The 56,501-nt window shown below is 68.7% G+C and carries 50 protein-coding genes and 1 pseudogene (2 of these 51 cut by a window edge); 36 read left to right on the top strand and 15 right to left on the bottom strand.

Annotated features, from left to right (window positions below; all coding sequences use genetic code 11):
* The 6 genes from ACQZ13_RS05855 to ACQZ13_RS05830 all read right to left on the bottom strand — a co-directional run.
* Positions 1-324, bottom strand: partial view of a carbohydrate ABC transporter permease gene (locus ACQZ13_RS05855; RefSeq protein ID WP_431050272.1) — the 5' end (the start) only. 672 nt of this gene lie to the left of the window's left edge; 324 of the gene's 996 nt are visible here — the first part of the coding sequence; it begins with the start codon at positions 322-324; its stop codon lies beyond the left edge, outside the window.
* Complete coding sequence (locus tag ACQZ13_RS05850; protein ID WP_431050271.1) at positions 321-1,463, bottom strand: ABC transporter ATP-binding protein; 1,143 nt, start codon at positions 1,461-1,463, stop codon at positions 321-323. The genes ACQZ13_RS05855 and ACQZ13_RS05850 overlap by 4 nt, the downstream gene beginning before the upstream one ends.
* 118 nt (positions 1,464-1,581) lie before the next feature.
* Positions 1,582-2,679, bottom strand: a complete 1,098-nt coding sequence (locus ACQZ13_RS05845; protein ID WP_431050270.1) for a hypothetical protein — start codon at positions 2,677-2,679, stop codon at positions 1,582-1,584.
* Between the two features lie 13 nt (positions 2,680-2,692).
* On the bottom strand, positions 2,693-3,805 hold the full coding sequence (locus tag ACQZ13_RS05840) for an aldose epimerase family protein (protein WP_431050269.1): 1,113 nt from the start codon (positions 3,803-3,805) through the stop codon (positions 2,693-2,695).
* Positions 3,802-5,010, bottom strand: a complete 1,209-nt coding sequence (gene galK / locus ACQZ13_RS05835; RefSeq protein ID WP_431050268.1) for a galactokinase — start codon at positions 5,008-5,010, stop codon at positions 3,802-3,804. Before galK ends, ACQZ13_RS05840 begins: the two co-directional genes overlap by 4 nt.
* On the bottom strand, positions 5,007-6,149 hold the full coding sequence (locus ACQZ13_RS05830) for a UDP-glucose--hexose-1-phosphate uridylyltransferase (protein WP_431050267.1): 1,143 nt from the start codon (positions 6,147-6,149) through the stop codon (positions 5,007-5,009). Before ACQZ13_RS05830 ends, galK begins: the two co-directional genes overlap by 4 nt.
* Before the next feature lie 141 nt (positions 6,150-6,290).
* Here ACQZ13_RS05830 and ACQZ13_RS05825 point away from each other — a divergent pair, with 141 nt between their 5' ends.
* The 3 genes from ACQZ13_RS05825 (at position 6,291) to ACQZ13_RS05815 (ending at position 9,903) form a co-directional block, all read left to right on the top strand.
* Positions 6,291-7,268 carry a helix-turn-helix domain-containing protein gene (locus tag ACQZ13_RS05825; RefSeq protein ID WP_082939063.1) on the top strand — a complete coding sequence of 326 codons (978 nt, stop codon included), beginning with the start codon at positions 6,291-6,293 and terminating at the stop codon, positions 7,266-7,268.
* 135 nt (positions 7,269-7,403) lie between these two features.
* Positions 7,404-8,564 (top strand): glycoside hydrolase family 43 protein, encoded by a 1,161-nt coding sequence (locus ACQZ13_RS05820; protein WP_431050266.1) that lies wholly within the window; start codon positions 7,404-7,406, stop codon positions 8,562-8,564.
* Between the two features lie 13 nt (positions 8,565-8,577).
* Positions 8,578-9,903, top strand: coding sequence for a sialidase family protein (locus ACQZ13_RS05815; RefSeq protein ID WP_431050265.1), 1,326 nt, complete (start codon positions 8,578-8,580; stop codon positions 9,901-9,903).
* Between the two features lie 73 nt (positions 9,904-9,976).
* Here the strand turns inward: ACQZ13_RS05815 and ACQZ13_RS05810 are convergent, their stop codons facing one another.
* Positions 9,977-12,247: an aminotransferase class V-fold PLP-dependent enzyme gene (locus ACQZ13_RS05810; RefSeq protein ID WP_431050264.1), complete on the bottom strand. Its 2,271-nt coding sequence runs from the start codon at positions 12,245-12,247 to the stop codon at positions 9,977-9,979.
* A 103-nt stretch (positions 12,248-12,350) separates the two neighbouring features.
* Here ACQZ13_RS05810 and ACQZ13_RS05805 point away from each other — a divergent pair, with 103 nt between their 5' ends.
* Positions 12,351-12,812, top strand: coding sequence for an Lrp/AsnC family transcriptional regulator (locus ACQZ13_RS05805; protein ID WP_431053139.1), 462 nt, complete (start codon positions 12,351-12,353; stop codon positions 12,810-12,812).
* 13 nt (positions 12,813-12,825) lie between these two features.
* Here ACQZ13_RS05805 and ACQZ13_RS05800 read toward each other — a convergent pair whose 3' ends face one another.
* Together ACQZ13_RS05800 and ACQZ13_RS05795 are read right to left on the bottom strand one after the other, a co-directional pair.
* Entirely contained in the window at positions 12,826-13,467 is a 642-nt protein-coding gene (locus tag ACQZ13_RS05800) for an NrsF family protein (RefSeq protein WP_431050263.1), read from the bottom strand.
* Positions 13,464-14,027, bottom strand: coding sequence for a sigma-70 family RNA polymerase sigma factor (locus ACQZ13_RS05795; RefSeq protein WP_088405030.1), 564 nt, complete (start codon positions 14,025-14,027; stop codon positions 13,464-13,466). Before ACQZ13_RS05795 ends, ACQZ13_RS05800 begins: the two co-directional genes overlap by 4 nt.
* A gap of 168 nt (positions 14,028-14,195) precedes the next feature.
* Here ACQZ13_RS05795 and ACQZ13_RS05790 point away from each other — a divergent pair, with 168 nt between their 5' ends.
* From ACQZ13_RS05790 to ACQZ13_RS05750, 9 genes are all read left to right on the top strand, one after another.
* Positions 14,196-14,474 carry a BufA1 family periplasmic bufferin-type metallophore gene (locus ACQZ13_RS05790; protein ID WP_088405029.1) on the top strand — a complete coding sequence of 93 codons (279 nt, stop codon included), beginning with the start codon at positions 14,196-14,198 and terminating at the stop codon, positions 14,472-14,474.
* 13 nt (positions 14,475-14,487) lie between these two features.
* On the top strand, positions 14,488-15,348 hold the full coding sequence (gene bufB / locus ACQZ13_RS05785) for an MNIO family bufferin maturase (RefSeq protein ID WP_431050262.1): 861 nt from the start codon (positions 14,488-14,490) through the stop codon (positions 15,346-15,348).
* Positions 15,345-16,157, top strand: a complete 813-nt coding sequence (locus ACQZ13_RS05780) for a DNA-binding domain-containing protein (RefSeq protein WP_431050261.1) — start codon at positions 15,345-15,347, stop codon at positions 16,155-16,157. Before bufB ends, ACQZ13_RS05780 begins: the two co-directional genes overlap by 4 nt.
* Positions 16,154-16,639 (top strand): DoxX family protein, encoded by a 486-nt coding sequence (locus ACQZ13_RS05775; protein ID WP_431050260.1) that lies wholly within the window; start codon positions 16,154-16,156, stop codon positions 16,637-16,639. The genes ACQZ13_RS05780 and ACQZ13_RS05775 overlap by 4 nt, the downstream gene beginning before the upstream one ends.
* Before the next feature lie 165 nt (positions 16,640-16,804).
* Positions 16,805-17,095 (top strand): co-chaperone GroES, encoded by a 291-nt coding sequence (gene groES, locus ACQZ13_RS05770; protein ID WP_067277665.1) that lies wholly within the window; start codon positions 16,805-16,807, stop codon positions 17,093-17,095.
* Between the two features lie 53 nt (positions 17,096-17,148).
* Entirely contained in the window at positions 17,149-18,786 is a 1,638-nt protein-coding gene (groL, locus tag ACQZ13_RS05765) for a chaperonin GroEL (RefSeq protein WP_431050259.1), read from the top strand.
* Between the two features lie 164 nt (positions 18,787-18,950).
* Positions 18,951-20,234 (top strand): DUF1631 family protein, encoded by a 1,284-nt coding sequence (locus ACQZ13_RS05760; protein WP_431050258.1) that lies wholly within the window; start codon positions 18,951-18,953, stop codon positions 20,232-20,234.
* 217 nt (positions 20,235-20,451) lie between these two features.
* The gene (locus tag ACQZ13_RS05755) at positions 20,452-22,542 is read left to right on the top strand and encodes a DUF1631 family protein (RefSeq protein ID WP_431050257.1); all 2,091 of its coding nucleotides are present in this window, start codon (positions 20,452-20,454) and stop codon (positions 22,540-22,542) included.
* Positions 22,543-22,651: 109 nt separating this feature from the next.
* Positions 22,652-25,018 (top strand): patatin-like phospholipase family protein, encoded by a 2,367-nt coding sequence (locus ACQZ13_RS05750; protein WP_431050256.1) that lies wholly within the window; start codon positions 22,652-22,654, stop codon positions 25,016-25,018.
* On the opposite strand, the gene yihA is transcribed toward ACQZ13_RS05750, so the two are convergent.
* Positions 25,015-25,725, bottom strand: a complete 711-nt coding sequence (gene yihA / locus ACQZ13_RS05745; RefSeq protein ID WP_431053137.1) for a ribosome biogenesis GTP-binding protein YihA/YsxC — start codon at positions 25,723-25,725, stop codon at positions 25,015-25,017. The genes ACQZ13_RS05750 and yihA overlap by 4 nt on opposite strands.
* Positions 25,726-26,250: 525 nt before the next feature.
* On the opposite strand from yihA, the gene ACQZ13_RS05740 reads away from it, so the two are divergent.
* The 7 genes from ACQZ13_RS05740 (at position 26,251) to ACQZ13_RS05710 (ending at position 33,718) form a co-directional block, all read left to right on the top strand.
* Entirely contained in the window at positions 26,251-26,832 is a 582-nt protein-coding gene (locus ACQZ13_RS05740; protein WP_431050255.1) for a c-type cytochrome, read from the top strand.
* A gap of 127 nt (positions 26,833-26,959) precedes the next feature.
* Entirely contained in the window at positions 26,960-29,119 is a 2,160-nt protein-coding gene (locus ACQZ13_RS05735; protein ID WP_431050254.1) for a cytochrome c biogenesis protein ResB, read from the top strand.
* A gap of 1 nt (position 29,120) precedes the next feature.
* Positions 29,121-30,554: a c-type cytochrome biogenesis protein CcsB gene (ccsB, locus tag ACQZ13_RS05730; RefSeq protein ID WP_431050253.1), complete on the top strand. Its 1,434-nt coding sequence runs from the start codon at positions 29,121-29,123 to the stop codon at positions 30,552-30,554.
* 114 nt (positions 30,555-30,668) lie between these two features.
* Complete coding sequence (gene msrP / locus ACQZ13_RS05725; RefSeq protein ID WP_431050252.1) at positions 30,669-31,661, top strand: protein-methionine-sulfoxide reductase catalytic subunit MsrP; 993 nt, start codon at positions 30,669-30,671, stop codon at positions 31,659-31,661.
* The gene (locus tag ACQZ13_RS05720) at positions 31,661-32,263 is read left to right on the top strand and encodes a sulfite oxidase heme-binding subunit YedZ (RefSeq protein WP_431050251.1); all 603 of its coding nucleotides are present in this window, start codon (positions 31,661-31,663) and stop codon (positions 32,261-32,263) included. The genes msrP and ACQZ13_RS05720 overlap by 1 nt, the downstream gene beginning before the upstream one ends.
* 43 nt (positions 32,264-32,306) lie before the next feature.
* Positions 32,307-32,828, top strand: coding sequence for a GNAT family N-acetyltransferase (locus ACQZ13_RS05715; RefSeq protein ID WP_431050250.1), 522 nt, complete (start codon positions 32,307-32,309; stop codon positions 32,826-32,828).
* Positions 32,807-33,718, top strand: coding sequence for an APH(3') family aminoglycoside O-phosphotransferase (locus tag ACQZ13_RS05710; protein ID WP_431050249.1), 912 nt, complete (start codon positions 32,807-32,809; stop codon positions 33,716-33,718). The genes ACQZ13_RS05715 and ACQZ13_RS05710 overlap by 22 nt, the downstream gene beginning before the upstream one ends.
* Positions 33,719-33,745: 27 nt before the next feature.
* Here the strand turns inward: ACQZ13_RS05710 and ACQZ13_RS05705 are convergent, their stop codons facing one another.
* A complete protein-coding gene (locus ACQZ13_RS05705) occupies positions 33,746-34,543 on the bottom strand; it encodes an SDR family NAD(P)-dependent oxidoreductase (protein ID WP_431050248.1) in 798 nt (265 codons plus the stop codon).
* A 132-nt stretch (positions 34,544-34,675) separates the two neighbouring features.
* On the opposite strand from ACQZ13_RS05705, the gene ACQZ13_RS05700 reads away from it, so the two are divergent.
* The 7 genes and pseudogenes from ACQZ13_RS05700 (at position 34,676) to ACQZ13_RS05670 (ending at position 41,174) form a co-directional block, all read left to right on the top strand.
* A complete protein-coding gene (locus ACQZ13_RS05700; RefSeq protein ID WP_431050247.1) occupies positions 34,676-35,629 on the top strand; it encodes a LysR substrate-binding domain-containing protein in 954 nt (317 codons plus the stop codon).
* A 59-nt stretch (positions 35,630-35,688) separates the two neighbouring features.
* Positions 35,689-36,657, top strand: a pseudogene (locus ACQZ13_RS05695) (FAD-dependent oxidoreductase); the annotation flags it as partial.
* An 87-nt stretch (positions 36,658-36,744) separates the two neighbouring features.
* Complete coding sequence (locus ACQZ13_RS05690) at positions 36,745-37,113, top strand: dihydroneopterin aldolase (protein WP_421037791.1); 369 nt, start codon at positions 36,745-36,747, stop codon at positions 37,111-37,113.
* 4 nt (positions 37,114-37,117) lie between these two features.
* Positions 37,118-38,140, top strand: a complete 1,023-nt coding sequence (gene ttcA / locus ACQZ13_RS05685) for a tRNA 2-thiocytidine(32) synthetase TtcA (protein WP_431050246.1) — start codon at positions 37,118-37,120, stop codon at positions 38,138-38,140.
* 262 nt (positions 38,141-38,402) lie between these two features.
* Positions 38,403-39,044, top strand: a complete 642-nt coding sequence (locus ACQZ13_RS05680) for a DUF4136 domain-containing protein (RefSeq protein WP_431050245.1) — start codon at positions 38,403-38,405, stop codon at positions 39,042-39,044.
* Positions 39,045-39,129: 85 nt separating this feature from the next.
* Positions 39,130-40,503, top strand: a complete 1,374-nt coding sequence (gene glmU / locus ACQZ13_RS05675; RefSeq protein WP_431050244.1) for a bifunctional UDP-N-acetylglucosamine diphosphorylase/glucosamine-1-phosphate N-acetyltransferase GlmU — start codon at positions 39,130-39,132, stop codon at positions 40,501-40,503.
* A 194-nt stretch (positions 40,504-40,697) separates the two neighbouring features.
* Positions 40,698-41,174 (top strand): hypothetical protein, encoded by a 477-nt coding sequence (locus tag ACQZ13_RS05670; protein ID WP_431050243.1) that lies wholly within the window; start codon positions 40,698-40,700, stop codon positions 41,172-41,174.
* A 15-nt stretch (positions 41,175-41,189) separates the two neighbouring features.
* Here the strand turns inward: ACQZ13_RS05670 and ACQZ13_RS05665 are convergent, their stop codons facing one another.
* Positions 41,190-42,020 carry a transposase gene (locus ACQZ13_RS05665; protein WP_431050242.1) on the bottom strand — a complete coding sequence of 277 codons (831 nt, stop codon included), beginning with the start codon at positions 42,018-42,020 and terminating at the stop codon, positions 41,190-41,192.
* 239 nt (positions 42,021-42,259) lie between these two features.
* The gene (locus tag ACQZ13_RS05660; RefSeq protein ID WP_431050241.1) at positions 42,260-42,742 is read right to left on the bottom strand and encodes a thioredoxin family protein; all 483 of its coding nucleotides are present in this window, start codon (positions 42,740-42,742) and stop codon (positions 42,260-42,262) included.
* A gap of 156 nt (positions 42,743-42,898) precedes the next feature.
* Here ACQZ13_RS05660 and ACQZ13_RS05655 point away from each other — a divergent pair, with 156 nt between their 5' ends.
* The 4 genes from ACQZ13_RS05655 to ACQZ13_RS05640 are packed head-to-tail and all read left to right on the top strand — an operon-like array spanning position 42,899 to position 46,242.
* Positions 42,899-43,813, top strand: coding sequence for a DUF808 domain-containing protein (locus ACQZ13_RS05655; protein WP_431050240.1), 915 nt, complete (start codon positions 42,899-42,901; stop codon positions 43,811-43,813).
* Positions 43,814-43,817: 4 nt separating this feature from the next.
* Entirely contained in the window at positions 43,818-44,060 is a 243-nt protein-coding gene (locus ACQZ13_RS05650) for a hypothetical protein (protein WP_431050239.1), read from the top strand.
* 46 nt (positions 44,061-44,106) lie between these two features.
* Complete coding sequence (locus tag ACQZ13_RS05645; RefSeq protein WP_431050238.1) at positions 44,107-44,718, top strand: UPF0149 family protein; 612 nt, start codon at positions 44,107-44,109, stop codon at positions 44,716-44,718.
* A 24-nt stretch (positions 44,719-44,742) separates the two neighbouring features.
* Complete coding sequence (locus tag ACQZ13_RS05640) at positions 44,743-46,242, top strand: M48 family metalloprotease (RefSeq protein WP_431050237.1); 1,500 nt, start codon at positions 44,743-44,745, stop codon at positions 46,240-46,242.
* Between the two features lie 169 nt (positions 46,243-46,411).
* Here ACQZ13_RS05640 and ACQZ13_RS05635 read toward each other — a convergent pair whose 3' ends face one another.
* Positions 46,412-49,081 carry a prolyl oligopeptidase family serine peptidase gene (locus ACQZ13_RS05635; protein ID WP_431050236.1) on the bottom strand — a complete coding sequence of 890 codons (2,670 nt, stop codon included), beginning with the start codon at positions 49,079-49,081 and terminating at the stop codon, positions 46,412-46,414.
* A gap of 214 nt (positions 49,082-49,295) precedes the next feature.
* Between ACQZ13_RS05635 and ACQZ13_RS05630 the strand changes: the two genes are divergently transcribed.
* The 5 genes from ACQZ13_RS05630 to ACQZ13_RS05610 all read left to right on the top strand — a co-directional run bounded on the left by ACQZ13_RS05630 (position 49,296) and on the right by ACQZ13_RS05610 (position 52,294).
* Positions 49,296-49,910, top strand: coding sequence for a hypothetical protein (locus ACQZ13_RS05630; protein WP_431050235.1), 615 nt, complete (start codon positions 49,296-49,298; stop codon positions 49,908-49,910).
* Positions 49,911-49,983: 73 nt separating this feature from the next.
* Positions 49,984-50,277, top strand: a complete 294-nt coding sequence (locus ACQZ13_RS05625) for a hypothetical protein (protein WP_088405002.1) — start codon at positions 49,984-49,986, stop codon at positions 50,275-50,277.
* A 46-nt stretch (positions 50,278-50,323) separates the two neighbouring features.
* On the top strand, positions 50,324-50,707 hold the full coding sequence (locus ACQZ13_RS05620) for a VOC family protein (protein ID WP_431050234.1): 384 nt from the start codon (positions 50,324-50,326) through the stop codon (positions 50,705-50,707).
* 124 nt (positions 50,708-50,831) lie between these two features.
* Positions 50,832-51,407: a DUF6932 family protein gene (locus ACQZ13_RS05615; protein ID WP_431050233.1), complete on the top strand. Its 576-nt coding sequence runs from the start codon at positions 50,832-50,834 to the stop codon at positions 51,405-51,407.
* Positions 51,404-52,294: a hypothetical protein gene (locus tag ACQZ13_RS05610; RefSeq protein ID WP_431050232.1), complete on the top strand. Its 891-nt coding sequence runs from the start codon at positions 51,404-51,406 to the stop codon at positions 52,292-52,294. The genes ACQZ13_RS05615 and ACQZ13_RS05610 overlap by 4 nt, the downstream gene beginning before the upstream one ends.
* An 85-nt stretch (positions 52,295-52,379) precedes the next feature.
* Here ACQZ13_RS05610 and uvrA read toward each other — a convergent pair whose 3' ends face one another.
* A protein-coding gene (gene uvrA / locus ACQZ13_RS05605) for an excinuclease ABC subunit UvrA (protein ID WP_431050231.1) crosses the window boundary here: on the bottom strand, positions 52,380-56,501 show its 3' portion. It continues 1,515 nt past the right edge of the window; 4,122 of the gene's 5,637 nt are visible here — the last part of the coding sequence; the start codon falls outside the window, past its right edge; the stop codon is at positions 52,380-52,382.

Raw genomic sequence — 56,501 nt, 5'->3', positions numbered from 1 at the left:
CGCGCAGCGCAGGAAGACCTCGTCGCGCACCAGGTCCAGGAAGTTGGCCAGGCCAACGAACTGGCCCTTGCCGGTCAGCAGGTCGACGGCGTTGAAGGAGAGCCAGAAGCCCTCCAGCACCGGCGCCGCGAGCAGGCCCAGGTAGCAGAGCGCGAACGGCGCGATGAAGGCCCAGCCGACCCAGGCCGGGCCATCCATCGCGGAGCGGCCCAGCGCGCCGCGCGGCGGCTTCGCGCCGGAGATGACGTCAGCCGCCGCATCGGTGACGGGCCGCGCGGCCCCCACAGCGGAGTCGGTCGCTGCGATGGCAGCGGTCGCGCTCATCGGACCTCCGCTGCGGTCGCGCCCGCGATGAACGCTTCGGCCGGCACGCCGTCCGACGCCGGCTCGGCGTGATACGCGAGACCCGCGCCGTCGAAGAGATGGACCTGTTCCAGATCGGGCCGCAGGCGCACCGTCTCGCCCATCGCGAGCGTGCTGTTCACCGGCACCTCGGACACGACGACCGTGCCGTCGCCCAGGCCGACGTGCGCGAGGCTGCGCTCGCCGAGGCGTTCCAGCAGTTCCACGCAACCGGTGATCGGGCCGTCGGCCGCGAGGCGCAGGCCTTCAGGCCGCACGCCGATTTCGAGCTGACCCGCGATCGACTTCGACGCGATCTGCGTCGTGACGACCGCGCCGCCGGGCAGCCGGACGGCGATGCACCCTTGCTGATCGCTCACGCGCTCGACCGGCAGGAAGTTCATCGACGGGCTGCCCACGAAGCCCGCGACGAAGCGCGTGCGCGGACGTTGATAGATGTCCATCGGCGCGCCGGCCTGCTCGATGCGACCGCCGTTGAGCACGACGATGCGGTCGGCCAGCGTCATCGCCTCGACCTGGTCGTGGGTGACGAAGACCATGGTCGCGCCGAGCCGCTTGTGCAGACGCGCCAGCTCGATGCGCGTGCGGTTGCGCAGCTTGGCATCGAGGTTGGACAGCGGTTCGTCGAAGAGGAAGGCCTTGGGCTCCTTCACCACGGCGCGTCCGATCGCGACGCGCTGGCGCTGGCCGCCGGACAGTTGCGACGGGCGGCGCTGCAGCAGCGTGTCGAGCTCCAGCATGCGCGCGGCGTCCTCGACGCGGCGGCGCACCTCGGCGTCGGCGATGCCGATGTTGCGCAGGCCGAAGGCCATGTTGTCGAACACGCTCATGTGCGGGTAGAGCGCGTACTGCTGGAACACCATCGCCAGACCGCGCCGGCCGGGCGGCAGCGCGGTGACGTCCTGGTCGGCGAGCAGGATGCGGCCGCCGGAGACGCTCTCCAGCCCCGCCAGCATGCGCAGCAGCGTGGACTTGCCGCAGCCCGACGGGCCGAGCAGCACGATGAACTCGCCCGCCCCGATGGTGAGCGAGAAGTCGGGAATGATCTCCACGGACCCGTAGCGCTTGGCCACGGCCGCGAACTCGATGCTTGCTGTCATACGTCTCCTACCGGGCGCCATCCATCGCAGCACCTCTGGTTGGCGGACGGGGTCATCGCGCCCCGTCCGCCGTGTCTGTCACCGTCGTCCGCTCAACGTCGATCGGCGGTGAGTCCGTTCAACGCTTGCGGGCGCCATGTTGCCGCAACAGTTCGGCTTCGCGCTCGCGGTACGGCGTGCCGTCGGTGTGCAGCACGTCGTGGAACCACACCAGCGGCGGATCGATGGTGTACGGCTTCTTCCACGAGTCCCACGGCATCTTCGTCTGGCTCTTGCCGTCGACGAAGCCCCAGTTGAGCATGCCCACGTCCTCGCGCCAGGCGATCGGCAGCGCGACGTCGAAGGTCGAGCCCAGGCTGCGCGCCATGTACTCGGTGCAGATCAGCGGACGGCCGTAGGCCTTCAGCTGCTTGATGCGGGCTTCCAGTTTCTCGGGCCAGCTGTAGTCGTGGAAGCTGACGACGTCGGAGCCGGCCAGCTGCGCCTGCTGCACCGCGTTCAGTTCCTTGGATCCGGGCGTCCAGTCGTCGCCCAGCCACACGCCGCTGGTCAGCGGCTGCGAGGGCTGCTGCGCACGCGCCCAGTCGAAGACCTGCGGGATCAGTTCCGCGACCAGCGCGATCTTGTCCTTGGCCTCGCGCGGCAGGTAGTAGCCCATGCCGCCGCCCTGGTTGTCGGGCTCGTTCCAGACGTCCCAGTAGGTGACGCGCGGGTCCTGGCCGTAGGTCTTGACGATGTCCTCGACGTAGGCGCGCAGCGCGGGCCAGGTCGAGCGGTCGGCGAGCTGCGTCGCGGACGGGCTCTGCACCCAGCCGGAGTTGTGAACGCCGGGGATGGGCTCGCGTTGCGGGCCCAGCTTCGGATGCGGGTCCCAGCAGGAGTCGAACAGCACGAACATCGTCTTGATGCCGTGGCGATCGGCAATGTCGAGGTACTGGCCGATGCGCGACTTGAAACCGGCGGCGTCCTGCGCCCACAGCAGGTCGTGCAGGAACACGCGCATCGTGTTCATGCCCAGGCCGGCGGCCCAGCCGAGTTCGAGATCGATGCGCTCGGCGTCGAAGCTCTCGGCCTGCCACATGGCGAGCTGGTTGATGGCGGAGGCAGGGATGAAGTTCGCGCCCAGCGACGGCGGCTGTGCCTGGAACCAGGCGTGGGCCTGCTCAGGCGTCCAGCGGGCGGGAACGGCGGCGGGGGCGGTGGCGGGATGGCTCATGAGGATCTCGGGGTCAGGCCTTGTCGGCCGGAGTGGACGAGGACGACGTGGAAGTCGAGGAGGACGAGATGGACGACGGAACGAAGCGGTAGGTCAGGCGATGGCGGTAGACCTCGCCGGGACGCAGCACCGCGCCGGGTTGCGGCCATTCGGGGTGGTGGGGACTGTCGGGCAGCGCCTCGGGCTCGATCGCGAGGCCGCCGTGCTTGATGTGCGGGCGACCGTTGCGGTCGGGGGTCTGGGGCAGGAACTCACCGGCGTAGAACTGCAGGCCGGGCGCGTCGCTGTGCAGCGCGAGCGTCAGGCGGCCGTCGCCGGAGCGCAGCGTCGCCGCGGCGCCCTCGCCCTCCGGCTCGTCGATCAGCCAGCAGTGATCGTGGCAGGCCGGCTGGACGTCGAGCCGGCGCAGCGCTTCGAGCGCGTCGCCGATGCGGCGCGGTTGGCGGAAGTCGAAGGGCGTGCCCGCGACGCCCTGCTGCTCGCCGGTCGGGATCAGGTCGGCCCGCACCGGCAGGTAGCGGGCGCCCGCGATCTGCAATTGCTGATCGAGGATGTCGCGCCCCGGGCCGTCGAGGTTGAAGTAGGCATGGCTGCTCACGTTCACCAGCGTCGGCGCGTCGGTACGGGCTTCGAAGCTCACGCTGACCGTGAGCGGTGCCTCGACGCGGTAGGTCACGCGGACATCCAGCTGGCCGGGATAGCCCTGATCGCCGTCTTCCGAGCGCAGCGCCAGTTCCAGCGTGTGCTCGTCCTGATGCGCCACGTCCCAGATCTTGCGGTGGAAGCCGACGGTCCCGCCGTGCAGCTGGTTGGGGCCCTCGTTCGCGTCGAGCGCGAAGTGACGGCCGTCGAGCTCGAAGGACGCGCCCGCAATGCGGTTGGCGTAGCGACCGACCACGGCGCCGAGGTAGCCCGGCTGGCGCAGGTAGTCGTCCGGCGTCTGGTAGCCGAGCAGCACCTCGCGGTCCTCGCCGTCGACAGGCACTTCGCACGACATCCACGATGCGCCGGCATCGGTGATCGTGATGCGTAGGCCATCCGGCGAGCGCAGCGCGAAGGTCTTCAACGGCACGTCAGCGGCTGCGGCGGAGGCAATGCTGGTCCCGGTCACATCAGCGGCGCTCATGCCAGCACTCCCGCGCCGTCGGAGGCGGCGCAGACGTGGACCTCCGCCGCGCGCCCGTCCGGCGAGCGGTAGCCGCGTTCGACGGCGACACGGATCTCGTCGACCATCGCCCGCGGTGCGAGCGCGATGACACAGCCGCCGAAGCCGCCGCCGGTCATGCGCGCGCCGCCGTGGTCGCCGATGACGTCCTGCATCAGCGCGGCCAGCGCGTCGATCGGGGGAACGGTGATCTCGAAGTCGTCGCGCATGGACCAGTGGGATTCCCGCATCAGTTGGCCGATCGCGGCGAAGTCACCGCGCGTCAGGGCGTCGGCCAGGCCGGCGCAGCGCTGGCTGTCGGAAATGATGTGACGCGCGCGTCGGCGCACGACCGGGTCGAGCTGCCCGCCGAGCCGCGACCACAACGCGTCGTCGACGTCGCGCAGCGCCTTCACGCCCAGGCCCTTGGCTGCGGCCTCGCATTGCTGGCGGCGCAGGTTGTATTCGCTGTCGACCAGGCCGCGCTGGATCTTCGAATCGACGACCAGGACCGCGATGTCCTCGGGCATCGGGATCGGACGAACCTCCAGACTGCGGCAGTCCATCAGCAGCGCGTGGCCCTTCACGCCGAGCGACGAGGACAGCTGGTCCAGCACGCCGCAGCGGCAGCCGGCGTAGACGTTCTCGGCGCGCTGGCCGGCGAGCGCCATCGTCGTCGGCGGCAGCGTCCAGCCGTTGAGCGCGGACAAGGCCTGGCCGATCGCCATCTCCAGCGAGGCCGAGGAACTCAGGCCCGCGCCCTGCGGCACGTTGCCCGCGATCGACAGCGTCGCGCCGCCGACGGCGTGGCCCTGCTCGCGCAGCACGGCGACCATGCCCTGCACGTAGCGCAGCCACTGCGGGCTGACGGAGACATCCGCCGCCTCGCCGATGCGGAAGCGGCCTCGCGCACCGCCCTCGCCGCCCTCGCCGCCCTCGCCGCCCTTCTCGGCGGCCAGATCGCAGGCGATCACCTCGACGACATCGTCATCGCGACGAGCCGCGGCGACGACCGTGTCGCGGTCGATCGCGCAGGGCATCGCGAAGCCCTCGTTGTAGTCGGTGTGCTCGCCGATCAGGTTGACGCGCGCCGGCGCGCGGCTCAGGCGTTCCGGCGAACTGCCGAAGGCGCGCTCGAATCCTTGCACCGCGCGCTCGCGCGGTGTCGCTTGAAGATCCTGGCTCATGCGCCCTCCGCCCGCGCGGCGCGGCGCGCCTGCCGGTAATGCACGGTGTCGCTGACCTCGCGCAGGCGCTGCGCGGCGGTCTCCGGCGTGAGGTCGCGTTGTGCCTCGCCGAGCATTTCGAAGCCGACCATGAACTTGCGCACCGTCGCCGAACGCAGCAGCGGCGGATAGAAATGCGCGTGCAACTGCCAGTGGCGGTTGGCGTCGTCGTCCGGCTGCCCCGCGCCGTGCGGCGCGCCGTGCCAGCCCATCGAATACGGGAACGAGCACTGGAACAGGTTGTCGTAGCGCGTCGTGAGACGGCGCACCGCGACCGCGAGGTCCTCGGCCTGCGCCGTCGTCATCGCCTCGAGGCGCAAGGTGTGCGCCTTCGGCAGCAGCAGCGTCTCGAACGGCCAGGCGGCCCAGTACGGCACCACGGCGACCCAGTGCTCGGTCTCGACGATCACGCGTTCGCCCGCGGCGAGTTCATCGCGGACGTAGCGCACCAGCAGCGGTTCGCCGTGGCGATCGAGGTACTCGCGCTGATGCGTGTCGGCGAGCACGGCCTCGTCGGGCAACTGGTCCAGGCCCCAGACCTGGCCGTGCGGGTGCGGGTTGGAGCAGCCCATCGCCGCGCCCTTGTTCTCGAAGACCTGCACCCAGCGATGGCGCGCGCCCATGTCGGCGGACTGGTCCATCCACGCTTGAACCACCGCCCGCAGCTCGGGCAATTCGAGTTCCGGCAGCGTGCGGGCGTGGTCCGGGGAGAAGCAGAGCACACGGCACTCGCCGGCGACGGGCATCGCCTGCAGCAGGTCCGCGCCTGCGTCGTCCGCAACGACGAGGTCCGCCTCGTCGCCGCGCGCCGGCTGCAGCGCCGCGAAGTCGTTCGTGAAGACGAAGGTGCCGGTGTAGTCCGGGTTGCGCTGACCGTTCGCCCGGGCGTTGCCGGCGCACAGATAGCAGCTGGGGTCGTGAGCGGGAAGCGCAGTCTCGTCGACCGACTCCTGCGCGCCCTGCCAGGGCCGCTGCGTGCGGTGCGGGGAGACCAGCACGTGACGGCCGGTCAGCGGATTGCGGCGGCGATGGACGCGGCCGGGGGAATCAGCGGAGGTGGCGGTCTCGGCGCCTCGCCCGTCGTGGTGTGCGGGGTTCATGGCTGCCATTATCACGAACTTGTTTGTTATTAATGATCCGTCTTTACCCTAGGACCTCAGAGAGAACGAGCGATCCGCATAAACTCGCGAAAATTCTTCGGGGGACGCGCAATGGTGGAGGTCTCGGGCAGCCGGGTCTTGATGGTCGAAGGGGACGCGGCGCTGGCCGTCGCCAAGGCCCTGGCTTCGGACACGCGACAGGCGATGCTGGGCCTGCTCACGCACCAGGTGCTGAACGTCTCGGAGCTGGCGGGCGCGATGAACCTCCCGCATTCGACGGTGAGCTTCAACATCAACCAGCTGCAGGCCGTCGGACTGGTTTCGGTCGAGGTCGAGCCCGGCACCCGCGGCCAGCAGAAGCTCTGCTCCAAGCGCTACGACGAGGTCCGCCTGCGCCTGCCCGGCGCGGCCATCGAGTCCCGCCCCAACGTCATCTCGATCAGCATGCCGATCGGCAGCTACCGCCACGTCGAGGCCAAGCCCACCTGCGGCCTGGTCAGCGAGAGCAAGATCATCGGGATGCTGGACGACTCGCGCTCGTTCTTCGAGCCGGAACACGTCTATGCGCAGCTGCTGTGGTTCGGCGGCTCGGGCTATGTGGACTACGCCTTCCCCAACAACCTGCCCTACGGCGCGGTGCCCAGCCACCTGGAGCTCTCGATGGAGATCTGCTCCGAGGCGCCGCAGTTCAACGAGGACTTCCCGTCCGACATCACGCTCTGGATCAACGACCGGGAGATCGGCACCTGGACCAGCCCCGGCGACTACGGCGGCAAGCCCTCGCTGCTGATGCCGAGCTGGTGGCAGGTGGACCGCACCACGCACGGACTGCTCAAGCAGTGGAGCGTGGGCGAGAAGGGCTCGATGATCGACGGCGTCGCGCTGGGCGCGGTCAAGATCGGCGATCTGGACTTGCCGCAGACCAACCACATCAAGGTGAGGCTTGGGATCAAGGATGACGCCCGCAACCGCGGCGGCCTCAACCTGTTCGGCCGCAAGTTCGGCAACTACCCGCAGGACATCGTCATGCGGATCGCGTTCGACTTCCCGCGCGGACACGGCCCCGACGCCGTCGGCGCGGACGCGTCGGCGTCACCCAGACCGCGCGAAATGCGCTAAGCCGTCCACTTCGATGACGCTCGTTAGTAACAAACATACTTGTTATTAACGACCGATCCGGTCTACCATCCGCGCCGATCCCACCCGGGGCGCGGCATGAGGCCGCGCCGATGCGGCGGGACAGGAGACCTCCCCATGCATCCAGACACGGACGCGGACCTGCCGCGCCGCCGTTGGCTCGGTCTGGCCGCCGGACTGGGACTCGCGGGCGCCGCGATGTCGACCGGCTGCGCCAGCGCTTCTTCCGCCCGGCCTGCCGCATCTTCAGCGGCCACTTCCTCCTCCGTTTCGTCCGCCGTGAAAGCGGCCTCCGGGACCGCCATGTCGACCACCTTCACCAATCCCGTGCTGCCGGACCGCGAGGCCGGCGATCCCTTCGTCGTCTTCCACGAGGGCGCGTACTACCTGACGGCGACCTTCGATCCGAACGGCGGCGTGTGGGTCTACCGCTCCGAGCGTCTGAGCGACTGGCGCGGGGCCGAGCGCAAGAAGGTCTGGACGGCGGACCCGAGCGGACCGCGCAGCGCCATGATCTGGGCGCCGGAGCTCCACCACCTCAACGGCCGCTGGTACCTGTACTTCACCGCGTCCGACCAGGTCGACGCGAACCACCGGCACTACGTGCTGGAGGCCGATCACCCGATGGGGCCGTACCGCGATCTGGGGCGCGTGCACCTGGCGCATGAGCGCTACTCGATCGACGGCTCGGTGCTGCAACTGGCCGACGGCCGGCTGTTCTGGATGTACGCCGATTCGGGGCTGTGGATCGCGCCCATGTCCAGTCCGGCCAAGGCGATCGGCCCCGGCGTGCGCATCGTCCAGGGCGAGCACGACTGGGAACGTGGCTGGCACAAGGTCGACGGCAAGTGGGAAGTCCAGCCCAAGGATTACTGGATCGAAGCGCCGCAGCCGCTGCGGCATGGCGGGCGCGACTTCGTCGTGTATTCGGCGGGGCATACGGCGGCGGTGTACTACCTCGGGCTGCTGGAGCTGACCGGCAAGGACCCGATGGATCCGAAGAGCTGGACCAAGCATCCGAAGCCGGTGTTCAGTCCGGAGCCCAGCCCCGGTGGCGGCGCGCCCGGCGTTTTCGTCCCGGGCCACAACAGCTTCACGAAGTCGCCCGACGGCACCGAGGACTGGCTGGTCTATCACGCCAAGGACAGCGCCGAGAACGACGCGCACGGCCGCACGATGCGCATCCAGCGCTTCACGTGGACGGCGGACGGGCGGCCCGACTTCGGCCGCGCCATCCCTTCGGGCGTGCCGCAGCGCAAGCCCTCCGGCGAAGTCTGACCAGGAGCGCCCCATGACGCATCGTTCCCCGCTTTCCACTTCCGCTTCGGCTTCCGTCCCGAAGCCCGCCCTCTTCCGCGCGCTGGCGACCGGCGCTTCGGCGCTGCTGATCGGCCTCCTGCTCGCCGCCTGCGCCAGCTGCGGCGGCGGTGGCTCGTCGGGCTCAGGAACCGCGACGCCCACCGCCCCGCCGCCGACCACGACGCCGCCCGTCACCCGCACCGGCACGCTGCTCAACGGCGACGCGCCGGCCTTCTATCCACGGCTGATCCGGCTCCAGCATCAGACGGATGCCTCGCTGAACGGCGCGCTGCTCGCCAGCACCATCACCTTCGACGGCGATCGCGGCCAGGGCAAGCTGTTCCTCAGCAAGGACGACGGTGCGAGCTTTCAGCCGCAAGGCGCGGTGACCGATGCCGCCTGGCCCAAGGGCCTGTGCTGCGGCTCGGTCTATGAGCTGCCGTCGGCGGTCGGCGCGCTGCCGGCGGGCACGCTGTTGTGGTCGGCCTCGGTCGGCCAGGACACGACCGGCCAGCCGATGACGCATCCGATCCACCGCAGCAACGACGGGGGCAAGACCTGGCGCTTCCTGGCGAACTGCGGCGTCGGCAACAAGCCGCGCGGCGGGGAAGGCACAGGCATCTGGGAACCGGAGTTCCTCGTGACGCGGGACGGCGCGCTCGCCTGTCTGTATTCGGACGAGACGGACGGGACCTCGGCGGGCGTGTCGCAGACGCTCAAGATCATGAGCACGACGGACGGCGCTAGCTGGACGGCGCCGCGTGTGATCGCGTCGGCGGTCAAGCCGACCGATCGCCCCGGCATGGCGGTGACGAGCCGGCTCGGCGACGGCAGCTTCCTGCTGAGCTACGAGCACTGCAGCACTGCGGGCTTGGATTGCCGCGTGGCGCTGAAGCGCTCGGCGGACGGGCTGGATTGGGGCGACCCGGCTGTGCGCGGACCGGAGCCGAAGACGGCCGACGGCCGCTTCTTCCGCCATGCGCCGACGCACGTGTGGCTGCCGGGCCGGCAGCGGATCGCGCTGATCGGACAGATCCTGTTCACTGCGGGCGGACAGGTCGATGCGAACGGCAACGGCGCGACGATCTTCCTGAGCTCGACCGCCGACGGCAGCGGGACGTGGACGACGATGGAAGCGCCGGTGAAGCCGCTGAGCCCGCCGGCGCAGACGAACTGGTGCCAGAACTATTCGTCGCCGATGCTGCCGAGCGCGGATGGGTCGCGGCTGATCATGCTCGCGAGCGACTTCGAGACGAATGCGGCCGGACAGCAGGTGTGTCGCACGCGATTCGGGAGCGCAGCGCTGCCGTCGCTCTGAGCCCTTCCTTCTTACCCCCTCTCCCGCACTGCGGGAGAGGGTTGGGGTGAGGGGCGTTGCAGTACTTCGGCGCTCAGATCGCGATGGCGTCGAGCACTGTGGCAGTCCGCACAGTCGGCCACAGCGCCAACCCGCCGGCCAGGCTCCACGCCTGCCCATGACCGAGCCGCCGCAGCGCCCGCGCCGCCTGCGCGCTGCGATTGCCACTGCGGCAGAAGAAGATCACTGGCGTCTGCTCCGGCAGCGCGCGCCAACGCGGCAGCGCGTTGACCAGCGCCGACAGCGGCACCGCTTCGGGCGCCAGTTCCTCGGTCGGGCTCATCCGCGCCTCGTAGGCTTCGCGGACGTCCACCAGCACCGGCTTCGGCCCGAAGCCGTCGCCCAACATCCCCTGCAGGCCCGCGACATCGAGCTCCACCCGTTCCGTCGCCCGCGCGCAATCCACACGCGCGCCACAGGCCATGGTCTGGTATTCGGTCGGCGCGAGGTCGTGCTCCAGCACGCCCTTGCCGATCGCGAACGCCTCCGCGCTCAGACGGCCGTTCAGCACGCCGTCGAGCAGCGGCTGCGCGCCGCACTCCACGGCGAGCGTCGTCGCGAAGCGGTCGTCGTAGTCATGACCGGGCAGCAGCAGGCCGTGCAGGCCGACGTGGCGTTCCAGCGTCTTCAGGGACGAGCCGAAGGCGGCCGGCGCGCTCTGCTCGAAATCGCTGCGACCCAGCGCCCCCGGCATCACCGTGTCGCCGACGAAGGTCGCGATCAGTTCATCGGCTTCATGCAGCAGATAGGCCGTCGAATCTTCCGTGTGCCCCGGAATCGCGAGGCGCGTCAGTCGGTGCGCGCCGAGCGCGATCTCCTCGCCGTCCCGCGGCCATCCCAGCGCGTCGACACGGTCGGCGAGCGCTTCCTCGGCGAGCAGGCTCGTCGTCGCGTCCCGCAGCGCCTGCGCCGACGACGCATGGTCGCCGTGGCTGTGCGTGTCCAGGATCGCGGCCAGCGTCAGCCCGCGACATCGCATCCACTGCGCCAGCGTGCCGGTCAGCTCCGGCAGCGGATCGACGACCACGCAACGGCGGCTCGCCACGTCGGCGACGACGTAGCAGCACGCCCCATCGACCGCGAAACGCGTCAGCAGTTCCGGCGCCTGCGGCGTCTCGTTCGGCGCGGGGCTCTGGCAGGTCGCGCGCAGCGACTCGCCGCAGGCGCGCAGGCGTCTGCAGGCTTCATCGATCGTCGACTCGGCGTCCGCCGCCCCGAAGGACAGCCGCACCGCGGAACCGGCGCGCCACGCCGGCAGGCCCATCGCCTGCAGCACGTAGCTGGGCGCCGCCTTCGCCGCGCCGCAGGCGGACCCGCCGCTGACGCGCAGGCCGGCGGCGTCGAACAGGTCCAGCAGCAGCTTCGCGCTCAGCCCGGGGACCGAGACGTTGAGCGTCGTCGGCAGGCTGATATCGAAAGGCGCGTTGAACACGACACCGGGGAAGGCCTCGCGCAGCGCGTCGGCCAGCCGCTGGCGACGATCCAGCAGCTGTCCCAGCGAGGCGAACACGCCGCCGCCTTCGAGCGCCTCCAGCACCGCGCCCAACGCGGCGATGCCGGCCATGTTCTCGGTGCCCGAGCGCTGCGCGCCTTCCTGCCCGCCACCGGCCATCAGCGGCGTGAACGGGGCGCCCTCGCGGACGTAGAGCATGCCGACGCCCTTGGGCGCGTAGAGCTTGTGGCCGGAGAACGGCGCATAGTCGATCGCGCGTTCGCCGAGCAGCAGCGGCAGCTTGCCCAGCGCCTGCACGCCGTCGACCAGCCACAGCGCGCCGCTGCCGCGCAGCGCGTCGGCGATGCCGTCGAGATGGCTGATGACGCCGGTCTCGTTGTTCGCCGCCATCGTGCACACCAGGCCCGCCGAGAGCGCGTTCGCCCGCAGCCAGGCCAGGTCATGGCGACCGTCGAGGCCGACGGGGATGGCCACGATCTCCAGGTCCAGGCCCAGCAGCGTGTTCCAGTGCCGGAGCGCTTCGGGCACGGCCTTGTGTTCGGTGGCGCCGTAGAGCAGCCGCGGCGGGATGGTCTGCCCGGCCTCGCGCCGCTGCCGTAGGGCGGTCAGCGCGGACAGCACGGCGGTCTGGATGCCCTCTGTCGCGCCGCTGGTGAAGACCAGCCGGCCGCTGGGCGCGCCCAGCACGCGACGTGCGGTGGCGCGCACCGCGTCGAGACGGGCCCGGGCCTTGAGCCCGCTGCCGTGGATGCTGCTCGGGTTCCCGAACGCGTCCGCCATCACGGACAGGGCGGCGTCGCGGGCCTGCGGCAGGACGGGGGTGGTGGCGTTGGCGTCGAGATAGATTTCCATGGCCGTCGATTGTCAGAATTCACGCTTGGAATCCACGTGCAAAATCCATCTTTCCTTGGCCGATTTCGGCAAATGCATTCCAAGATTGGCTGATATGACGAAACTGGATTCCATCGACCGGAAGATTCTGGACATCCTGCAGCGGGACGCGTCGGTGCAGGTGAGTGATCTGGCGGCGGAGGTCGGGTTGTCGACGACGCCCTGCTGGCGCCGCGTGCAGCGGCTAAAGGAGTCCGGGGTGATCACGCGGAACGTGATGCTGGTGGACCCGAAGAAGGTGAATGTCGGGGTGACGGTGTTCGTGTCGGTGCGGACCAACGTGCACTCGCAGGCCTGGTTCGACCAGTTCCGCGCGGCGATCGAGGCGATCCCGGAGGTGGTGGAGTTCTACCGGATGAGCGGCGACGTGGACTACCTGCTGCGCGTGGTCGTGCCGGACATCGCGGCCTACGACCAGGTCTACCGCAGGCTGATCGCGGGGACGCAGCTGTCAGACGTGAGCTCCAGCTTCGCCATGGAGGAGCTGAAGTTCACGACGGCGTTGCCGTTGTCGTATATCGCGTGACCGGCGGCCACGCTCACCATCTCAACCAATGCCGCCCCGCGAGCGCCCCCAGCGCCGCCGACATGCCCATCCCGAGCACGTACCAGATCGCGACGAAGGGCGCGGCCATCTCGGGGCAGTGCAGCGAGTAGACGCACGCCCCCACCGCGCCGGCGAGCCAGCCCGCCGCGGCGCCCGTGAGCACGGGCCGCGTCGGCGCCAGCCCGCGCAGCGCCCACAGCAGGCCGACGCCGATCGGCAACGCCGTCGCCGTCACGTTGAACACGCACACCCGCCACGTGGTGCCCAGCATCAGCGGCACGCGCGCAGCAGGCTCGGCCATCCAGAGCACCATCGCCGCCCAGATCCACAGCAGCGACACCGGCAGCCACACCCCCATCCACCAGCCGTTCATCCGCGCGCCGGGGTGCCCCAGCCGGAACACCACGACCAGGCCGGTCGCGGCCACCGCCAGCGGCATCGCCACCTTCTGCCAGAACGCGGGCATGGCCATCACCTCGGCCAGGTCGGAGCGGATGCCGAAAGCGCCCTGCACCCACGCCAGCGCGAGCGCCACCCCCACCAGCAGCGCAACGGCGAAACGCCGCTCCCCCGTGCGCGTCGGCACCGGGGCGGCGTCCTGCGCGAGCAGGCCGATCAGGTCGTCGGTTTTCATGTCATGTCCTTCCACAGCCGCGCCAGCGTCTTCAATCCCCGGTGCACGCCGACCTTCACCGCCGACTCGCTCAGCCCGGTGAGCTGGGCGGTCTCCTGGACCGACAGCCCTTCGACCTTCGTGTGCAGGATCGGCAGGCGCTGGTTGGTCGGCAATTGATCCAGCAACCGGCTCAGGTCCCGGCGCGAATCGCCGGCTTCGTGATCCGCGCTGGCGAACACCGCGAGATCGTCGTCCAGCGGTTCATTCAACGCGTCGTGCCGTTCCCGCCGGCGCCAGAGGTCCACCAGCTTGTAGCGGGCGACCGCATGCACCCACGCCGTCAACGGCTCGCCGCGGCGGTAGGTCTGACGTTGCGTGTGCACGGCCATCAGCGTCTCCTGCACCAGGTCTTCCACCTCGTCCGGCAGTTGCTGCAGCCGCCGGCGGAAGTACCCGCGCAGCAACGCCCCCAGGCGCTGGAGGAAGCGGTGGTAAGCCCCCGCGTCCCCGTCCAGCCCGGCCACGAAAAGGTCGTGCAACTCATGCTCTGTCGCGATCACGGGATCTATTCGCGTCATGGGGCCGGAAGGTTACAGGGGGTCGGAAAAAAAGATCCAGAAAAATTTCGCCGACGCTGTAACCCCGGGTCGATCGGCCGCGAACTAGCTTGCGGAACGGGGCGGGAACAAGCCTCCCCGCTCTTCCTCCAACGCAATCTTCCGTTCAACGCACAAGGAGTGCCCGCCATGAAGTCGACCACCCTCAGCCTCGCCCTCGTCACCCTGACCGCCCTGTCCGCCTCCGCGATGGCGCAGGACGCCAAGCCCGCCGCCGCCGAGAAGGAGCGCTGCTACGGCGTCTCGATGGCCGGCAAGAACGACTGCGCCGCCGGCCCCGGCACCACCTGCGCCGGCACCTCCAAGATGGACTACCAGGCCAACGCCTGGAAGTACGTCCCCGCCGGCACCTGCACGACGATCAAGACGCCCAAGGGCATGGGCTCGCTCACCGCCATCAAGTCCTGACCCTCAAGCCGCCATGACGCACACGCTAGGCGCCGGCCTGGGCTTCAAGCCCGAGTTCGCGGAGGACGCGCTGGCCGCGCGCGATCCCGGGCTCTGGTTCGAGGTCCATCCCGAGAACTACCTCGTCGCGGGCGGCCCGCGCCTGGCGCTGCTCGAGGCCCTGCGGGCGACACATCCGCTGTCGCTGCACGGGGTGTCGATGTCGCTGGGCGGCGCGGCGCCGCCGGATCCGGACCATCTGCGCCGCTTCGTCGCACTGGCCGACCGGCTGCAACCGGCGCTGGTGTCGGAACACCTGGCGTGGAGCCGCTTGGTCGGCGCCTATGCGCCGGACCTGCTGCCGGTGCCGCGCACGACGGAGGCGCTGCGTCATGTCGCCGCGAATCTCTCCCGCATGCAGGACGCGCTGCAACGGCGCGTCGCCATCGAGAACCCCACGCATTACCTGACCCTCGCCCACGAGTGGGGCGAGGTCGATTTCCTGCATGAACTGGTCCGGCGATCCGGCTGCGGGCTGCTGGTCGATGTGAACAACGTGTTCGTGTCGGCGAGCAATCTCGGCATCGATGCCGAAGCGTGGATCGATGCGATCGACGGCGACGCGGTGATGGAGATCCACGTCGCCGGCCATCGCGCCGATGCCGATGCCTCGACGGAAGCCTCGACGGGTCTGTTGATCGACAGCCACGATGCCGCGGTCTCGGCTCCGGTCTGGGCGTTGCTGGAGCGATTGACCCGGCGCATCGGTCCCAGACCGACGCTGGTCGAGCGCGACGGCAACCTGCCACCGTTCGCCGACCTGATCGTCGAGCGCAACCAGGCGCAGTCCGTGCTGGGTGCGGCCATGCGCTCGCTGGAGGAGGTACCCGCATGACGACAGTCGTCTCGCGAGCCACCTCCACTGGCGGATCGACGGCCCCCGAGGCCCTCGACAGATTCCAGTCGGAGTTCTGGAGACACCTCTGGGCAGAACCGGAAGCCGAGGCGGCACTCGGCAACGTCGCGAACGAGCCCGGCTTCGCCGTCTACCGCAACACCGTGCTGAAGGGCTGCGCGGATGCGCTGATGTCGCTGTATCCGTCGGTCCAACGATTGACAGGAGACGCGTGGATGCAGGCCGTCGCGCTCGATGCCGTTCGCGCCGAACCGCCGTCGGGCGGCGACCTGCAGCACTACGGCGCGACCTTTCCCGAATTCCTCGACGCGGCGCTCGCCGGCAGCGAGCTGCCCTGGCTCAGTGACGTCGCGCTCCTGGACCGGCTCTGGAACGAGAGTCACGTCGCGGCCGACGCACCGGTGCTCGACCTGAGGTCGCTGGCACGCTTCGACCCCGAACGGCTGGCCGCGTCGCGCCTGGTACCGCACCCTGCGGCGCGATGGCGCTGGTCCGGCGACTGGCCATTCTTCAGCCTGTGGCAGGCCGCGCGCACCGCGGCCGACGATCCGAATCCGCCGCATTGGCACGGACAGGGCGCGCTGCTCACCCGGCCCTCCGGCGCCGTCATCGCCCTGGAGATCGAGCTCGCCGAGTGCGCCCTGCTCGACGCCTGCGCCGCGGGGGAGCCGCTCGGCCCCGCGCTCGACGCGGTCCAGGCCCGCTTCCCCGCCTTCGAACCCGGCGCCGCGCTGGGCCGCCTGCTCAATCAAGGCGCCTTCACCGGCGTCACGGAGATCTCCCCATGAACACCCTGACCCCCACCTCCCGCGCCGGATCCGGCGCCGCCTGGTCCCTGGCCGCGATCCGGCAGCGTCTGGAGCGCCTCATCTCTCCCGACCTCATCGCGCTGGCCAGCCGCTTCAGCATCGCCGGCGTCTTCTGGCTGTCCGGCCGCACCAAGGTCGAAGGCTGGTTCACGCTGACCGACACCACCTTCCTGCTGTTCCGCCAGGACTACGCGCTCCCGCTGATCCCGCCCGAACTGGCCGCCTACCTGGCCACGACGGCCGAGCACGTCCTCCCCATCCTGCTGGTGCTGGGCCTGTTCACCCGGGTCGCGGCGCTCGGCGTCCTGGGGATGACGGCGGTGATCCAGCTCTTCGTCTACCCCTCGGGCTGGCCGACCCACCTCAGCTGGGCGGCGCCCATGCTCTATCTGGTCGGCCGCGGGCCCGGCCGGTGGTCGCTGGACCATGTCTTCGGCTGGGGTGTTCAACCGCGCCCTTGAAACGTCAAGACCCGTCCATATAATCTCCCTGCTAGCACTCGCGATGGTCGAGTGCTAACAAGCCCCGCGGCACCGCTGGCGGGGCTTACTTCTTGTGAGGGGCTGGCTGGTGCGATGAACGCACAGCGGGTCCTTGAAGCAAGTCTGCACAGTCAAGGAGATCTGATGAAACTGCGTCCTCTGCACGATCGCGTGATCGTTAAGCGCCTGGAAAACGAAACCAAGACGGCCTCCGGCATCGTCATCCCCGACAACGCCGCCGAGAAGCCCGACCAGGGTGAAGTGCTGGCCGTCGGCCCGGGCAAGCGCAACGACAAGGGTGAATTCGTCGCCCTGAACGTCGCCGTCGGCGACCGCGTCCTGTTCGGCAAGTACAGCGGCCAGACCGTCAAGGTCGACGGCGATGAACTGCTGGTCATGCGTGAAGAAGACCTGTTCGCCGTCATCGCCAAGTAATCGGCGACACGCGAACCTGAATTCATCCAGATAAAGATTTCGGAGAGATACACATGGCAGCAAAAGACGTTGTCTTCGGCGGCGAGGCCCGTGCCCGCATGGTCGAAGGCGTGAACATCCTGGCCAACGCGGTCAAGGTCACGCTGGGCCCCAAGGGCCGTAACGTGGTGCTGGAGCGCTCGTTCGGCGCCCCCACCGTCACCAAGGACGGTGTCTCGGTCGCCAAGGAGATCGAGCTCAAGGACAAGCTGCAGAACATGGGCGCCCAGATGGTCAAGGAAGTCGCTTCCAAGACCTCGGACAACGCCGGTGACGGCACCACCACCGCCACGGTCCTGGCCCAGGCCATCGTCCGCGAAGGCATGAAGTACGTGGCCGCCGGCATGAACCCGATGGACCTGAAGCGCGGCATCGACAAGGCGGTCTCCGCCCTGGTGACGCAGCTGAAGGCGGCCTCCAAGGCCACCACGACCTCCAAGGAAATCGCCCAGGTCGGCACCATCTCCGCCAACTCCGACGCGGACGTCGGCGAGATCATCGCCAAGGCGATGGACAAGGTCGGCAAGGAAGGCGTGATCACCGTCGAAGACGGCAAGAGCCTGGACAACGAGCTCGACATCGTCGAAGGCATGCAGTTCGACCGCGGCTACCTGTCGCCGTACTTCATCAACAACCCGGAAAAGCAGTCGGCGATCCTGGACAACCCGTTTGTCCTGCTCTACGACAAGAAGATCTCGAACATCCGCGATCTGCTGCCGACCCTGGAAGCCGTCGCGAAGTCGGGCCGTCCGCTGCTGATCATTGCCGAAGAAGTCGACGGCGAAGCGCTGGCGACCCTGGTCGTCAACACGATCCGCGGCATCCTGAAGGTCGTCGCCGTGAAGGCCCCGGGCTTCGGCGACCGCCGCAAGGCGATGCTGGAAGACCTGGCCATCCTGACCGGCGGCAAGGTCATCGCCGAGGAAGTCGGCATGTCGCTGGAGAAGGTCACGCTGGCTGACCTGGGTCAGGCCAAGCGCGTCGAAGTGGGCAAGGAAAACACCACCGTCATCGACGGCAACGGCTCCAACGACGACATCCAGGCGCGCGTCAAGCAGATCCGCGTCCAGATCGAGGAAGCCACCAGCGACTACGACCGCGAGAAGCTGCAAGAGCGCGTGGCCAAGCTGGCCGGCGGCGTCGCCGTCATCAAGGTCGGTGCCGCCACCGAAGTCGAGATGAAGGAAAAGAAGGCCCGTGTCGAAGACGCGCTGCACGCCACCCGTGCCGCCGTTGAAGAAGGCATCGTGGCCGGCGGCGGCGTCGCGCTGCTGCGCGCCCGTCAGGCCGCTGGCGCCATCAAGGGCGACAACGCCGACCAGGACGCCGGCATCAAGCTGATCCTGAAGGCCATCGAAGCCCCGCTGCGCGAGATCGTCTACAACGCCGGCGAAGAGTCGTCGGTCGTCGTCAACACCGTGCTGGCCGGTTCCGGCAACCACGGCTACAACGCGGCCAACGGCACCTACGGCGACATGATCGAGATGGGCATCCTGGACCCGACCAAGGTGACCCGCACCGCGCTGCAGAACGCTGCTTCCGTGGCCTCGCTGATGCTGACGACCGAGTGCATGGTCGCCGAAGCGCCGAAGGACGAGTCCGCCGGCCCGGCCATGCCCGGCGGCATGGGCGGCATGGGCATGGACATGTAAGGTCCGCCTGAGCCCGGTGCGCGGCCCTCGGGTCGCGCACCATCGCTCTGCAAAGGGGTCGCTTCGGCGACCCCTTTTTCGTTTTCGTGCGGTGGGCCCGCACGGCGTCGACTTGATGCGAACCCGGACCTCCTTCCCGCGTACCCAGATTGCCAATCGTCGTCGTGGCGGGCAACCGGTTCAACATGATGGTCCAAGCGTCATCGCGCTCCCTCGAATTCCTGATCGAGCAGGCCCTGGGCGAGATCCCCGCATTGGCGCATGCGGTGGACAACGGCCTGCAGGATGAACTCAAGCGCCGCCTCGAATTCCAGTTGCTCCTGGGCGGCTGGAACAAGCAACGGGGCCTCTTCGTCGCCGATCTCGAAGGCAGGCTCTCCCAATCGATCATGACCGCCCGCAAAGGCGGCGCGCCGCTGCGACACGATCGCCACGCTCAACAGAGCGATGAACTGTCCTTGAGTCTTGTCGATGACGCGCAAGTCCTGAAGGATGTCGCGATCGCTCATGTGACCCAGGAGATCGAGGACCAGTCCCGGGCCGAATTGCATCAACTGACCAACTTCTTCGCCGCGCTGCGCGGCATCGCCCGTCCATTGAAGAGCGACAACCCGTTGCGGGCCGCGCTGTTCGCACAGGCGGTGGCGCACACGATCGACCGCGTGCCGCTCGATGCCGACAGCCGCTACACCTTGATGCGGCTGGCCGCGCAGCCGCTGACGATCAGCCTGCACCGCCTCTACGTCTCGCTGTGCAAAAGCTTGAGAAACGCACAGTTGAGCGGCCTGCTGACCAGCCACGGCTCGGCAAGCAAGGAAGCGGAGAGACGCCAGCGCTGGTTGGGTACCGTCCCCGACATGCCGACGCAGCACGCGACGCCCCGCGCGGCGCTCGCGCCGGCTCCCTCATCCCGCCCGGATCCCGACTCGAGCGTCCCGTCCAACGTATCCGCCACGGCCGCCATGTCCGAGCCCGCCGCCCTGCGGTCCGCCGGCGGCAACGACAAGGACAAGGACAAGGACAAGGACAAGGAAAACGGCAAGAACAGGCAGGATCACGAACAGCACCTCCAGGCCTGGCGGCGGAGGCTGCGCGGCCAGTTGCAGCGCCAGCTCGACCAGGCCCAGGCCGGCAAGCTGGTCCGGCGATTCCTGCTCGGCCCCTGGACCGAGGTCATCGCCCAGGTCATGTTCCAACACGGCGCGGAGGCCTCGGAGACGCGAAGCTGCATGGACGTGGTGACCACCCTGATACACAGCATCTCGCCGCAACCGGACGACGCCGCCCGCGAGCGTCTCCGGGCCCGATTGCCCAGCCTGATCGAGGCGCTGAACCGCGGGATGGAGGCCATTGCGCTCCCGGCGATGGAGCGGAAGGACTTCCTCGACGCGCTGATGCGCAAGCACGGCCGCGTCCTGCAGCTGCCTGGATGCCTGCTGTCCCGTTGAGCGCGACACGGGGCGGGGTCGCCGATCCGTTTCGCTTCGATACGAAGTAGGCTCGGCCCTTGCCGGTACCCGACGCGGCAGTCGCCCAGAATCAGCCGTCCCCGCCGGCCGCGCGGTCGCGCAACCATCGGGCTTTCCCCAGGTCGCACGTCCCCGTGCCCCAGGGGATGTCACCTGAATGAGGGGCGACCATAATGCGGCTGACAACTTGTCACAAATGATGGTCCAAGCGTCTTCGCCTTCCCAGCAGTCCCTGCTCGACGACATGCTCGCGCACGTGCCCACCTTGGCGCATGCGGTCTACAACGGTCTGCAGGACGAACTCAAGAGTCGACTGGAATACCACCAGCTGCTGGCTGGCTGGTCCAAGCGGCGCGCGAGCTTCGCCGCCGACTTCGAAGGCTCGCTCAGCCTGCTGCTGAAGATCGCCCGCGACGGCGGTGACCCGCTGCAACGGGACCGGACGCCCCAGCGCGGCGGCGACCTGTCGCTCAGTCTGGTCGACGAAGGACAGGCGTTGAAGGACGTCGCGATCTCCCACGTGATCAACGCGATCGAGGACCAGTCCCGGGCCGAGCTGCACCAGCTGAGCAACTTCTTCGCCGCGCTGCGCGGCATCGCGCGGCCGCTGAAGAACGACAACCCCTTGCGGGCGGCGCTGTTCGCGCAAGCCCTGGCACGCGCCATCGAAGGCGTGGACCTCGACGCCGACGGCCGGTATGCCCTGATGCGCATGGCGGCGCATCCGCTGGCCGTCCGGCTGCAGCCGATCTATACCCTGCTCTGCCAGAGCCTGAGACAGGCGCAGCTGACCGGCATGCTGACCAGCCACGGCTCGGCGATCAAGGAGTCGGACCTGCGCCTGCGCCAGTTCAAGACCCTGACCGACACCCCGACGCAGAACGCGACGCTGGACCAGGTCGCGATGAAGCTGGACCTGATGAACACGCGGGCCGCGGAGCTCGGTGCGGCGCGCGCCGCGACGCCGTCCTCCGCCGCGCCGGGCACGCCGGGCGCCTTGGCCGCGGCGCCGACCCGGCTGGGCCCGGGCGCCGGCCGGCCCGGTTCGGACCTGCTGTCGCGCCTGTACGACCAGATCCTGGCCGACGACAGCCTGCAGCCGCCGATGAAGGTCCTGATGGGCCGCCTGCAGGTCGCGATCGTGCGCCTGTCCAAGACCGATCCCACGCTGCTGCGTCGCCAGGACCATCCGACCTGGCAGTTGCTGAACCGCCTGGCCGCGCACGGCGCGGGCTTCCAGCGCAGCGACGACGCGGAACTGAAGGCCTTCCTGCAGTTCCTGGAACGCGTGATCCAGCCGCTGCTGGACGCCGAGCATCCCTACGCCCTGCAGTTCCAGCAGGCGCTGACCGAGGTCGAGTCCCACATCCGCGCGCAGGCCGAGGCCCGCGGCCAGCGCAGCGCCCTGGCGCTCGAGCGCCTGGACCGCGAACAGCGCCGCCAGGAATGGCAGCGGATGCTGCGCGACCAGCTGCAGCACCAGCTCGACGACGCCCACGCCGGCAAGCTGATGCGGCGCTTCCTGCTCGGCCCGTGGGTCGAGGTCATCGCGCAGGCGATGGTCCAGCACGGCCGGGACGCCGCCGAACCGCAGACCTACATCGAACTGGTGGACGCGCTGCTGCACAGCGTGTCGCCGCAGCCGGATGAGGCGGCGCGCGTGCGTCTGCGCGCGCAGTTGCCGGACCTGGTCCGCGCGCTGGATCGCGGCATGGACGCCATCGCGCTGCCACCCATGCAGCGGCAGACCTTCCTCGACGAGCTGATGCGCCAGCACGGTCGCGTGCTGCGCGGACTGCCCGCGGTCGAGGAGGCCGCACCCGCAGCGGCGCCGCTGCGACGCCGGGCGCAGACGCCCGAGGAACTGCTGCAGCAGCTGCTCGACGAACGCGAGTCGCAACTCCCGTCGCGCTGGGCTCACGAGCGCGTCGATCGCGGCCAGCTGCCGACGGTGCCGGTGGCCCTGTACAGCGACGAGCACTCGCCCCATGCCCACGCGGCGCTGCAGGACTGGATCGCCGGGGTGCACATCGGCGGCTGGTACCACTTCTTCCACCGCAGCGAGTGGATCACCGCGCAGGTGGCCTGGATCAGCGACAGCCGGCAGATGTTCCTGTTCATCGGCCAGGTCGCGGACGAGCGCCATTCGGTGACGCGCGGCGCGCTGGAACAACTCGTCGCCAACGGCCTCATCACGCAGCTGGAAGACGAGCCGCTGCTGCAGCGCGCCATCGGCACGCTGATGCTGGACCTGGACCGCGCGCCTCACAACGGCAACGAGCACTGAGGGACGCCCGCCGGTTCGATGTCGGGTGCGATGTCGAACCGGTTCGGGTCACAATGCGCCCGCCTCGCGCCGTTGCCGCGGGGCCCGTGTCGTCAGCCTGATGTCCGCCGTGTCCCGAGAATCCTGCGCCCCTCTCCGTCTCCGTCCCGGCGTTCGCCGCAGCATCCGCCACCTGGACTGGCTCCGTCGCCTGGTGCTGTCCGTTGCCGCGGCGACGTTCGTCGCGCCGGTCGGCCTGCTCGCGCAGACGGTCCCGCCCAATCCGCCCCCGGGTCCCGTGGCGACGCCCGCAGCCGACCAGGCCCAGCGGCCCAAGCTCGGTCTGGTGCTGTCGGGCGGCGGCGCGCGCGGCCTGGCCCACGTCGGCGTGCTGAAGGTGCTGGAGCGCGAGCGCATCCCCGTCGACATCGTCACCGGCACGTCGATGGGCGCGATCATCGGCGGCCTCTACGCCAGCGGCATGTCGGCCGACGACCTGGACCGCGAGCTCTCCCGCATCGCCTGGGACCGGCTGTTCGCGAGCCGCGTCGACCGCCAGGACCTGTCGCAGCGCCGCAAGGAGGAGGACTTCGAGTTCTCCGCCACCATCGAGTTCGGCCTGCGCGACGGCGAGGTCCGCGTGCCCACCGGCACGCTTTCCAGCCGCGGCCTGGAGGCGCTGCTGCGCCGGCTGACGCTGCCGGTACGCGACCAGACCAAGTTCGACCGCCTGCCGACGCCCTTCCGCGCCGTCGCCACCGACATGGAGAACGGCCGCGAGCGCATCCTCGCCGAGGGCGACCTGGCGCTGGCGCTGCGCTCCAGCATGAGCGTGCCGGGCGTGTTCGCACCGGTCGAATGGGAGGACCGCATCCTCGGCGACGGCGGGCTGGTCAACAACCTGCCGGTCGACGTCGCCCGCGAGATGGGCGCGACGCGCCTGATCGCGGTGAACGTCGGCACGCCGGTGGGCGGTCGCGAGACGCTGAACTCGCTGCTCGGATTGACCGCGCAGATGATCAACATCCTCACCGAGCAGAACGTGCAGCGCTCCATCGCCAGCATGTCCGCCGGCGAGGACCTGCTGATCACGCCCTCACTGGGGAAACTGACTTCCGGCGACTTCGACAAGGTGAAGGAGCTGATCCGCGCCGGCGAGGAAGCCGCCGAGGCGCTGCTGCCGCAGCTGCGCGCCTACGCCGTCGACGAGCGCACCTACACCGACTGGCAGATCGCGCGCATCGGCACCAAGGCGCCGGGCGTGTTCATCGCCGCGGTCAAGCTCGAGGGCTCCGACAACACGAATCCGGAACGCTTCCGCAGCCAGCTCGAATCGAAGCCGGGCCAGCCCTTCAACAACGAGACGGCCGAGCGCGACATGCGCTTCCTCTCCTCCAGCGGCGACTACAACCGCGTCGACTACCACGTCGAGCAGCGCCCCGAGGGCGAGACGCTGGTCTTCAACATGGAAGACAAGCCCTGGGGGCCGAACTACTTCCGCGTCGGGATGGACCTGTCGACGGACTCGGGCGGCGACAGCTTCTTCAACCTGCGGCTGAGCCACAACCGCCACTGGCTGACCGACAAGGGCACCGAGTGGCGCAACCAGATCACCATCGGCGAGACGCCGCGGCTCTACACCGAGCTCTATCACCCGCTGGGCCTGAAGCTGGGCGTGGCCGACGACTGGTTCGTCAGCGCCTGGGGCGAGGCCAACCAGCGCAAGCAGATCGTCTACGACGACAACGACCCGGACAACGCCAGCATCGGCCAGGCGCGGCTGGTGCGGCGCGACGCTTCCGTCGGCCTGGACGTGGGCCAGCCCTGGGGCCGCTGGGGCGAGGTGCGACTGGGGGCCATCACGCAGATCCGCCACGCCAAGCCCGACCTGATCACCCTGCTCACCCCGGACATGGGCAAGCTGCGCTGGACCAGCTATGAGCGCGGCTTCCGGCTCCGGACCGTCGTCGACCAGCTGGACTACGCGAACTTCCCGCAGCACGGCTACCGCTTCACCGTCGAGGCGCAAGGCGGCCGGCAGGACAACCGCAACCTCAACAGCGGCCGCTTCCTGCGGCTGAACACGGACGGGAACGTCGTGCGCAGCTTCGGCGGCCACACCGTCAGCCTGTACGCGCGGGCGGTGGCGTCGCAGCAACCGGACGACACCGGCCTGGGCGGCTACACGCTGGGCGGCTTCCACCAGCTGTCGGGCTACAACCCGAACCAGCTCAGCGGCAACTCGCTGCTGTTCACGCGGGCGACCTACTACCGGCGCCTGAACGACCAGCCGTTCCTGTCGCGCGGGTTCTTCATCGGCGGCACGTTGGAGGCCGGCAACACCTGGCTCTCGCACCGCGACATCAGTGCCAAGGACCTGCGCTACGCGAGCAGCGTGTTCCTGGGCTCGGACACCGGACTGGGGCCGCTGTACGTGGGCATCGGCTACGCGCCGCGCGGCGGCACCGCGTTCTACGTGTTCATCGGCCGGCCTTAAGCCAGCGCAGCGTCATCGTCCGAGTCGTCCTCGGACGACTCGTCGCCTTCCTCATCCTCGCCGTCGGTCTCGCGCGGCTCGGCGTGCGCCCAGTCGTAGATCACCTCGGCGACGTCCTCCAGGCCCTGCTTGCTCAGCGCCGAGAACAGCGTGACGCCGATGTCGGAATCCTCGGTCGCCAGCACGCCCAGGTCCTTCTGGACCTGCGCCAGGATGGCGGCGCCTTCCTTGCGGTTGAGCTTGTCGGCCTTGGTCAGCACGACCAGCAGGCTGACCTCGCCGGCGGTGACGCGGTCGGAGACGTATTCGAGCAGCTGCTTGTCGAGGTCGGTCAATCCCAGGCGCGAGTCGACCATCAGCACGACGCCCGCCAGTTCCTCGCGCTGGCCGAGGTAGTCGGCCATCACGCGCTGCCAGCGCAGCTTGGCGTCGCGCGCGACCGCGGCGTAGCCGTAGCCGGGCAGGTCGGCGAACAACGCATCGGGCGCGTCGCGCGGACCCACCGCGAACAGGTTGATGTGCTGCGTGCGGCCCGGCGTCTTCGACGCGAAGGCCAGGCGCTTCTGCTGCGCCAGCGTGTTGACCGCGGTCGACTTGCCGGCGTTGGAACGGCCGACGAAGGCGATCTCCGGGAGGCCGCGCGGGGCCAGGTCTTGCGCCTGCGCCGCGCCCTCGCCGGTCGTCTCGGATTCCGGGTCATCTGCCAGAGCGGAATCCGGTGCGCCGACGTCGGCGTCGTCCTCGTCAAGCAATTCCTCGTCGAACCCGGCGGCCTCGGCTTCGGCCAGCGCCGCTTCCTCGCGCGCCCGCGCCTCGCCCGGCAGCACGCCGTCGACCGGCAGGTGCTTGAGCTGGCTCGCGGTGGTCAGGAAACGCGCGGTATGCGTCCAAGCCAGCGCGCGCTTGCCCGGAGTCATGGGCTCGGCGCTGGCCGTTTTCTTCACCGGCGGGGGCAGGCCTTGCGCTTTCGCCTTTTCCGCGTTCTTCGCGCGGGCCTTGGCGGCCGCGCGCATACCCGTTTTTCCGGGCCCCTGCTTTTTCTTTGATGCTCCAGCGCGTCCCGCGCCACGGCCTGCGGGTTTCCCTGGGGCCGCAGGGGCGGGTTTCTTGTTGGAATCGGTCATCGGGCTGCGGGGCTCTAAAGAGGTGCATTGTAAGATCCTGCGGTTGCGCTCACCCAACCCTCAACATTCATGAAGACTGCCGCTTTCTTGTTGTCGAGCATGGTTTTGATGTCCGGCGCCGCCAACGCCAATGAACCCACCGCAGCGGCCAAGCCCGATCTGACCAAGGGCCAGGCCATCAGTACGCAAGTCTGTGCCGCCTGCCATACGGCGGACGGCACCCGCGGCAGCCCCGCCAATCCCATCATCGCCGGCCAGCACGCCGACTACCTCGCCAAGCAATTGCACGAGTTCAAGTCGGGCAAGCGCAAGAACGCGGTGATGTCGGGCATGGCCGCGCCGTTGACGGACGACGACATCCGCAACGTGTCCGCGTTCTACGCCAGCAAGGGCTCCAAGCCCGGCTTCGCGAAGAACAAGGAGCTGATCACCCTGGGCGAGAAGATCTACCGGGGTGGGATCGCCGACAAGCAGGTGCCCGCCTGCGCCGGCTGTCACAGCCCCAACGGCGCCGGCATCCCGGCCCAGTACCCGCGCCTGGGCGGCCAGCACAGCGACTACACCGAGGCCCAGCTGACGGCGTTCCGCGCCGGCGGCCGCCCCAACAGTCCGCAGATGCTGGCGATCGCCGCCAAGATGAGCGACCGCGAGATCAAGGCGGTCTCCGACTACATCGCCGGCCTGCGCTGAGCCGTCGCCCGCGGGGGCGCACCTTTCGGGGAAGGTTCCGACGAACGAGGCCGGTGATCCGATCACCGGCCTTCGCTTTTGCCGGCCCTCGCCCGATTCGTCACCCGGGGCAACGAGAATGCCGGCCATGATCCAGTCGTCCCCCGAGATGTCCCCAGAGCGTCCCCCCCGCCCGCCCGGCCGCACGGCCCAGGCCGCCGCGCGCGCCGTGCTCGACGACGCGATGGAGCTGGTCGCGTCGATGCGCTTCGCCATCGCGCTGCTGACCGTGCTGTGCATCGCGTCGGTGATCGGCACCGTCGTGCAGCAGCGCCAGCCGATGCCCGACTACGTCAACAAGTTCGGACCGTTCTGGTCGGAGCTGTTCGGCAAGTTCGACCTCTACACCGTCTACAGCGCGTGGTGGTTCCTGCTGATGCTGGGCTTCCTGGTCGTGTCGACCAGCCTGTGCATTGCGCGACATACGCCCAAGATCCTGCGCGACCTGAAGACCTACAAGGAGACGATGCGCGAGCAGTCGATCCAGTCCTTCAGGCACAAGGCGCTGGGCTACCTGCACATGAATCCGGAGGCCGCGCTGGGTCAGGTCAACGCCTGGCTGGGCGCCGAAGGCTGGAAGGCCCGCGCGCAGGTGCGCAACGGCGGCGTCATGATCGGCGCGCGCAAGGGCTCGGCGCACAAGATCGGCTACCTGGCGGCGCATTCGGCGATCGTGCTGATCTGCCTGGGCGGGCTGTTCGACGGCGACCTGGTCGTGCGCGTGATGATGTGGGCGCAGGGCAAGCAGATCTACCAGGGCGACGACCTCACCAAGGTGACCGACGTCAACCGCCTGACGCCGGCCAACCCGAGCTTCCGCGGCAACCTGTACGTGCCGGAGGGCAACCGCTCGTCGAACGCGCTGATCTCCATGCCCAGCGGCGTGGTGGTGCAGGACCTGCCCTTCGAGGTCGAGCTGAAGAAGTTCATCGTCGAGTACTACGCGACCGGCATGCCCAAGCTGTTCGCCAGCGACATCGTCCTGCACGACCGCCGCGACGGCAGCTCGACGACGGCCACGGTCAAGGTCAACGAGCCGGTGACCTACCGCGGCGTCACGCTGTACCAGAGCAGCTTCGAGGACGGCGGCTCCTCGATGAAGCTCAAGCTGCGCGCGCTGCAGGCCGCGCATGACACGCCGCTGGAAGGCAAGGTCAACGGCACGACGACGCTGACGGCGGACGGCGAGAAGTACGGGCTCGAATTCACCGGCCTGCGCGTCATCAACGTCGAGAACTTCGCCGACGACGGCAAGGACAAGAACGGCACCGACGTGCGCAAGGTCGACCTGGTCGGCCGGCTGGAGCAGCACCTGGGCTCGGGCGCCAACCTCGAAGGCAAGAAGACGCTGCGCAACGTCGGCCCGTCCTTCAGCTACAAGCTGCGCGACGCCAGCGGCCAGGCGCGCGAGTACAACAACTACATGCTGCCGCTGGAGCTCGAAGGCCACCGGGTCTACCTGCTCGGCGTGCGCGACACGCTCTCGGACAACTTCCGCTACCTGCGCATCCCCGTGGACGCCAAGGACAGCATGGACGGCTGGCTGGCGCTGCGACGCGCGCTGGCCGATCCGGCGCAGCGGCTGCAGGCGGCCCGTCGTTATGCGATGGGCGCCAGCCCGGGCGACAAGCCGGCGATGCAGGCGCAGCTGGAAGCGACCGCGCTGCGCACGTTGACGCTGTTCGCCGGTGCGGAAGGCCTGAAGGCCGATGCGCCCGCGCAGGACGCGGTGACGGGCGGCCTGCCGGCGTTGTCGCAGTTCGTCGAGCGCGAAGTGCCGCAGGCCGAACGCGCCCGCGTGTCCGAAGTGCTGCTCCGCATCCTCAACGGCAGCCTGTTCGAACTCCACAAGCAGTCCGAGGAACAACTCGGCCGTCCGGCGCCCGAACCGGGCGAAGCGACGCAGACCTTCATGACGCAGTCGGTGCTGTCGCTGTCGGACGCGATGTTCTATCCCTCGCCGGTCCTCATGCAGCTGGACGATTTCCAGCAGGTGCAGGCCAGCGTGTTCCAGGTGACCCGCGCGCCGGGGCAGACGCTGGTCTACCTCGGAGCGGTATTGCTCATCATCGGCGTGTTTGCGATGCTCTACGTCAAGGAGCGCCGTCTCTGGATCTGGCTGGAAGCCGCGCCCGGCCGCAACGAACAGACCCGGATCCGCATGGCGCTGTCCAGCAACCGGGACACCCCCGACCTGCCCGTCGAATTCGAATCGCTCAAGCAGCGCCTGCTGCATGAGGAGGCCTGACATGAACACCACCACCGCGGATTCGTCCCACCTGCCGTCGCAACTGCCCTCCCAGTTGCCCTCGCAGTTGCCCGGCGCCAGCGAAGGCACGCCGACGCGCTCGCTGGTCATCGGCAAGCACGGCTACTTCCAGGGGCGCACTCTCTTCGACTGGATCTTCGCGGCGCTGGTGCTGCTGGGCGCCGGTTTCGCCTTCAGCCGCTACCACGGCTCGATGGACGTCTATGAGAAGGGCATCCTCGCCGGCGCGACGCCGGCGCTGATCGCGCTGGGCTGGTTCTGGCGGCCGCTGCGGCTGCTGTGCCTGATCGTGGGCGCGGCCAGCCTGTTCGCGATCCAGCTCTACCTGCGCCAGACCGACAACTTCGGCGCCGACCTGGCGGCCGGGGAGAAGGTCTTCTTCCTGAAGTACATGCTGTCCAGCCAGAGCGCGATCCTGTGGATGAGCGTGCTGGTGTGGATGAGCACGCTGTTCTACTGGATGGGCTTCCTGAAGAAGGACGGCGAGAGCGCGGCCGAGGCGATCGGCACGCGGCTGGCCTGGGGCGCCGTGGGCATGGCGCTGATCGGCACGATGGTGCGCTGGTTCGAGAGCCACCAGATCGCGCCCGACATCGGCCACATCCCGGTCAGCAACCTGTACGAGGTCTTCGTCCTCTTCACCTGGCTGACGACGCTGATGTACCTGTACTACGAGCAGCGTTTCGCGACGCGGGCGCTCGGCGCGTACGTGATGCTGGTGGTGAGCGCGGCGGTCGGTTTCCTGCTCTGGTACACGATGGCCCGCGAGGCGCACGAGATCCAACCGCTGGTGCCGGCGTTGCAGAGCTGGTGGATGAAGATCCACGTGCCGGCGAACTTCATCGGTTACGGCAGCTTCGCGATGGCCGCGATGGTGGCCCTGGCGACGCTGTTGAAGACGGAGAAGCTGCGCGCGCTGGTGATCGGCCTGATCGGCGTGCCGGTGGGATTGGTGCTGGTGCTGGTGGGCTTCCGCTACGGCGCGAACGTCACGCCGGAGCTCGCGGCCGGCCTGAACGGCTGGGCCGGCAAGATGGCCGGCGTGGCAGTGTTCCTGGCGGCCAGCGTCGCGTTGCGCGGCCCGCTGACGGCGCGTCTGCCGACGCTGGCGGTGCTGGACGACCTGTCCTACAAGGCCATCGCGCTGGGCTTCGCGTTCTTCACGATCGCGACCATCCTGGGCGCGTTCTGGGCGGCGGAAGCCTGGGGCGGCTACTGGAGCTGGGACCCGAAGGAAACCTGGGCGTTGATCGTCTGGCTGAACTACGCGGCCTGGCTGCACATGCGGCTGATGAAGGGCCTGCGCGGCGTCGTCAGCGCCTGGTGGGCGCTGATCGGGCTGCTGGTCACGACCTTCGCCTTCCTGGGGGTCAACATGTTCCTGTCGGGGCTGCACTCCTACGGGACGCTGTAAGGCGCGCGCGGGGCGCCCGAACCGGGGGGGCGAGGGGGCTGCTTAAGCAGACCCTCATGAAAACCTTCAGCCGAACGCGTAAGGTTCGAACCTTCCTTCCCCCGAGGTCCCGCCATGCATTTCCACAAGCCCCGCGACGGTCGACGCATCCCGTCCTCCGAGATCACTTCCCGCGAGGTCTACGACAGCCGCCGCGACTGGTTGAAGTCCGCCGGCGCGCTCGGGCTGACCGGGCTGGGCCTGAACGGCCTGTCCGGCGCCGCGCACGCGCAGACGGCCGGTCCCGGCAAGCTCGCGAAGCTGCCCGGCGCGAAGAGCGCCGTCGCCGGTGCGACCGTGATGGAGAAGCTGACGGCCTACAAGGACGTCACCTCGTACAACAACTTCTACGAGTTCGGCACCGACAAGTCGGACCCCGCCGAGAACGCGCACACGCTCAAGCCGCGGCCCTGGTCGGTCGTCATCGAGGGCGAGTGCGCCAAGCCGGGCCGCTTCGGCCTGGAGGACCTGCTGAAGGTCGCGCCGATGGAGGAACGCGTCTACCGCCTGCGCTGCGTCGAAGGCTGGTCGATGGTGATCCCGTGGGTGGGGTACTCGCTGGCGGAGCTGCTGAAGAAGGCGGAGCCGACGGCCAAGGCGAAGTACGTCGAGTTCACGACGCTGGCCGACAAGGCGCAGATGCCGGGCGTGCGTTCGGGCGTGCTGGACTGGCCCTACGTCGAGGGCCTGCGCATCGACGAGGCGATGCACCCGCTGACGCTGATGGCCTTCGGCCTCTACGGCGAGGTGCTGCCCAACCAGAACGGCGCGCCGCTGCGTCTGGTGGTGCCCTGGAAGTACGGCTTCAAGTCGGCCAAGTCCATCGTCAAGATCCGCTTCGTCGAGAAGCAGCCGGTGAGCAGCTGGACCAAGGCGGCGCAGCAGGAATACGGCTTCTTCTCCAACGTGAACCCGCAGGTCGACCACCCGCGCTGGAGCCAGGCGTCCGAGCGCCGCATCGGCGAGGACGGGCTCTTCGCCAAGCGGCGCCCGACGCTGATGTTCAACGGCTATGAAGCGCAGGTCGGGCAGCTGTACGCCGGCATGGACCTGAAGAAGAACTTCTGATGAAGCGGCGTCATCCGCTGCTGCATCCGGCGGCGAAGGTCGTGCTGTTCGTGCTGTGCCTGCTGCCCTTGAGCTGGTACGTCTACGGTGCCTTCGCCGACCGGCTCGGCGCGAATCCGGCGGAGACGCTGATCCGCGGCCTGGGCGACTGGGCGTTGCGTTTCCTGTGGATCACGCTGGCGGTGACGCCGGTGCGCACCTGGTTCAACCAACCGACGTTGGCGCGATTCCGGCGGATGCTGGGGCTGTTCGTGTTCTTCTACGCCAGCCTGCATCTGTTGGCCTACGGCTGGCTCGACAAGGGCCTGGACCTGTCCGACATCCTGCGCGACATCGCCAAGCGGCCGTTCATCCTGATGGGTTTCGTCGCGTGGCTGCTGCTGGTGCCGCTGGCCGCGACCTCGTTCAACCGCGCGATCAAGGCGCTGGGCGCGGCGCGCTGGCAGATGCTGCACAAGCTGGTCTACGCGATCGCGATCGTCGGCTTGATGCATTTCATCTGGATGCGCGCGGGGAAGAACAACTTCGCCGAGCCCATCGTGTACGGGACGATCCTGGCGGTGTTGCTGGGGTGGCGGGTGTGGAAGCGCTTCAAGCGCTGAACGACATGAAGCTCGGCACGGGCCGCCGCTATGCTCGGCGCCCATGCTGAGCCTCCACCCTGTTTCCGAGCGCGACCTCGCCGACCTGCGCCGCTTCGAAGTCGACAACCGCGCGTTCTTCGAAGCCCGCATCAACGCGAGACCGGCGTCCTACTATGCCGACGGCGGCATCGAGTCCGCCATCGCGACCGCGCGTCGTGAAGCCGACGCGGACACGGGTCACCAGTTCCTGATCCGCGACCTCGCGGGCGCGCTGGTCGGCCGCATCAATCTGAGCCAGATCAAGCGGAAGCACTATCACTCCTGCGAACTGGGCTACCGCATCGCCGAGGCCGAGAACGGCAAGGGCCATGCGAAGGAGGCGGTACGGCTCGTGTTGGAGAAAGCGTTCGGCGAGCTGGGCCTGGTCCGCGTCGAGGCCAAAGCCCGCGCCGGGAACGCCGGATCGATCAAGGTCCTGCAACGCAACGGCTTCACCGAGTTCGGGCGCTCGACGCGGAGCTTTCAACTCGACGACGAGTGGGAGGACATGCTGTATTTCGAGTGCCGGGCGCCGGGGCGCTGAACGGCGAATCAGCGCCGCCCGCCGATACTCATCCGGGCCTCCACGCATCACCGCGCTTCATGACCGACCACGACGAGTCCGACGCTCCGAGAGAGATCCCGGCCCGCGCGCCTGAATTGCCATCGGCTCTCGCGGCCAGACTCGCCGGCTACGACTGGCACCGCAACCTCGTCGGAGAAGCCGGCGCGTCCGTGTACCGGCTGCATCGATCCGATGCACCGACGCTGTACCTCAAGGTCGGCGACGGCGACGCGGCGGACGCCATCGTGGATGAATTCGCCCGCTTGCGGTGGTTCGCCGATCGCTGGCCGACACCTCGCATCGAGCATTTCGAATGGGCCGACGGCTCCGCCTGGCTGCTGACCCGCGCCCTGCCCGGCCGCACCGCCTACGAATGGCTCGCCGACGAGCCCGGTCGCGCCGCAGCGATCGTGACGTCCCTCGGTCGATTCCTGGGCGACCTGCACAAGCTGCCTGTCAACACCTGCCCCTTCCATGCGAATCACCGGCTGCAACTCGATGTCGCGCGTGAACGCCTGGCCGCCGGTCTCATCGATGCCGACGATTTCGATGAGGCGCGTCAAGGTTGGACGCCGCAGCAAGTCTGGGCCGCGATCAACGCCATGCTCCCGTTCACCGAAGACCCGGTGGTGAGCCACGGCGACTTCTCCCTCGACAACATCCTCATGAATGAAGACGGTGACGTCGTCGGCGTGATCGACCTCGGACGGGCAGGCATCGCGGATCGCTACCGCGATCTCGCGATCCTGGCGAACTGTCTCGATGAGTTCGATCCCGCCCTGCGCGACACCTTGTTCAGCGCCTACGGCATCGCCGAGCCGGACGCGCGCAGGCTCGACTTCCACCTGCTCCTCGACGAGTGCTTCTGAGGCCGAGCGTCGGCGGCATGGGCCGCGTCAGAGGTGCACCCCACCCGACACCTCGATCCGCTGCCCGGTGACGAAGCGGTTGCCCTCGCTCACCAGCGCGGCGATCGCGCCGGCGACGTCGTCGGCAACACCGAAGCGGCCCAGCGGCGTCAGCGAGGCGATGTGCTTCTGCAACTGCTCGTTCGAGCGCAGCAAGCCGCCGCTAAAGTCGGTCGCGACCGCTCCCGGTGCGATGACGTTGACCGTGATGCCGCGCGGTCCCAGCTCGGTCGCCAGGTAGCGCGACAGCACTTCCACCGCGCCCTTCACCGCGCTGTAGATGGCGCGCTCCGGCACGTAGAAGCGCGCCGTGCCGCTGGAGATGTTGACGATTGCGCCCGGATTCGCGATCAGCGGCACCAGCTGCTGCGTCAGGAAGAACACGCCCTTGAAGTGCACGTCGACCAGTTGATCGAAGGCCTCGGGCGTCGCCTGCAGCGTCGGCTGCGCGACCTGCACGCCGCCGTTGTTGATCAGGACGTCGAAGGTCTCGCGGTGCCAGGTCTCGCGCAGCACGTCGCGCACGCCGTCGACGAATGCGCCGAAGCCGGCCACTCGCGAGACGTCCAGCGGCAGCGCCACGGCCGTGCGTCCGATCTGGCCGATCTCGCGGACGACCTCCTCTGCTTCCTCGCGATGCGAGCGGTAGGTGACGATCACGTCGAGGCCATCGCGGGCCAACTTCACCGCCGTGGCGCGGCCGATGCCGCGGTTGGCGCCAGTGATCAGGGCGATGCGGGCGGCAGGCGCCGGGGCAGTGGTTGAAGCGTTGGTGTTGCTGCTCATGGTCGGACTCCTTGAAGACGATGGAGAAGAGGTCCGAATGCTGAGCGGTTTCATCCGACAGATAAATCGCTCAATATCGACATCACTGTCCAACTGAATTGCACAATGGATGGCATTCAGTCCGGAGGCCCCATGGACCGCATCGACGCCATGCATCTGTTCACACGCATCGTGGACCTCGGCAGCTTCACCGCCGCCGCCGAGGAACTGGACCTGCCGCGCTCGAACGTGACCTACGCCGTCCAGGCCCTGGAGAAGCGGCTCGGCGCGCGCCTGCTGACGCGCTCGACGCGCCATGTGAGCCCGACGCCCGAAGGCCATCTCTACTACGAGCGCTGCCGGCGCGTGCTGGAGGAGGTCGAGCAGGCCGAAGCCGTGCTCGGCGAGGCCGCCCAGCAGCCGCGCGGCCGGCTGCGCGTCGACCTGCAGGCCGGCTTGGCGGCCGCCTTCGTCTTCCCGCATCTCGGCGATTTCTGCAAGCGCTATCCCGGCATCGAACTCATCGTCGGCACAGGGGACCGGCTGGTCGACCTCGTTCGCGAAGGCGTCGACTGCGTGCTGCGGGGCGGCACGCCGCAGGAGTCGGGTCTGGTGGCGCGTCGAATCGCGGACCTCTCGTCCGTCACCTGCGCCAGCCGCGAGTACGTCGCCGCGCACGGCCTGCCCGCGAGCATCGACGCGTTGCGCCAGCATCAGGCGGTGAACTTCCAGTCCAGCGCCACCGGTCGCGTCGCGCCCTTCGAGTTCCTCGTCGACGGCAGGCTGCAGACGCTCACGATGCGCGGCCCTGTCTGCGTCACCTCGGCCCCGGCCTATCGCGCCTGCTGTCTGCAGGGATTGGGGCTCATCCAGTGCCCGCGCTTCGGCGTCGCCTCGCTGCTGGCATCCGGCGAGCTGGTCGAGCTGCTGCCGCAAACCCCGCCGCCGCCGATGCCGGTCTCCGTGATGTTCCCGAAGCAGCGGCAGATGATGCCCCGCGTGCGGGTGTTCATCGACTGGGTCGTGGAACGCGTCCAGGAGGGCCTGACGGCCGATTCCGGCGCGGCAAGTCCCCCGATGGGCCATTCCGGCGGCCATCCGGGATAATCGCGGGTTTGCTCCGGCGCCCATCGGCCGCCGCGGCTGCCGCCCTCCCCCGCCACGCCATGTCCCAGCCCACGCCAGACCGACTGCCCGCCAGCCTGCCCGCGCTCGTCGACGCCGCCATCATCGGCGGCGGTCCGGCCGGCTGCAGCGCCGCGAGCTGGCTCACCCAGCTGGGCCTGAGCGTCGCGCTGATCGAGCAGGCCCCGCGCCTGTGCGACAGCCTGCGACCGCTCGACTACCGGCAGGACTGGCTGCTCGGCGCCCCGGGGGAATCACTCGCCGAGCTGGGCGAGCGCTATGCGAGCCACGCCGCCGCGCAGCCGGGCGTGCACACGGTGCTCGGCCAGACGGTGAACACCCTCGACTGGCAGGCCGAACAGGGCTGGACGCTCTACCTCGATGGCGGCCCCGCATTCGCGGCGCAGGCCGGCGACACCGCCGAACCTGCCGCCACCGGCAACCTGCGGCCGCTGCGCGCGCGGTCGCTGCTGCTCGCCACCGGCCTGACCCCGCGACATCCGTCGCCGCTCTATCCGGAGCGGGACCGCCACGATCGCGTGCTCGACGCCATCGAGTTGACCGCCGTCCGCGACCGCCTGCCCCCGGGCAAGGTGCTGCTGCTCGGCGGCGGCGACAACGCCATCGAGAACGCGCTGTACCTCGCCGGTCGCGGTCATGCGGTCACGCTGTGGTCGCGCTCCGAATGGCGCGCGCAGAGTCATCTGATCCAGCAGCTGGACGGCGCACCCGGCCTGCGTCGCCGCCCCGCGCAGGCGCTGCCGACCGCGGTGGTCGCCTCGCCCGACGGCGTGACCGTGACCTCCAAGGCCTACGGCGAGGAGCACTTCGACCACGTCGCCGTGCTGCTCGGCTACGAGCCCGCACCCTCCGCGTGGCTGCTCGTCGCCGATGCGCTGCAGCGCGCTGGTGTCACCGCGCCGTCGCAGCCCTTCCGCGACGAACCGCGCTTCGGCGTGCTGGGCCTGTTCGTCGCCGGCGACGCCAGCGGCCGTCAGCATCCCTGCGTGCAGACGGCGCTGGGCGACGGCGTCGTCGCGGCCAAGCAGATCGAAGCCTTCCTGCGCCCGCTGCGCGAATCGCAGCCGCCCCCGGCGCTGCGTCGCAACAACCGCCAGGTCATCCACATCAACGGACTGCGCTTCGGCGCCAACCTCGGCGTGCTCGACTTCGAGCGCGAGGGCCCGCAGCCCATCCTGGTCGACGCCGAGATCAACCTCGGCGCGCAGACCATCGTCTCGCGCGATGCCGACATCGGCCACGTGCTGGACTACCGCCGCGTGCGCACCATCATCATCGACGAGTGCACTGCCGAACACACCGACCTGCTCGAAGCCCTGCTGGGCAAGCTCTGCGTCCGGCTGATGAAGCTGCCCGGCGTCGTGGGCGTGCGCATCAAGGTGACCAAGCTCGAAATCTTCCCCGACTGCCAAGTCGCAATCTCTGCCGAATGCGGCCAGTGGTGATCCCATGACAACTGAAATCCTCTCCCCCGCCACCGACATCGACAGCGCCGCCGCCGAGGCGATCCAGGCTTCCGAGGCCGCGAAGAAGCACGCGCACGAGATGAACAAGCTCTCGAAGCGCCTGCACCGTCAGGTCGGCCAGGCGATCGGCGACTTCAACATGATCGAGGACGGCGACAAGGTCATGGTCTGCGTGTCCGGCGGCAAGGACAGCTACTCGCTGCTGGACATCCTGATCAACCTGCGCGACCGCGCGCCGATCAAGTTCAGCATCGTCGCGGTGAACCTCGACCAGAAGCAGCCCGGCTTCCCCGAGGACATCCTGCCCGCCTACCTGAAGTCGCGCGGCGTGGACTTCCACATCGAGGAGCAGGACACCTACTCCATCGTCAAGCGCCTGGTGCCCGAGGGCAAGACGACCTGCTCGCTGTGCTCGCGCCTGCGCCGCGGCATCCTGTACCGCGTGGCGGGCGAGCTCGGCGCGACCAAGATCGCGCTGGGCCACCACCGCGACGACATCGTCACCACGCTGATGCTGAACATGTTCTTCGGCAGCCGCATGAAGGGCATGCCCGCCAAGCTGGTCAGCGACGACGGCAAGAACGTCGTCATCCGCCCGCTGGCCTACGTGAAGGAATCGGACCTGGAGCGTTGGGCCGAGCACCGCGAGTTCCCGATCATTCCCTGCAACCTCTGCGGCAGCCAGCCCAACCTGCAGCGCGCCACCGTCAAGGCCATGCTGCAGGACTGGGACAAGCGCTTCCCGGGCCGCGTGGACAACATGTTCACGGCGATGGGCAACATCGTGACCTCGCACATGATGGACCGCCAGCTGTTCCCGTTCGAGACCATCCAGGCGACCGGCGCGCCGGTGGCCGACGGCGACATCGCCTTCGACGAGGACGAGCAGTGCGGCACCCCGGCGCCGGCCACCGGCGTCGTCAACATCATCCGTCCGGGCGCCAAGGGGCAAGTCCCGGCCCCCGTGGACGACGCCGGCGAGGCCTACTCCGCCGCCGAGGGCTGATCACCCTTCTTGCTCCCTCTCCCGCTTGCGGGAGAGGGCAGGGGTGAGGGCCAGCGGCCGTGGCAGTACTGCAGGCTTCGCGCTTTCCAACGAAGAGAAACCCGCCGCTTACCGCACCGTCACGCCGCCCGCACGCGCGGGTCAACCGGCTGGGGCCACAATCGTTGCACTGTCACGCCGAAGACCGGCGGCTAGGAAACGTCACCGGGCGCGGCAACTGCCCTGGTCGACGGTCCATCGCGGTATCCGACTGGAGGTCATCATGTTCACCCTGAATCGTCGAGTCGCCTTGCTGAGCCTGGGCGCCGCGGCCGCGCTGTCGCTCACCGGCTGCGCCGCCCTCAACAGCGTCACCGCCGATGCGCAGACCTTCGGCAGCTGGCCGGCGAGTCGCCAGCCCGGCACCTTCGCCTTCGAGCGCCTCCCCTCCCAGCAGCGCAACGAAGCGAACCAGGCCTCGCTCGAAGACGCCGCCCGCGGCGCGCTGCTCAAGGCCGGCTTCACCGAGGCCGCCGACCCGAAGGCGGCCGACGTCGTCGTGTCGCTGGGCGCGCGCGTGAGCCGCTCCGGCCCCGCCCCGTGGGACGACCCGCTCTGGTGGCGTTGGAACGGCAGCTACTGGGGCTGGCGCTACGGTCCGGCCTGGCGCCCGTACTACAGCCGCTGGGGCTACTCCTACCCGATGGATCCGATGATGGAGCGCCGCTACGACCGCGAGGTCGCGATGCTGCTGCGCGACCGCAAGACCAACGAGCCGCTGTACGAGGCGCGCGCCTCCAACGACGGTCTGACCGAAGGCGGCAAGGAGCTCTTCGGCGCGCTCTTCGAGGCCTCCCTGACCGACTTCCCGCAGACCCGGCCCGAGCCGCACCGCGTGACGGTGCAACTGACGCCGTCGAAGTAGGACGGCCCTACCCGGCGCGCCGTCCGGCGCACCCCGGTCACCCCGATAATCGCGGTCTCTCCAACAGGGAACCGCGATTTTTCTTATGTCGCTGAACATCGTCGTCATGGCCGCGGGCAAGGGCACCCGCATGAAGTCCAGCCTGCCCAAGGTGCTGCACAAGCTGGCCGGCCGCGCGCTGCTCCAGCACGTGCTGGACAGCACCGCGGCGCTGGACGCCCAGGCCCGCATCGTGATCACCGGCCACGGCGCCGAGCAGGTCGAGACCGGCGTCAGCGGCGAGGCCCTGCGCTTCGTGCGCCAGGAGCCGCAGCTCGGCACCGGGCACGCCATCCAGCAGACGGTCCCCGCGCTGGTCGCCGGCGGCACCACGCTGATCCTGAGCGGCGACACGCCCCTGATCAGCACCGCGACCACGCGCGCGCTGGTCGAGGCCTGCGGCGGCGACAAGCTCGTGCTGCTGACCATCGAGTACGCGGACCCGACCGGGTACGGCCGCATCGTCCGCGAGGGCGAGCAGGTCAAGGCCATCGTCGAACACAAGGACGCCAGCGAGACGCAGCGCAGCATCCGCGAGTGCTACACCGGCATCATGGCCGCGCCAACCGAAGCGCTGAAGCGCTGGGTCAGCCAGCTCGACAACAAGAACGCGCAAGGCGAGTACTACCTGACCGACATCGTCGCGATGGCGGTGGCGGAAGGCGTGTCCGTCGTCGGCGTGAAGACGGGCGACGAGACCGAAGTGCTGGGCGTCAACAGCCCGTCGCAGCTGGCGCAGCTGGAGCGTCGCTTCCAGCTCGTCCAGGCCGAGGCGCTGATGACGGCCGGCGTGCGCCTGGCCGACCCCGCCCGCTTCGACCTGCGGGGCACCCTCACCTGCGGCAAGGACGTCGAGATCGACGTCAACAGCGTCTTCGAAGGCCAGGTGACGCTGGGCGACGGCGTGCGCATCGGCGCGAACTGCGTGATCCGCAACGCCACCATTGGCGCCAACGCCCGCATCCATGAGTTCACCCACATCGACGGCGAGGCCGCCGGCGCCAGCGTCGGCGAAGGCGCGCTGATCGGCCCGTTCGCGCGGCTGCGCCCGGGCGCGCAGCTGGGCGCCGAGGTCCACATCGGCAACTTCGTCGAGGTGAAGAACTCGACGCTGGCCAAGGGCGCCAAGGCCAACCACCTGGCCTACCTGGGCGACGCCACCGTGGGCGAGCGCGTCAACTACGGCGCCGGCAGCATCACGGCCAACTACGACGGCGCCAACAAGCACCGCACGACCATCGGCGCGGACGTGCACGTGGGCTCGAACTGCGTGCTCGTCGCGCCCGTCACCCTGGGCGACGGGGCCACCATCGGCGGCGGATCGACCATCACCAAGGACGTCGAACCCGGCGGCCTGGCTGTGGCGCGTGGCCGACAAACCGTGATTTCGGGCTGGAGCCGCCCCAAGAAAGGGAAGTGATTCACCCAAATCGGCGATGAAAGGCCGTAAGCTCGGCTTGTTCGTGTCACGAAGTGTGACAAGTTCCCGGGCCTCGGCACTTGGTCGCCGAACTGGAGCGCGTTCCCCCCAACCCGTGGGAGGCGCGTTTGCCGGTAGCTGCCTAGGATCTGTGTCGTTGATTGGCTGAACCGCTGTTCCCCAGCTGAATCCTTATGGCGAACTCCAAAACCGCTTCCAAGCTGCTGCCCCAGGACGACGACGTGATCGCCGTCCCGCCGGCGTCCGCCGCGCTGGACGCGTTGGCGGACCGCTCGGACGATCCGGCCGCCCAGGCGGCCCGGGCCGAGTCGCTGGAGCAGCTGGCAATGTCGCACGCGATGTCGGATCAGGCCGCGGAAGCCTGCTTCTACCTGTGCCGCAGCCTGGGACTGGCTCGCCAGCAACGGGCGCCGGACGCCGAACCGGATCTGGAACTGCTGTTCCAGCTGCTGGGCGCGCTGGCGGATCTGCCGGCCGAGGTGTCGGCCCTGCCGATGCCAGAAGGTCAGGCCGATGGCCTGGGCGTCGCCGAACTCTGCCATCAGCTGAGCGCCGCTCGTGAAATGACGACGGCCGCCTGGAACGAGGCGGCCGAGTCTGACGAATCGGTAGCAGCGTGCCCTGCAGCTCCCGCCCGGGCACTGCATTAAGCCTTCAGCCGCTGTTCAGCGCTGGCGTTCATGGCCGGCAATCAGCCGGCTGACTCGGGACACTGACAGTCCCAATTCACGCGCAAGTTCAGTCATCGACTGACCGCCCTCGGTATGCGCGCGATACAGCGCCTCTTCCCGGCTGCCGCTGGACTTGAGCCAATCGCCCCAGCGACGCGGGCGCGGCGAGCGCGGCGGATGCTCGCTCAGCCGCACGGTGCGCTGCACGAAGGCCGCATCGCCCAGGAAGATCTGGTGCCTCAGTTGGCTCCAGATGTCGAGGTCGGGTTCCGACTCCACGATCGCCTGATACCGCTGCGCCGCCTTGCGGCGATCCGCCGCGTTCTGCGGCACGCGACCCAGGACGTTGGTCCACAGCCCGTCGATCTCCAGCCACTCCGGCGCGGTCACCAGCCCGGCGTGCGCCTGCAGGCTGCTCCAGCGCCAGGCCGTCGGCGACGACGCCAGCCCGGCGCGCCGCCCGATCAGCTCCACATAGCGGCAGGCGTCGAGCAGCAGATGCTCGCGATCCACCAGCACCGCCTTGAAGCGCCCCTGGAAAACGTGCCCGATCTGCCCGTGCCGGCGGTTGTGCGCCTGGGTGTACACGCCGTTCAGATGGCGCATCAGCCGGGAGAGGTTGGCCTGCCGCGTGAACAGCAGCAGTTCGTAGTGTTCGCGGCCCAGCCCGTAGGCGAGCACCTGGGCGTCGAAGCGTTCCGCCGCCTGCTCGATCAGGCCGAGCATCACCTGCCGGTCCTCGTCGTCGGAGAACACATGCGCGTCGCCACGTGTCGCCACGTGATAGACGGCGCCGGGGAATTCGATGCGAAGAGGCCTGGCCATGCCCAACAAATAGGCGATGAGCGCACAAAAGACAAGCGCCCGGGCCGGGATTCCGGCCTGGGCGCAAGACTTGACCCCTGATCGCGGGGCCTGCGGGGCCGAGGCGATAGCCGAAGGGCTATCGGGGGTCAGGACTCAACAGCAAAACCTGGAACCCGTCCGCCGCAGCAAACCGGCTTTCAGCTTGCGGCTTCGGGCGCTCGGGATGACTGCCTACGCATGGATCCCGGAACGCCGCCTCAGCTCTTGCCGAGCGACTCCAGCACCTTCATGACGGCGTCCTCGCCCATGTTGCGGGCGTCGGCGAGTTCCCCGCCCTTGGTCGTGCCCAGGACCTGGCCGTCGCCGCCGATCACCGCGACGGTCGGGATGCCCTTCTTCAGCGTCACGCCCATCTGGTTGGCGACGTCCACGTTCTTGTCGAAGCGGCCGACGTTGACCTTGACCGTCACGAAGCGCTTGTCGACGGCGGCGCCGAGGTGGCCGTCCTTGAAGCCCTTGTTCAGCGCCAGACAGTCCTTGCACCAGTTGGCGCCGTAGACCACCAGCACCTGCTTGCCGTCCTTGGCGGCGCGGGCGACGGCATTGTTGATGTCGGCACGGGCGTCGGCCTGCTCGTCGTAGGGACCCGGTCCCGGGACGGCGTCGGCGGCGTGGACCGAGGTCACGGACACCGCGGCGAGGGCGGCGGCGAACAGCAGGGAGGCGGTGCGACGTTTCATGACGCCGGAGTGTGCCACCGGCTTCAATTCCGTGACGGTCGCGAGGAGCTCCAAGGGCGGAGAAACCGCTGTCCGCGAGCCGAAAGCCCGATGGCTTGCGGTACAAAGGCGGGTTTCGCACAAATCATCACTTTCAGGGAACGGGATCCTTCCGCCATGGCCTCCAGCCTGCTCGCACTGCTCGACGACATCACCACGGTCCTGGACGACGTGGCGCTGCTCTCCAAGATGGCCGCCAAGAAGACGACGGGGGTCCTGGGCGACGACCTGGCGCTCAACGCGCAGCAGGTCACCGGCGTCAGCGCCGACCGGGAACTGCCGGTGGTCTGGGGCGTCTTCAAGGGCTCGATGCTCAACAAGGCCATCCTGGTCCCGGCCGCGCTGGCCATCAGCGCCTGGGCGCCCTGGCTGGTCACGCCGCTGCTGATGATCGGCGGCGCCTACCTCTGCTTCGAGGGCATGGAGAAGCTCGCCCACAAGTGGCTGCACACCGAGGCGGACGACGCCCATCAGGCGGCGCTGTCCGAAGCGGTGGCGAACCCGGCCATCGACCTCGCCGCGCTGGAGCGCGACAAGGTCAAGGGCGCGATCCGCACGGACTTCATCCTCTCCGCCGAGATCATCGCGATCACGCTGGGCACGGTGGCGGATGCGCCGTTCACCACCCGGCTGATGGTGCTGTCCGGCATCGCCATCCTGATGACGATCGGCGTGTACGGCCTGGTCGCCGGCATCGTCAAGCTGGACGACGTCGGCCTCTGGCTGAGCCGCAAGGCCGCCGCCTGGAAGCAGGCGCTGGGCCGCGGCCTGCTGTGGCTGGCGCCGTGGCTGATGAAGGTCCTGGCGGTGGCGGGCACGGCGGCGATGTTCCTGGTCGGCGGCGGCATCCTGACGCACGGCGCGCCTTTCCTGCACCACGCGATCCAGCACGTCGTCGAGGCGATGGGCGTGAGCGGCTTCGCGCGCACGGCCGTCGAGGTGCTGGGCGACGCGATCACCGGCCTGCTGGCGGGGGTCGTCCTCGTGGCGGCGGTGACCGGTATCCAGCGCCTGCGTCATCGCCGAGAATGACGGCATGAAGACGCATCACATCGAAGTCCAGAAGCTCAAGGGCGCCTCGAACTCCTCCACCAGCGGGCTGGTGACCTTCAAGCTGGACGCCCTGGTCAAGGAACGCGAGCCGGTGGAGGGCATCGAGCCCAGCACGCTGCTGGTCATGACCGAGGCCAACGCCCGCGTGCTGATGGCCCTGCTCAAGACGCAGCTGACCGACATGGACGGCCGCAAGCCCAAGAGCCGTCACGGCCGCCACGGCTGAGCGCCACTGATTCCACTGAACATCGCCCGACTCTCCAGGATCCGACATGGACTTTCCGCAGTACCAGCCCGACAAGGCGCAATACACCCCGCTGACCGACGACGAACTGTCGGACCTGGACGACTTCCTGTCCGAGCTGGACAACGACGCCGCGATGAACATCGAGGCGCTGGACGGCTACCTCAGCGCGCAGCTGCTGAGCCCGCTGCCGCTGAGCGGCAAGCCCGGCGCCGAATGGATGAGCCCGGTCTGGGGCGGCGGCGATCCGTTCTCCAGCGGCAAGCAGCGCAAGAAGATCGCCCTGCTGCTGCTGCGTCACGTGCACAGCCTGTCGGTGCAGTGGACCTCCAAGCAGGACGAGTGGGAGCCCATCTTCAGCGTCGCCGAGGAAGGCGAACAGCAGCTGGTGGACGCCGAGGACTGGTGCACCGGTTTCATGATCGGCGTCGACCAGGACGGCGAGGCCTGGACGCCGCTGTTCGACCACATCAAGACCGCGGCCGCGCTGGCGCCGATCGCCCTGCTGGGCGGCGACGAGAGCCAGCTCAGCGCCGAGGACCAGGAAAAGCTCACCGACCTGCACTGGCGCGACGCGCTCAGCCGCGAGGTGCCGGAAGGCGTGCTGACGCTGTGGACGCTGCGTTCGCAGGCGGATTGAGATAGACCGGAGACCGATGACCCGATGAAGCGCTCCTTCCCGTTCGCGGTGCTGGCCACCGCCGCCTTGCTGACGATCGCCGGCTGCGGCACCAACGTCGTCAACCCGGTCACCGGCCGCACCGAGCGCAGTGCGATGAGCCCGCAGCAGGAAGTCGCGACGGGCCGCCAGGCGCATCAGGACGTGCTCAAGGAGTACTCGGTCGTCGACGACGCCAAGCTCCAGGCCTACGTCACCGCGCTGGGCAACAAGCTGGCGGCGCAGTCTCATCGGGCGGAGCTGGAGTGGCACTTCACCGTGCTCGACAGTCCGGAGGTCAACGCCTTCGCGTTGCCGGGCGGCTACGTCTACGTGACGCGGGGCATCCTCGCGTACATGGAGAACGAGGCCGACCTGGCCGGCGTGATGGGCCATGAGATCGGCCACGTGACGGCGCGCCACGGCGCGCAGCGCGCGACGCGGCAGCAGAACGCCGGCATCGGCGTGCTGGCGGCGACGGTGCTCGGCGCGGTGCTCGAATCGCGCGGCGTCAGCGGCGCGACGGACCTCGCGGGCCAGGTGTCGCAGAACGCCGCGGCGGGCTACATCGCCTCCTACAGCCGCGACCAGGAACTGCAGGCGGACCAGCTCGGCGCCGAATACCTCTCGCGCAACCGCTACGACCCCAAGCACATGGTCGACGTGATCCAGGTGCTGAAGGACCAGGAGCAGTTCGCCGCCGACCAGGCCAGGGCGCAAGGCAAGCAACCCCAGAGCGGCAACAGCTGGCTGGCCTCGCACCCGAGCAACGATCAGCGCCTGCAGCGCATCCGCGACGAGGCGGCACAGCTCACCGGCGACAAGCCGGTCGACGAGAACCGTGCGGCCTTCCTGCAGGCGATCGACGGCATGGTCTTCGGCGACAGCCCGTCGCAGGGGCTGGTGCGCGGTCAGCAGTTCCTGCATCCGACGCTGGACATCGCGCTGACGGCGCCCACCGGCTGGGCGCTGCAGAACGGCAGCGAGACCCTGACGGTGATGAGTCCGCAGCGCGACGCCGCGCTGATCCTGCAGCCGGTGCCGGAGAAGGCGGGCACGGTGCACGACGACATCCTGCGCCGCTGGGGTGCGGAGCAGGGCCGCACGGACGCGAAGACGATCAACGGCCTGAAGGCCACGCACTTCAGCGGCGTGCGCAAGAACGCGCAAGGCCAGCGCGGCAATGCCGAGATCACGCTGATCACGAGCGCCAAGGGCGCGGTGTACGCGCTGGTGTACGCGGCGAAGGACGGACAGTCGCTGCAGTCGCGTCGCGCTGCGCTCACGCAGGCGGAGGAAAGCTTCCGTGCGCTGACGGCCGACGACAGGAAACTCGCCAAGCCGTGGAAGGTCGCGCTGCGGTCCTACCCGGCCGGCGGCTTCGCCGAGATGGCGAAGGGCTCGGTGATCACCGAGGCGCAGCTGAAGCTGCTCAACGGCCGCTACGGCGGGGAAGCACTGCCCAAGGTGGGTGAGCGCGTGAAGACGGTCGTCGCGGCGCCCTGATCCCTGAAACGACAAGCCCCGCAATTCTCGGTCGCAAAACCGACGAAGTGCGGGGCTGATGGGGGACGGCTGGTCGCGGGGTTCTGGCGCTTGACGCCAGGGCCCTGCGACCTGGCGGCCAACGCACCACCTTCAGCAGGTGGGCGCCGACACGCCAAGCACTATGGCATCACTTCTGCTGCGCCGGTCCCAGATTGCGCAACCAGAACGCCTCGTACTTGCGATGCCAGCCGACGGCCTTCACCGCGCCGCCGAGGGCGTGCTCGCCGTCCGGATCCAGGAAGAGCTCGACCAGCCCTTCCTTGCCCGACTCCAGCAGCGCGCGGTACACGTTGACCGTGTCCTGATACAGCACGTTCGGGTCCTGCATGCCGTGCACCAGCATCAGCGGCTTCTTGAGGTTCTTCGCCAGCGGCAGCAGCGAGTACTTGCGCAGCACGGGCTTGGTCCGGTCGACCTTGCCGATGGTGCGTCCGCTGTACCAGCTGTTGTAGTTCTCCCATTCCGTCGGGCCTGCGCCCGCGATGCCGGCCGCGAACAGGTCGGGCTTGGTGTACATCGTGTACTGGGTCTGGAAGCCGCCGAAGCTCCAGCCGTTCAGGCCGATGCGCGCGCCGTCGACGCCCAGGTTGGCCTTCATGTACGCGGCCAGGTCCTCGAGGTCTTCCGTCTGCGGCGCGCCCGGCTTCTCCCAGTTGGCATCGGCGAACTTCTCGCCGTAGTTGGAGTGGCCGCGCGGGTCCACCGTCACCGTGACGTAGCCGTGCTTGGCCGCCATGTACATCGCGAAGACGTAGCCGGTCGGCTGGAAGCTGTCGGTCTCGACCGAGTGGCGGTCGTTGAGCGGGCCGCCGTAGGTGTAGACGATCGCCGCGCGCTTGTCGCTCGGCGCCCAGCCCAGCGGCTTGAAGACGTAGGCGGGGATGGTGTCGCCGTGGCGGTTCTTGAAGCTGAAGCGCTCCGGACGCAGCACGTCGACCTGCGCCCAGGCGGGATCGTGGCTCTGCGTCAGCAGCTTGCCCGCTTCCGCGCCGGCCGCCGGGGCCTGACCCTTCAGGAGCTTGAGCTCGGGACGCTCGGCCCAGTTGCCGGCGACCGCCGCGGCCCACTGGCCGTTGCGCGCCACCACCGCGTTGCGGTGGTAGTCCGGCGAGCGGCCCAGCGCCGTCATGCGGCCGTCCTTCAGGTCCACGCGCCAGACGTTCATCGCCGCGTAGTCGTCCTTGTTGGCGACGACGAACATCGTCTTCGCATCCGGCGTGAAGCCCAGCACCTGGAAGGCTTCGAACTCGCCCGTCAGCAGCGGCTTCACCGACCGGTCGGCGCCGGCCGCCAGGCTCATCGCGTAGGGCTGGCGCCAGCCGTTGTCGGCCAGGATCAGCACCAGCTGCCTGGAGTCCGGCGTGAACGACGGCGTCATCACGTTGACCAGCTCGTGGTGGATGGGCGCGCGGCGCTCCAGCACCATCTCGGGCTTCGCCTCGCCCGGCTTGCCGAGGTAGACGCGGAACTGATCCTTCTCACGTTCGAAGGTCGTGAAGGCGTAGACGCTGCCGTCGCGGGCCCACACCACCGGCGAGATCTCGAACCAGCTGTCGCCGCCCGGATGCGTGAACACCGGCTGCGGCTGGCGTTCCGGCGCGGCGCCGGGCGTCGGCACCTTGCGGATGTAGATCGCCATCGAGGGCACGCCGCGCTTGTCGTCGGAGACCTCGCGGTCGACCTTCTTCGCGGTCGCCCAGCGGTCGTTGAAATTCATGATCTCGACCTGCCGGCCCGGCTTGGGCAGCGGCTTGCCGTCCGCGCCGACCAGCGGCGCGTTGGCCACCAGCGCCATCCAGCGGCCGTCCTCGCTCATCGCCGTCTGGGCGATCTTGAACTTGCGGTCCTCGTCGTCCGGATTGAACAGCTCTCGGTTGATCACCTCGATGCCGGCCGTGGCCAGGCGCACGCGCAGCACGCGCGTCTCGTCCTGCACGATCAGGAACTGGTCGTCCGGCGCGTAGGCCACCGGCTTGAGCGTGCGGCCCGTGGCGAGCAGCGGCTCGGCGCGCTCGCTGCCGGCCTTCCAGCGCAGCAGCTGGCCGCGGTACGCGAGCACGAGTTCCTCGCCCTTGGACGCCCACACGAACTGCGACACGCCGGGATAGAGGTCCTCGGGCTTGAGCTTCTCGCGCTCGCGCTTCTTCTTCAGCTCGTCGCGCAGCTCCCAGAGCGCCATGTCCTTGGGATCCTTGGCCGGCTTCTTCGCCTCGGGCGCCGACGCGCCGGAAGCAGGCGCGGCCGCCGCGACGGCGGCGTCGCCCCACGCGGCCTTCTCGGCGGCCTTGCGGGCCTCGTCGCGGGCCTTGCGCTCGGCCAGCTCGACCTTCATTTCCTCGATGGCCTTGCGCTCCCATTGCTCCAGGTCCACCGGCTCGCCGCGCAGGTAGGCAGCCTGCGCCTCTTCCCGCACCTGGCGCTCGGCCAGCTCGTCGCGCTTCTGCTTGAGCTTCTTCGCGTAGCGCTCCAGGTTTTCGGGGGTCTCCACCGCGGCCATCAGCGTCGGCGACGTGACGCGCAGCGTCTTGCCCGTCTGCGTGTCATGCACGTAGAGGTCGCTGCCGGCTTCGCCGAACGGGTTCCACAGGTAGGCGACGTAACGGCCGCTGGCGCTGAACTTCGCGTCCTTGGCGGACTCGCCGCGATAGGGCTCGGCGCGGAACAGCTGTTCCAGCGTCAGCGGCCGGTTGGTCACGGCCACCGGTGCGGCGGCCGTCTGTGCCAGCGAGACCTCGCTGGTCGCCAGTCCCGTCGCCAGGGTCGCCAGCGCCAGGGAAGTGAGGATCCATTGCTTCAATCGTTGCTCCACGTCCCGCAGGGTCGGCGGGGGACGCGGGATTCTAGGGACGCGGTCAACAACTGCTTACCCCTCGGCTGTCCACCGCATCCGTCAAGCGCGCGTTAACTGTCCATACTTTCCCTAGGCAGGCCCTTTCCGGACGCCTCGCCCATGACCTCCGGCAGGGGGAAAGGTCGCGAAGCGAACCGGAAGCACCAGAAAGAGGTATTCGATGAAGCACCTGATTCAACGCATCCTCGGCGCCGTGGCGCTGACGGTCGGCGCGCTGAGCGCGCCGGCGGCCTTCGCGGGCGACGTGGGCGTGTCCATCAGCGTCGGGCAGCCGGGCTTCTACGGCCGGATCGACGTGGGCAACGTCCGTCCCGACGTGGTGTACGCGCAGCCGATGGTGATCGAGCGCGTGTACGCGCCGGCGCCGCCGCTCTATCTGCGCGTGCCGCCGCATCACTACCGGTCCTGGGCACGCCATTGCGGCTACTACGGCGCCTGCGGCCGCCAGGTGTACTTCGTGCAGGAGGGCTGGTACTCCCGCGCCTATGCGCCGGCCTACTACGGCCGCCCGCACGTGCATCCGATGCCGGTGTACGCACCGCCCCCGCCGCCGCGCTGGGATCCGCCGCGCCGTGATCATTGGGACGGCCGCCGCGACTGGCACGACCACCGCGACGACCGTCGCGGCTGGGAAGGCCGCCGCTGGGAGGAGCGTCGGGACGACCACCGCGGTGGCGACCGGGGCGGCTGGGATCGCGGCGGTGACCGTGGCGATCGCGGAGATCGGGGTGACCGGGGCGACCACGGCCACGGCCATGGACGGCATCGCGACTGACAGACGCCTCGCGGGGCCTCGCGTATAGTGGTCGGCTTACACACCAGCAAGGTGTGATTCACAGCGCCGACGTATGTTCGCCCAAGTCCTCGCCACTCTCGGTCTGCTGACCTGCGTGTTCCTCGCGATCGACATGGCCTTGCCGCGCCGGCATCAACTGGCCTGGCGCGCCTGGTTGAAGCGGCTGGGGCAGCGCATGAGCGGGTTCAGCCTGCGAGGCCGCTTCAATTCTCGCGAACGCCGCCGCGCGGCCCACGATGCGGCGCTCGACGCGATTGCACGGGCGAAACACCGCTCCGGCACCTGGGACGGCAACGTCTATCACGGCGACGACTTCGAACAGCGGCAGCGGCGCAAGCCGCATTGAGCGTCTCGCCGCGCGCGGGCCGAACGATAGCTCCGGAAGCGCCGCGATGGCCGCCCTCGATCACCTCATCCTCAGGGTCAACGACCTCGCCGACAGCGTCGCGTTCTACGTCGGCATCCTGGGTTTCACGAACGAAGGCGAATCGGGTCCGTTCACGGTGATCCGCGTCGGCCGGGACTGTCAGCTGCAGCTCGCGCCATGGGGAACACCTGGCATGGAGCACTACGCGTTCTCGGTGTCACCCGAGGAGTTCGAGCACATCTTCGAACGCGTGAAGGCTGCCGGCATCGGCTACGGACCGAGCTTCCACGCGGTCGGAACCAACACCGGGCCCGGTGAAGAGATCGGCGCCCGAGGCGCGGCACCGACGCTGTACTTCAACGATCCGAACAGGCATCTGATCGAGATCAGGGCGTATCCGGAAGTGTGAGATGGTTCAGGCACCACCTGGCACGCACCACGCCTTCTTTTGACCCTGCTTGAACTCATCTACAGTCGTCTTTGCTCCAGTCTGCTGGAGCAATTGAACGAACTCAGGGTCAGGAGACGCTTGCATGATTCCCGCTTGGAACCTACAGGGCATCATTCCGCCAGTCAGGCCCGGAGCGACTGGCAGCGACCCGGACCGTTCACCCTACAAAGTTCCGCTGCATGTGTTCGTGGACGGCATGGCGAACAGTGCCGAGCGACTTGAAATCGCTGAGGGCCTGCTGCAGCTTCGAAGCCAGATTCACCGCCTTGGAATCACGACGGGCTTCCAATGGCTGGATGGAAGCTTCCTGGAGAACGTGGAAGCCACGGAAGGTCGGTCCCCACGCGACATTGATGTCGTCACGTTCTTCGAGATTCCCGCAGGAGAGACCGAAACGTCACTCGTGGCGAAGAATCCTCAGTTGTTCGATCACGCGCATGTGAAAGAGACGTTCCGAGTGGATTCGTATTGGGACGTCCTTGGCATGCCGATGAGCCCCGCAGCCATTCAGCAGGTGGCGTATTGGCACAGCATGTGGTCCCACAGGCGTGACGGCGTTTGGAAGGGTTTCGTGCAGGTCGACCTGGATGCGATGCAGGATCCATTGGCAGCGCAGGCAATCGCGGCCACCAAGGCTGCGTTTGGGGTGACACCATGATCAATCGCAGCGATGCACTTCTCTCCGAGATTCGGGAGCTTCAACTGCTGCTCGAACAGATGCCCGATTCCGCTGCGATCCGGAGGTCGTCACTCCAGAATCGGCTGAAATCCGCGCAGGCAGCCTACGACATCGAGGCCAGCCGTCCCACGCCGGAACGAGCGCGCCTCACATTCCGTGGCCGGCCTGTGGTCGGAAGCCGCGGCATCTCCGCCGAGTTCGGCGGCAAAGCGTCGAACGCGTTCGCGGACGCTTTCGCAGCTGTCGCAGCCGGCCTCAACGAAAGCCTGCGCTTCATGGGTCCGATCCCGGACCGGGGCAAAAATCAGTTGCTGATCACCGGAACCGCAATTGGCTCATTCGGCTTTGAATTTGAGCTTCCATCTGGCGCTCTTCTTCCGGAACGCGAGAAGGCTGGAGAAGCGCTGCAGACGATGCAGCATTTGCTCGAAGCATCGGCGCTAGGGAGCGACGACGATGTCGCAGAACTGGTCGATGCCATTCACCCCCGTGCGGTCAAGAAGATTTCCGAGTTCCTCGGGCTGCTTCAACATCACCAAGCCTGGTGCGGGTTGGAGTTCAAACAGAAACTCTTCCGGTACGACGACCTCCGTCAACTGGAGCATTCAGCTGCGCGGCTACAGGAAAGCAACATCAAGGAAGATCGAGCGTCCTACAACGGCGAGTTTGTTGGCGTGCTTCCGAACAGCAGGTCCTTTGAGTTTCAGACCTCAGAAGGACTGATCAAGGGAAAGATCGGCCCCCTTGTCGAAGATCCTGGACTCATCAACAGGGAGTGGTTGAAGCGCTCGACGACGATCACACTCGACGTCGTTCAAGTGGGTCAAGGTCGTCCTCGATTCACACTGAACGCGCTTCCTCGTTAGCACATGCTTCTGGCCGCGGATCCAGCGTGGATTCCGCGGCCAGATGGCGAGGTCCACGTGAGTTCACTTGGACGTCGAAGCGAACTCACCGTCTCGCCAGCACCGGCTGCAGCGCCTTCCCCGTGTGCGTCCCCTGCTCGACCAGCGTTTCCGGTCTGCCTTGTGCCACCACCCGGCCGCCGGCGGAGCCGCCTTCCGGTCCGAGGTCCAGCACCCAGTCCGCTTCGGCGATGACATCGAGGTCGTGCTCGATCACGACCACGCTGTGCCCGCCGTCCACCAGCCGGTGCAGCACGCGGATCAGCTTCTCCACGTCCGCCATGTGCAGACCCACCGTCGGCTCGTCCAGCACGTACAGCGTGTGCGGCGCCTTCTGGCCGCGGCGCGTGACGTCGTCGCGCACCTTCACCAGCTCGGACACCAGCTTGATCCGCTGCGCCTCGCCGCCCGACAAGGTCGGGCTCGGCTGCCCCAGGGTCAGATAGCCCAACCCCACGTCCTGCAGCAGCTTCAGCGGGTGCGAGATCGAGGTCATCGCGGCGAAGAACTCCACCGCCTCGTCGACCTCCATCTGCAGCACCTCGCCGATGCTCTTGCCGCGCCAGCTCACCGCCAGCGTCTCCGGATTGAAGCGCTGTCCATGGCACTGGTCGCACAGCACCTTCACGTCCGGCAGGAAGCTCATCGCGATCGTGCGCATGCCCTGACCCTCGCAGCCGGGGCAGCGGCCCTCGCCGGTGTTGAAGCTGAAACGGGCCGGCGCGTATCCCCGCGCCTTCGCTTCCAGCGTCTCGGCGAACAGCTTGCGGATCGCATCCCAGAAGCCGATGTACGTCGCCGGGCAGCTGCGCGGCGTCTTGCCGATCGGCGTCTGGTCGACTTCGAGCACGCGGTCCACCTGCGCGTGACCTTCGACCGCGTCGCAGCCCACCCACTTCGATGGCGCCCGGCGCAGCGGCACCGCCGCGGCCATGTTGGCCAGCAGCACGTCCCGCGCCAGCGTCGACTTGCCGGAGCCCGACACCCCCGTGATCGCCACCAGCCGGTGCAGCGGCACGTCCACCGTCACGCCCAGCAGGTTGTGCAGCGTCGCGTTGAGCACCGTCAGCTTAGGCGCGTCCGCCTCCATCACGCGGCGCTCCTTCAGCGGATGCACCAGCGGTCTCGACAGGAAACGTCCCGTGAGCGAATCGGGGTTCTTCGCGATCTCCTCGGCCGTGCCTTCGGCGATCACGCGTCCGCCGCGCTTGCCCGCGCTCGGGCCGATGTCGATGATGTGGTCGGCGCGACGGATCGTGTCCTCGTCGTGCTCGACGACCACCAGCGTGTTGCCCTTGTCGCCCAGCGTCGCCAGCGCCTTCAGCAGGATCTGGTTGTCGCGCGGATGCAGGCCGATGGTCGGCTCGTCCAGCACGTAGCAGACGCCCTGCAGGTTGCTGCCGAGCTGCGCCGCCAGACGGATGCGCTGCGCCTCGCCGCCCGACAGGGTCGGCGCCGCGCGGTCCAGCGTCAGGTAGCCCAGCCCCACCTCCTCCAGGAACTCCAGGCGGCCCTTGATCTCGACGACCACGTCGCGCGCGATCTCCGCGTCACGACCGGTCAGCGTCAGGGCGGCGATCCACTCGCGGGCCTCCTTCACGCTCCACGACGCGACCGTCCCGATGGTCTCGTGCTCGAAGCTCACCGCGCGCGCCACCGGATTCAGCCGCGCACCGTGGCAATCCGGGCACGGCGCGTCGCTCAGGTCCTCGATCTCGGCTTCCTCCGCCGGGAAGCTCTGCTCACGGCCGCGGTTGTCCTTGTCCTGCTGCGTGTCGTCGAGCGCCTTGCGCTGCTCGCGTGTCAGCGACAGGCCCGTGCCCACGCAGGTCGTGCACCAGCCGTGCTTGGAGTTGTAGCTGAACAGCCGAGGATCGAGTTCCGGATAGCTGGTGCCGCACTGCGGGCAAGCGCGCTTCGTGGAGAACACGCGCAGCGCGCCGATGCCGCGCGTGGCCTTGCCGCTGCGCAGCGCCTCGTGCAGGCCGTCCAGCGGCGAGAGGACATGCACCACGCCCTTGCCGTGATCCAGCGCCTTGGCCAGCAGCTCGCGCAGCTCGGCCTCGGTCTCCGGCGTGATCGTCATGTCGCCGACCGGCAGCTCGATGCTGTGCTCCTTGAAGCGGTCCAGACGGGGCCACGGGCTGGTCGGCAGGAACTCGCCGTCCACGCGCAGGTGCGTATGGCCGCGCTGCTTCGCCCACTTCGCCAGGTCGGTGTAGACGCCCTTGCGGTTGACCACCAGCGGCGCAAGCAGCCCGATGTGCTTGCCCTTGAAGTCGCGCAGCAGCTGCGCGGCGATGGCTTCGACGCTCTGCGGCTTGACCGGCGTGCCGTCGTGCGCGCAATGCTGGACGCCGAGCTTCACGTAAAGCAGGCGCAGGAAGTGCCAGACCTCCGTCGTCGTCGCGACCGTGCTCTTGCGGCCGCCGCGCGACAGGCGCTGCTCGATGGCGACCGTCGGCGGGATGCCCCACACCGCGTCGACCTCGGGCCGGCCCGCCGGCTGCACGATCGAACGCGCGTAGGCGTTCAGCGATTCCAGATAGCGGCGCTGGCCCTCGTTGAAGAGGATGTCGAAGGCGAGCGTGCTCTTGCCCGAACCGGACACGCCGGTCACGACGTTGAACTTGCCGCGCGGGATGCTGACGTCGACCGACTTCAGGTTGTGCTCGCGCGCGTTGACGATGCGGATCACCTCGTCTTCCTGACGGCGCCGGCGCAGCAGCGACTGCAGCGGCTGGCCTTCCGAGACCTTGACCGGCGCCCGGTCCATCTCCAGCGCGTAGTCGCGCAGCGCCTTCGCGGTGTGCGAGGTGGGGTGGTCCTTCAGGTGTTCCGGCGTGCCGGTCGCGACGATCAGACCGCCGTCCTCGCCGCCCTCGGGCCCGAGATCGATGACCCAGTCCGACGCGCGGATCACGTCGAGGTTGTGCTCGATCAGGATCAGCGAGTGCCCCGCCGAAAGCAGCTTGCGCATCGCGCGCATCAGCTTGGCGATGTCGTCGAAGTGCAGCCCCGTCGTCGGTTCGTCGAAGAGGAACAAGGTGCCCTTGGTCGCCGTCGCCTGGCGCGGCTTGGAAGCCGCCTCGGCCAGGTAGCCGGCCAGCTTGAGCCGCTGCGCCTCGCCGCCCGACAGCGTCGGCACCGGCTGCCCCAGCGTCAGGTAGTCCAGCCCGACGTCCGACAGCGGCTGCAGCTTGTTGATGACCTCGCGGTCGTCCTTGAAGACGCCCAGCGCCTCGGCCACGGTCAGCTCCAGCACGTCCGACACGCTGAGCTGCCGTCCGGCGCGCTCGAGCTTGACCTCCAGCAGCTCGGCGCGGAAACGCTTGCCGTCGCAATCCGGGCAGCGCAGGTAGACGTCGGACAGGAACTGCATCTCGACGTGCTCGAAGCCCGAGCCGCCGCAGGTCGGGCAGCGGCCGTCGCCGGCGTTGAAGCTGAACATGCCGGCGCCGTAGCTCCGCTCCTTGGCCATGGGCGTGTCGGCGAAACGCTTGCGGATCTCGTCGAAGACGCCGACGTAGCTCGCCGGGTTGGAACGCGCCGTCTTGCCGATCGGCGACTGGTCGACGAAGACCGCGTCGGCCAGCCAGTCCGCGCCCAGCAGGCGGTCATGCTGCCCCGGCGTCTCGGTGGCCTGGCCAAACCAGCGCGCCAACGCCGGATAGAGCACGTCCTGCATCAGCGTGCTCTTGCCCGAGCCGGACACGCCCGTCACCGCGACCATGCGCTGCAGCGGGAACTCGACGCTGACGTTCTTGAGGTTGTGCTCTCGCGCGCCTTCGAGGATCAGGCGCGGAGTGCTCTCCTCGACCACGCGCTTGAGGCCCATGCCGACGTGCTTGCGCGCGCCGAGGTAGGAGCCGGTCAGGGTGTCGGCCGACCGGATCTGCTCCGGCGTGCCGTCGAAGACGATCTGCCCGCCCTGCTGTCCCGGTCCGGGGCCCATGTCGATCAGACGGTCCGCCGCCAGCATCACGGCCGGGTCATGCTCGACGACGACCAGCGTGTTGCCCGCGTCGCGCAGCCGCTGCATCGCCTCGACGATGCGGTTCATGTCGCGCGGATGCAGGCCGATGCTGGGCTCGTCCAGCACGAACAGCGTGTTGACCAGCGAGGTCCCCAGCGCCGTCGTCAGGTTGATCCGCTGCACTTCGCCGCC

This window comes from Roseateles sp. L2-2 (genome assembly GCF_050613215.1).
GTDB classification, from domain to species: Bacteria; Pseudomonadota; Gammaproteobacteria; order Burkholderiales; family Burkholderiaceae_C; genus Roseateles; species Roseateles noduli.
Note: the sequence above shows the minus strand (reverse complement) of the source record. Positions and strands in the feature narration are given on the sequence as shown.

What these genes read in the sequence shown, in the direction of transcription:
- ACQZ13_RS05655 (WP_431050240.1), top strand. Translation starts at nt 42,899, where the DNA reads ATGGCCTCCAGCCTGCTCGCACTGCTCGACGACATCACCACGGTCCTG.
- ACQZ13_RS05815 (WP_431050265.1), top strand. Translation starts at nt 8,578, where the DNA reads ATGACGCATCGTTCCCCGCTTTCCACTTCCGCTTCGGCTTCCGTCCCG.
- ACQZ13_RS05720 (WP_431050251.1), top strand. Translation starts at nt 31,661, where the DNA reads ATGAAGCGGCGTCATCCGCTGCTGCATCCGGCGGCGAAGGTCGTGCTG.
- ACQZ13_RS05620 (WP_431050234.1), top strand. Translation starts at nt 50,324, where the DNA reads ATGGCCGCCCTCGATCACCTCATCCTCAGGGTCAACGACCTCGCCGAC.
- ACQZ13_RS05660 (WP_431050241.1), bottom strand. Translation starts at nt 42,742, where the DNA reads ATGAAACGTCGCACCGCCTCCCTGCTGTTCGCCGCCGCCCTCGCCGCG.
- ttcA (WP_431050246.1), top strand. Translation starts at nt 37,118, where the DNA reads ATGACAACTGAAATCCTCTCCCCCGCCACCGACATCGACAGCGCCGCC.
- ACQZ13_RS05650 (WP_431050239.1), top strand. Translation starts at nt 43,818, where the DNA reads ATGAAGACGCATCACATCGAAGTCCAGAAGCTCAAGGGCGCCTCGAAC.
- bufB (WP_431050262.1), top strand. Translation starts at nt 14,488, where the DNA reads ATGACGCACACGCTAGGCGCCGGCCTGGGCTTCAAGCCCGAGTTCGCG.
- groES (WP_067277665.1), top strand. Translation starts at nt 16,805, where the DNA reads ATGAAACTGCGTCCTCTGCACGATCGCGTGATCGTTAAGCGCCTGGAA.
- glmU (WP_431050244.1), top strand. Translation starts at nt 39,130, where the DNA reads ATGTCGCTGAACATCGTCGTCATGGCCGCGGGCAAGGGCACCCGCATG.
- galK (WP_431050268.1), bottom strand. Translation starts at nt 5,010, where the DNA reads ATGAGCCAGGATCTTCAAGCGACACCGCGCGAGCGCGCGGTGCAAGGA.
- ACQZ13_RS05830 (WP_431050267.1), bottom strand. Translation starts at nt 6,149, where the DNA reads ATGAACCCCGCACACCACGACGGGCGAGGCGCCGAGACCGCCACCTCC.
- ACQZ13_RS05640 (WP_431050237.1), top strand. Translation starts at nt 44,743, where the DNA reads ATGAAGCGCTCCTTCCCGTTCGCGGTGCTGGCCACCGCCGCCTTGCTG.
- ACQZ13_RS05795 (WP_088405030.1), bottom strand. Translation starts at nt 14,027, where the DNA reads ATGACGCGAATAGATCCCGTGATCGCGACAGAGCATGAGTTGCACGAC.
- ACQZ13_RS05845 (WP_431050270.1), bottom strand. Translation starts at nt 2,679, where the DNA reads ATGAGCCATCCCGCCACCGCCCCCGCCGCCGTTCCCGCCCGCTGGACG.
- ACQZ13_RS05645 (WP_431050238.1), top strand. Translation starts at nt 44,107, where the DNA reads ATGGACTTTCCGCAGTACCAGCCCGACAAGGCGCAATACACCCCGCTG.
- ACQZ13_RS05610 (WP_431050232.1), top strand. Translation starts at nt 51,404, where the DNA reads ATGATCAATCGCAGCGATGCACTTCTCTCCGAGATTCGGGAGCTTCAA.
- ACQZ13_RS05705 (WP_431050248.1), bottom strand. Translation starts at nt 34,543, where the DNA reads ATGAGCAGCAACACCAACGCTTCAACCACTGCCCCGGCGCCTGCCGCC.
- ACQZ13_RS05715 (WP_431050250.1), top strand. Translation starts at nt 32,307, where the DNA reads ATGCTGAGCCTCCACCCTGTTTCCGAGCGCGACCTCGCCGACCTGCGC.
- ACQZ13_RS05825 (WP_082939063.1), top strand. Translation starts at nt 6,291, where the DNA reads ATGGTCGAAGGGGACGCGGCGCTGGCCGTCGCCAAGGCCCTGGCTTCG.
- ACQZ13_RS05840 (WP_431050269.1), bottom strand. Translation starts at nt 3,805, where the DNA reads ATGAGCGCCGCTGATGTGACCGGGACCAGCATTGCCTCCGCCGCAGCC.
- ccsB (WP_431050253.1), top strand. Translation starts at nt 29,121, where the DNA reads ATGAACACCACCACCGCGGATTCGTCCCACCTGCCGTCGCAACTGCCC.
- ACQZ13_RS05625 (WP_088405002.1), top strand. Translation starts at nt 49,984, where the DNA reads ATGTTCGCCCAAGTCCTCGCCACTCTCGGTCTGCTGACCTGCGTGTTC.
- ACQZ13_RS05680 (WP_431050245.1), top strand. Translation starts at nt 38,403, where the DNA reads ATGTTCACCCTGAATCGTCGAGTCGCCTTGCTGAGCCTGGGCGCCGCG.
- ACQZ13_RS05850 (WP_431050271.1), bottom strand. Translation starts at nt 1,463, where the DNA reads ATGACAGCAAGCATCGAGTTCGCGGCCGTGGCCAAGCGCTACGGGTCC.
- ACQZ13_RS05820 (WP_431050266.1), top strand. Translation starts at nt 7,404, where the DNA reads ATGCATCCAGACACGGACGCGGACCTGCCGCGCCGCCGTTGGCTCGGT.
- ACQZ13_RS05665 (WP_431050242.1), bottom strand. Translation starts at nt 42,020, where the DNA reads ATGGCCAGGCCTCTTCGCATCGAATTCCCCGGCGCCGTCTATCACGTG.
- ACQZ13_RS05775 (WP_431050260.1), top strand. Translation starts at nt 16,154, where the DNA reads ATGAACACCCTGACCCCCACCTCCCGCGCCGGATCCGGCGCCGCCTGG.
- groL (WP_431050259.1), top strand. Translation starts at nt 17,149, where the DNA reads ATGGCAGCAAAAGACGTTGTCTTCGGCGGCGAGGCCCGTGCCCGCATG.
- msrP (WP_431050252.1), top strand. Translation starts at nt 30,669, where the DNA reads ATGCATTTCCACAAGCCCCGCGACGGTCGACGCATCCCGTCCTCCGAG.
- ACQZ13_RS05810 (WP_431050264.1), bottom strand. Translation starts at nt 12,247, where the DNA reads ATGGAAATCTATCTCGACGCCAACGCCACCACCCCCGTCCTGCCGCAG.
- ACQZ13_RS05630 (WP_431050235.1), top strand. Translation starts at nt 49,296, where the DNA reads ATGAAGCACCTGATTCAACGCATCCTCGGCGCCGTGGCGCTGACGGTC.
- ACQZ13_RS05670 (WP_431050243.1), top strand. Translation starts at nt 40,698, where the DNA reads ATGGCGAACTCCAAAACCGCTTCCAAGCTGCTGCCCCAGGACGACGAC.
- ACQZ13_RS05615 (WP_431050233.1), top strand. Translation starts at nt 50,832, where the DNA reads ATGATTCCCGCTTGGAACCTACAGGGCATCATTCCGCCAGTCAGGCCC.
- ACQZ13_RS05790 (WP_088405029.1), top strand. Translation starts at nt 14,196, where the DNA reads ATGAAGTCGACCACCCTCAGCCTCGCCCTCGTCACCCTGACCGCCCTG.
- ACQZ13_RS05800 (WP_431050263.1), bottom strand. Translation starts at nt 13,467, where the DNA reads ATGAAAACCGACGACCTGATCGGCCTGCTCGCGCAGGACGCCGCCCCG.
- ACQZ13_RS05740 (WP_431050255.1), top strand. Translation starts at nt 26,251, where the DNA reads ATGTCCGGCGCCGCCAACGCCAATGAACCCACCGCAGCGGCCAAGCCC.
- ACQZ13_RS05755 (WP_431050257.1), top strand. Translation starts at nt 20,452, where the DNA reads ATGATGGTCCAAGCGTCTTCGCCTTCCCAGCAGTCCCTGCTCGACGAC.
- ACQZ13_RS05735 (WP_431050254.1), top strand. Translation starts at nt 26,960, where the DNA reads ATGATCCAGTCGTCCCCCGAGATGTCCCCAGAGCGTCCCCCCCGCCCG.
- ACQZ13_RS05700 (WP_431050247.1), top strand. Translation starts at nt 34,676, where the DNA reads ATGGACCGCATCGACGCCATGCATCTGTTCACACGCATCGTGGACCTC.
- ACQZ13_RS05780 (WP_431050261.1), top strand. Translation starts at nt 15,345, where the DNA reads ATGACGACAGTCGTCTCGCGAGCCACCTCCACTGGCGGATCGACGGCC.